The 57,671-nt window shown below is 44.1% G+C and carries 50 protein-coding genes, 1 tRNA gene and 1 pseudogene; 23 read left to right on the top strand and 29 right to left on the bottom strand.

Going from position 1 to position 57,671, the window contains the following annotated elements; all coding sequences use genetic code 11:
- Window positions 1–409: 409 nt before the first annotated feature.
- The 15 genes from FCL46_RS06840 to FCL46_RS06910 form a co-directional block, all read right to left on the bottom strand.
- A complete protein-coding gene (locus tag FCL46_RS06840) occupies window positions 410–1,306 on the bottom strand; it encodes a tropomyosin (protein WP_136806887.1) in 897 nt (298 codons plus the stop codon).
- A gap of 171 nt (window positions 1,307–1,477) precedes the next feature.
- Window positions 1,478–2,722, bottom strand: a complete 1,245-nt coding sequence (locus tag FCL46_RS06845) for a M48 family metallopeptidase (protein ID WP_136806888.1) — start codon at window positions 2,720–2,722, stop codon at window positions 1,478–1,480.
- 143 nt (window positions 2,723–2,865) lie between these two features.
- On the bottom strand, window positions 2,866–4,278 hold the full coding sequence (locus FCL46_RS06850) for an NADH-quinone oxidoreductase subunit N (protein ID WP_136806889.1): 1,413 nt from the start codon (window positions 4,276–4,278) through the stop codon (window positions 2,866–2,868).
- Between the two features lie 35 nt (window positions 4,279–4,313).
- Window positions 4,314–5,837 carry an NADH-quinone oxidoreductase subunit M gene (locus tag FCL46_RS06855; protein ID WP_136806890.1) on the bottom strand — a complete coding sequence of 508 codons (1,524 nt, stop codon included), beginning with the start codon at window positions 5,835–5,837 and terminating at the stop codon, window positions 4,314–4,316.
- Window positions 5,838–5,864: 27 nt separating this feature from the next.
- The gene (locus FCL46_RS06860) at window positions 5,865–7,655 is read right to left on the bottom strand and encodes a Na(+)/H(+) antiporter subunit D (protein ID WP_136806891.1); all 1,791 of its coding nucleotides are present in this window, start codon (window positions 7,653–7,655) and stop codon (window positions 5,865–5,867) included.
- The gene (locus tag FCL46_RS06865) at window positions 7,645–7,896 is read right to left on the bottom strand and encodes a hypothetical protein (RefSeq protein ID WP_136806892.1); all 252 of its coding nucleotides are present in this window, start codon (window positions 7,894–7,896) and stop codon (window positions 7,645–7,647) included. Before FCL46_RS06865 ends, FCL46_RS06860 begins: the two co-directional genes overlap by 11 nt.
- Window positions 7,893–9,374: a monovalent cation/H+ antiporter subunit D family protein gene (locus tag FCL46_RS06870; protein ID WP_136806893.1), complete on the bottom strand. Its 1,482-nt coding sequence runs from the start codon at window positions 9,372–9,374 to the stop codon at window positions 7,893–7,895. The genes FCL46_RS06865 and FCL46_RS06870 overlap by 4 nt, the downstream gene beginning before the upstream one ends.
- 17 nt (window positions 9,375–9,391) lie before the next feature.
- A complete protein-coding gene (gene nuoK / locus FCL46_RS06875; RefSeq protein WP_136806894.1) occupies window positions 9,392–9,718 on the bottom strand; it encodes an NADH-quinone oxidoreductase subunit NuoK in 327 nt (108 codons plus the stop codon).
- Window positions 9,718–10,242, bottom strand: coding sequence for an NADH-quinone oxidoreductase subunit J family protein (locus tag FCL46_RS06880; protein WP_136806895.1), 525 nt, complete (start codon window positions 10,240–10,242; stop codon window positions 9,718–9,720). The genes nuoK and FCL46_RS06880 overlap by 1 nt, the downstream gene beginning before the upstream one ends.
- Entirely contained in the window at window positions 10,239–10,679 is a 441-nt protein-coding gene (locus tag FCL46_RS06885) for a NuoI/complex I 23 kDa subunit family protein (RefSeq protein ID WP_136806896.1), read from the bottom strand. The genes FCL46_RS06880 and FCL46_RS06885 overlap by 4 nt, the downstream gene beginning before the upstream one ends.
- 1 nt (window position 10,680) lies before the next feature.
- Window positions 10,681–11,685, bottom strand: coding sequence for a complex I subunit 1/NuoH family protein (locus tag FCL46_RS06890; protein ID WP_136806897.1), 1,005 nt, complete (start codon window positions 11,683–11,685; stop codon window positions 10,681–10,683).
- Window positions 11,686–11,695: 10 nt separating this feature from the next.
- Window positions 11,696–12,814 (bottom strand): NADH-quinone oxidoreductase subunit D, encoded by a 1,119-nt coding sequence (locus tag FCL46_RS06895; RefSeq protein WP_136806898.1) that lies wholly within the window; start codon window positions 12,812–12,814, stop codon window positions 11,696–11,698.
- On the bottom strand, window positions 12,811–13,347 hold the full coding sequence (locus FCL46_RS06900; protein WP_136806899.1) for an NADH-quinone oxidoreductase subunit C: 537 nt from the start codon (window positions 13,345–13,347) through the stop codon (window positions 12,811–12,813). The genes FCL46_RS06895 and FCL46_RS06900 overlap by 4 nt, the downstream gene beginning before the upstream one ends.
- Window positions 13,348–13,403: 56 nt before the next feature.
- The gene (locus FCL46_RS06905) at window positions 13,404–13,931 is read right to left on the bottom strand and encodes an NADH-quinone oxidoreductase subunit NuoB (protein WP_136806900.1); all 528 of its coding nucleotides are present in this window, start codon (window positions 13,929–13,931) and stop codon (window positions 13,404–13,406) included.
- Window positions 13,904–14,326 carry an NADH-quinone oxidoreductase subunit A gene (locus tag FCL46_RS06910; protein ID WP_136806901.1) on the bottom strand — a complete coding sequence of 141 codons (423 nt, stop codon included), beginning with the start codon at window positions 14,324–14,326 and terminating at the stop codon, window positions 13,904–13,906. The genes FCL46_RS06905 and FCL46_RS06910 overlap by 28 nt, the downstream gene beginning before the upstream one ends.
- Window positions 14,327–14,621: 295 nt before the next feature.
- Between FCL46_RS06910 and FCL46_RS06915 the strand changes: the two genes are divergently transcribed.
- The gene (locus FCL46_RS06915) at window positions 14,622–15,599 is read left to right on the top strand and encodes a LysR substrate-binding domain-containing protein (protein WP_136806902.1); all 978 of its coding nucleotides are present in this window, start codon (window positions 14,622–14,624) and stop codon (window positions 15,597–15,599) included.
- A 65-nt stretch (window positions 15,600–15,664) separates the two neighbouring features.
- Here the strand turns inward: FCL46_RS06915 and truA are convergent, their stop codons facing one another.
- The 5 genes from truA to FCL46_RS06940 all read right to left on the bottom strand — a co-directional run bounded on the left by truA (window position 15,665) and on the right by FCL46_RS06940 (window position 18,673).
- Entirely contained in the window at window positions 15,665–16,429 is a 765-nt protein-coding gene (gene truA / locus FCL46_RS06920; protein WP_136806903.1) for a tRNA pseudouridine(38-40) synthase TruA, read from the bottom strand.
- Between the two features lie 23 nt (window positions 16,430–16,452).
- Window positions 16,453–17,493 carry an N-acetyl-gamma-glutamyl-phosphate reductase gene (argC, locus tag FCL46_RS06925; RefSeq protein WP_136806904.1) on the bottom strand — a complete coding sequence of 347 codons (1,041 nt, stop codon included), beginning with the start codon at window positions 17,491–17,493 and terminating at the stop codon, window positions 16,453–16,455.
- A gap of 196 nt (window positions 17,494–17,689) precedes the next feature.
- A complete protein-coding gene (gene rpsI / locus FCL46_RS06930) occupies window positions 17,690–18,082 on the bottom strand; it encodes a 30S ribosomal protein S9 (protein WP_136806905.1) in 393 nt (130 codons plus the stop codon).
- 18 nt (window positions 18,083–18,100) lie between these two features.
- Window positions 18,101–18,529, bottom strand: a complete 429-nt coding sequence (gene rplM, locus FCL46_RS06935) for a 50S ribosomal protein L13 (protein WP_136806906.1) — start codon at window positions 18,527–18,529, stop codon at window positions 18,101–18,103.
- Window positions 18,530–18,598: 69 nt separating this feature from the next.
- Window positions 18,599–18,673 (bottom strand) — tRNA-Gly (locus tag FCL46_RS06940).
- Between the two features lie 253 nt (window positions 18,674–18,926).
- Between FCL46_RS06940 and hisB the strand changes: the two genes are divergently transcribed.
- The 8 genes from hisB to FCL46_RS06980 all read left to right on the top strand — a co-directional run bounded on the left by hisB (window position 18,927) and on the right by FCL46_RS06980 (window position 27,146).
- Window positions 18,927–19,529, top strand: a complete 603-nt coding sequence (gene hisB, locus FCL46_RS06945) for an imidazoleglycerol-phosphate dehydratase HisB (protein ID WP_136806907.1) — start codon at window positions 18,927–18,929, stop codon at window positions 19,527–19,529.
- A gap of 83 nt (window positions 19,530–19,612) precedes the next feature.
- Window positions 19,613–20,245 (top strand): hypothetical protein, encoded by a 633-nt coding sequence (locus FCL46_RS06950; RefSeq protein ID WP_136806908.1) that lies wholly within the window; start codon window positions 19,613–19,615, stop codon window positions 20,243–20,245.
- A gap of 103 nt (window positions 20,246–20,348) precedes the next feature.
- Window positions 20,349–21,098 carry a tRNA lysidine(34) synthetase TilS gene (tilS, locus tag FCL46_RS06955; protein WP_136806909.1) on the top strand — a complete coding sequence of 250 codons (750 nt, stop codon included), beginning with the start codon at window positions 20,349–20,351 and terminating at the stop codon, window positions 21,096–21,098.
- On the top strand, window positions 21,095–21,994 hold the full coding sequence (locus FCL46_RS06960) for a damage-control phosphatase ARMT1 family protein (RefSeq protein WP_136806910.1): 900 nt from the start codon (window positions 21,095–21,097) through the stop codon (window positions 21,992–21,994). Before tilS ends, FCL46_RS06960 begins: the two co-directional genes overlap by 4 nt.
- A 14-nt stretch (window positions 21,995–22,008) precedes the next feature.
- The gene (gene asnS / locus FCL46_RS06965; RefSeq protein WP_136806911.1) at window positions 22,009–23,376 is read left to right on the top strand and encodes an asparagine--tRNA ligase; all 1,368 of its coding nucleotides are present in this window, start codon (window positions 22,009–22,011) and stop codon (window positions 23,374–23,376) included.
- A gap of 40 nt (window positions 23,377–23,416) precedes the next feature.
- Window positions 23,417–24,451: a zinc-dependent alcohol dehydrogenase family protein gene (locus FCL46_RS06970; RefSeq protein WP_420811268.1), complete on the top strand. Its 1,035-nt coding sequence runs from the start codon at window positions 23,417–23,419 to the stop codon at window positions 24,449–24,451.
- 71 nt (window positions 24,452–24,522) lie between these two features.
- The gene (gene ubiE, locus FCL46_RS06975) at window positions 24,523–25,206 is read left to right on the top strand and encodes a bifunctional demethylmenaquinone methyltransferase/2-methoxy-6-polyprenyl-1,4-benzoquinol methylase UbiE (protein ID WP_136806912.1); all 684 of its coding nucleotides are present in this window, start codon (window positions 24,523–24,525) and stop codon (window positions 25,204–25,206) included.
- The gene (locus FCL46_RS06980) at window positions 25,203–27,146 is read left to right on the top strand and encodes an AMP-dependent synthetase/ligase (protein ID WP_136806913.1); all 1,944 of its coding nucleotides are present in this window, start codon (window positions 25,203–25,205) and stop codon (window positions 27,144–27,146) included. The genes ubiE and FCL46_RS06980 overlap by 4 nt, the downstream gene beginning before the upstream one ends.
- 246 nt (window positions 27,147–27,392) lie before the next feature.
- Here FCL46_RS06980 and FCL46_RS06985 read toward each other — a convergent pair whose 3' ends face one another.
- Window positions 27,393–28,013, bottom strand: coding sequence for a tetratricopeptide repeat protein (locus tag FCL46_RS06985; protein WP_136806914.1), 621 nt, complete (start codon window positions 28,011–28,013; stop codon window positions 27,393–27,395).
- Window positions 28,014–28,435: 422 nt separating this feature from the next.
- Window positions 28,436–28,735: a DUF1820 family protein gene (locus FCL46_RS06990; RefSeq protein WP_136806915.1), complete on the bottom strand. Its 300-nt coding sequence runs from the start codon at window positions 28,733–28,735 to the stop codon at window positions 28,436–28,438.
- Window positions 28,736–29,357: 622 nt separating this feature from the next.
- Between FCL46_RS06990 and FCL46_RS06995 the strand changes: the two genes are divergently transcribed.
- The gene (locus FCL46_RS06995) at window positions 29,358–29,558 is read left to right on the top strand and encodes a hypothetical protein (protein WP_136806916.1); all 201 of its coding nucleotides are present in this window, start codon (window positions 29,358–29,360) and stop codon (window positions 29,556–29,558) included.
- A 364-nt stretch (window positions 29,559–29,922) separates the two neighbouring features.
- Here the strand turns inward: FCL46_RS06995 and FCL46_RS07000 are convergent, their stop codons facing one another.
- A complete protein-coding gene (locus FCL46_RS07000; RefSeq protein WP_136806917.1) occupies window positions 29,923–30,651 on the bottom strand; it encodes an MOSC domain-containing protein in 729 nt (242 codons plus the stop codon).
- A 479-nt stretch (window positions 30,652–31,130) separates the two neighbouring features.
- On the opposite strand from FCL46_RS07000, the gene FCL46_RS07005 reads away from it, so the two are divergent.
- Complete coding sequence (locus FCL46_RS07005) at window positions 31,131–31,625, top strand: universal stress protein (RefSeq protein WP_136806918.1); 495 nt, start codon at window positions 31,131–31,133, stop codon at window positions 31,623–31,625.
- A gap of 85 nt (window positions 31,626–31,710) precedes the next feature.
- Here FCL46_RS07005 and FCL46_RS07010 read toward each other — a convergent pair whose 3' ends face one another.
- Complete coding sequence (locus tag FCL46_RS07010; RefSeq protein WP_136806919.1) at window positions 31,711–32,766, bottom strand: hypothetical protein; 1,056 nt, start codon at window positions 32,764–32,766, stop codon at window positions 31,711–31,713.
- Between FCL46_RS07010 and FCL46_RS07015 the strand changes: the two genes are divergently transcribed.
- From FCL46_RS07015 to FCL46_RS07035, 5 genes are all read left to right on the top strand, one after another.
- Window positions 32,767–33,066 (top strand): hypothetical protein, encoded by a 300-nt coding sequence (locus FCL46_RS07015; protein ID WP_136806920.1) that lies wholly within the window; start codon window positions 32,767–32,769, stop codon window positions 33,064–33,066.
- A gap of 218 nt (window positions 33,067–33,284) precedes the next feature.
- Window positions 33,285–36,473 (top strand): exodeoxyribonuclease V subunit gamma, encoded by a 3,189-nt coding sequence (gene recC, locus FCL46_RS07020; RefSeq protein ID WP_136806921.1) that lies wholly within the window; start codon window positions 33,285–33,287, stop codon window positions 36,471–36,473.
- Window positions 36,466–40,020: an exodeoxyribonuclease V subunit beta gene (gene recB, locus FCL46_RS07025; RefSeq protein ID WP_167505844.1), complete on the top strand. Its 3,555-nt coding sequence runs from the start codon at window positions 36,466–36,468 to the stop codon at window positions 40,018–40,020. Before recC ends, recB begins: the two co-directional genes overlap by 8 nt.
- Window positions 40,017–41,654, top strand: coding sequence for an exodeoxyribonuclease V subunit alpha (gene recD, locus FCL46_RS07030; protein ID WP_136806923.1), 1,638 nt, complete (start codon window positions 40,017–40,019; stop codon window positions 41,652–41,654). The genes recB and recD overlap by 4 nt, the downstream gene beginning before the upstream one ends.
- A gap of 379 nt (window positions 41,655–42,033) precedes the next feature.
- A complete protein-coding gene (locus tag FCL46_RS07035; RefSeq protein WP_136806924.1) occupies window positions 42,034–45,681 on the top strand; it encodes a DUF3683 domain-containing protein in 3,648 nt (1,215 codons plus the stop codon).
- Window positions 45,682–45,820: 139 nt separating this feature from the next.
- Here the strand turns inward: FCL46_RS07035 and FCL46_RS07040 are convergent, their stop codons facing one another.
- Complete coding sequence (locus tag FCL46_RS07040) at window positions 45,821–46,099, bottom strand: hypothetical protein (RefSeq protein WP_136806925.1); 279 nt, start codon at window positions 46,097–46,099, stop codon at window positions 45,821–45,823.
- 799 nt (window positions 46,100–46,898) lie between these two features.
- Here FCL46_RS07040 and FCL46_RS07045 point away from each other — a divergent pair.
- On the top strand, window positions 46,899–47,498 hold the full coding sequence (locus FCL46_RS07045) for a superoxide dismutase (RefSeq protein WP_136806926.1): 600 nt from the start codon (window positions 46,899–46,901) through the stop codon (window positions 47,496–47,498).
- Between the two features lie 79 nt (window positions 47,499–47,577).
- Here the strand turns inward: FCL46_RS07045 and FCL46_RS07050 are convergent, their stop codons facing one another.
- The gene (locus FCL46_RS07050) at window positions 47,578–48,051 is read right to left on the bottom strand and encodes a hypothetical protein (protein WP_136806927.1); all 474 of its coding nucleotides are present in this window, start codon (window positions 48,049–48,051) and stop codon (window positions 47,578–47,580) included.
- Window positions 48,052–48,432: 381 nt separating this feature from the next.
- Between FCL46_RS07050 and FCL46_RS07055 the strand changes: the two genes are divergently transcribed.
- Complete coding sequence (locus FCL46_RS07055) at window positions 48,433–48,807, top strand: hypothetical protein (protein WP_136806928.1); 375 nt, start codon at window positions 48,433–48,435, stop codon at window positions 48,805–48,807.
- Between the two features lie 463 nt (window positions 48,808–49,270).
- On the opposite strand, the gene FCL46_RS07060 is transcribed toward FCL46_RS07055, so the two are convergent.
- Together FCL46_RS07060 and FCL46_RS07065 are read right to left on the bottom strand one after the other, a co-directional pair.
- Window positions 49,271–49,603 carry a hypothetical protein gene (locus FCL46_RS07060; RefSeq protein WP_136806929.1) on the bottom strand — a complete coding sequence of 111 codons (333 nt, stop codon included), beginning with the start codon at window positions 49,601–49,603 and terminating at the stop codon, window positions 49,271–49,273.
- Window positions 49,604–50,088: 485 nt separating this feature from the next.
- Window positions 50,089–51,384, bottom strand: a complete 1,296-nt coding sequence (locus FCL46_RS07065) for a CDP-alcohol phosphatidyltransferase family protein (RefSeq protein WP_136806930.1) — start codon at window positions 51,382–51,384, stop codon at window positions 50,089–50,091.
- Window positions 51,385–51,806: 422 nt separating this feature from the next.
- Here FCL46_RS07065 and FCL46_RS07070 point away from each other — a divergent pair, with 422 nt between their 5' ends.
- Window positions 51,807–54,179: a DNA topoisomerase 3 gene (locus FCL46_RS07070; RefSeq protein WP_136806931.1), complete on the top strand. Its 2,373-nt coding sequence runs from the start codon at window positions 51,807–51,809 to the stop codon at window positions 54,177–54,179.
- Between the two features lie 3 nt (window positions 54,180–54,182).
- A complete protein-coding gene (locus tag FCL46_RS07075) occupies window positions 54,183–54,554 on the top strand; it encodes a translation initiation factor Sui1 (RefSeq protein ID WP_136806932.1) in 372 nt (123 codons plus the stop codon).
- 430 nt (window positions 54,555–54,984) lie between these two features.
- Here the strand turns inward: FCL46_RS07075 and FCL46_RS07080 are convergent.
- Window positions 54,985–55,176: pseudogene (locus FCL46_RS07080) on the bottom strand (tyrosine-type recombinase/integrase); the annotation flags it as partial.
- 91 nt (window positions 55,177–55,267) lie between these two features.
- Between FCL46_RS07080 and FCL46_RS27930 the strand changes: the two are divergent.
- The 3 genes from FCL46_RS27930 (at window position 55,268) to istB (ending at window position 57,519) form a co-directional block, all read left to right on the top strand.
- A complete protein-coding gene (locus FCL46_RS27930; RefSeq protein ID WP_217909576.1) occupies window positions 55,268–55,492 on the top strand; it encodes a hypothetical protein in 225 nt (74 codons plus the stop codon).
- 264 nt (window positions 55,493–55,756) lie between these two features.
- Window positions 55,757–56,758, top strand: a complete 1,002-nt coding sequence (locus tag FCL46_RS07085) for a Mu transposase domain-containing protein (protein WP_217909577.1) — start codon at window positions 55,757–55,759, stop codon at window positions 56,756–56,758.
- Complete coding sequence (gene istB / locus FCL46_RS07090; protein WP_136806934.1) at window positions 56,758–57,519, top strand: IS21-like element helper ATPase IstB; 762 nt, start codon at window positions 56,758–56,760, stop codon at window positions 57,517–57,519. Before FCL46_RS07085 ends, istB begins: the two co-directional genes overlap by 1 nt.
- Window positions 57,520–57,671 lie beyond the last annotated feature (152 nt).

The following is a 57,671-nucleotide window of genomic DNA, read 5'->3' on the forward strand; positions in this document are numbered from 1 at the left end:
AGCTGCGTGGCTCTGAGCCGACGAGTGTTCGTGTCCCGTTGTTTTGAAGACGCGGCAAAGTACTGGATCAGCCTCTTGCTGTCAACTGAATTGTCTTATCAAATTATGATAGGAGGAGATGATTTGACGAGTAATATAAGAAAAATGCGAAAAAATGGTGATATGTGTTTTGAAGAGTGACGATAAAGTTTTTGTATTGAAAGGTGGGAAAAGGCGGAAATAGTATGGGAGTATATCAAAAGAGATAGTAGGACATCCTTTTTCAGATTTGTAGTTCCAGACAGATTGTTAAATTAGCCCTTCAATAGGTACATCTTCATTTTGGCTAGTATCAAAATGGCTACCATAATAAAAAAGGGGCTGTCAGAAATTATCTGATAGCCCCTTTTTTACTGATTACAAAAGATTTTTATTTTCGCATAGTTCGAATGTAATCTTTAGTTAACGAAGGATGATCTTTAAGAATCTGATCCAAGTCTTCTGAAAGTTCCTCTGTGAGGAATTTATCAAACTGAGCATATGTAAGCTCTTTGTTTACGCCTTCATTAACTTTGTTAATAAAAACAGCCTGGTCGTCTTCTGCTGTGATGTAGGAAAAAATTCCTGCAGTTTGCGATTCGGCAGGTGGTTCTGTAGCCGCTTCCTCAAGTGATTCAAGTCTGTTTGCTAGATCAATAATATCCTTGCTTGTTTGCTTATTGATCTCTTCGAGCTTAAGAATTTGTTCCTTAAGCTGGTTATCCGGTTCCTCTTTGACCTTCGCAGACAGACTTGCTATGAGCTCAAGAGTTTTTTTTTCCGATTCTTTCAACTCTTCAACCATTTTAGTCAGACCATGGAGGTCATCCTGAAGTTGGCTGTTTTTGTCATTCAAGGTAGATACGTCGCTACGCAATTTGGTGTTAGTATTTTGTAGTGAAGTAAGTTCGGCTTTCATTTTGTCATATTCCTCCTGAGAGATACCGGTAGTGGCAGACTCGGTACAAATGGAATTATTTCCTAAAGCTTGTTGAAGCAATGCTGAAAATCTAACTTTTGTTTCAGCGTAGATTGCGGACGCTTTTTCTGGTGATTGTATTGCCACTGCAACAAGAAATATCCCGATCAGAACTACAATGGATATTGCTACAGCTATCGAAAGAGCAAGAATAAAAAGGAAAAGTTTAAAGATGCCGCCTAAGAAGGCACCAATAAAACTTCCAACGCTCATCCCATCACCTGAAGGTATCAGGGATATGATAAATACAATCGCCACAAGTAAGGCACCCGATTGAATCAACGGTGTGCGAAACTCATTGTTTTTCATGTCTTTTCTCCTAAAATTCTGGATACATAAAAAGGGTTATAACTACATACCAATTAAGTGAACACTTTATTTACAAAAATTATTGTCAAGAGGACTGGATGATCAAGAATATTTCACTACAGTCAACAGTGAAATCAGTTTCATGTCAAGTCGAATATCTAAGCGATAAACTCAGTTAGACTCATTGCTTGCCTGTAACGCCTTTATCCGTTCAATCACCGGTGGGTGAGAGTACTCCATAAAAACAGCAAAAGGATGTGGAGTAAGGTTGGAAAGATTTGCTTGGCTAAGCTTTTTGAGTCCACTTATCAGGTTCGAACTATCCCCTGTTGTTACTCGTGCATACGAATCGGCCTGATATTCGTGTTTTCGCGAAATAAAATTAAAAATCACGGACACCAACAGGTTGACAGGTGAAAAGATGAAACTGAAAAATATCAGACTGGCATATATAGACAAACTGTCCATTTTGAAGGCTTCAAACAGCCCTTCATTGTTGATAGTGAGAGACAATAGAAAGAACATTAGACCCGTCTGCAGGGTCGATACAACCAGCATCTTAATAATATGTTTTAATTTAAAATGCCCCATCTCATGAGCCAGTACAGCAATAATTTCACTTGAACTAAGTTTTTCTACCAGTGTATCGTAAAAGACAATTTTTCTGAATCTGCCAAATCCTGTGAAGAAAGCATTGAGTTTCGTAGAACGTTTAGAACCGTCCATTGTGAAAATTCCCTTAATTTGAAAATTTTCCTGATGAGCATATTCCGTGATCTGTTCTTTTAACTCACCTTCTTCAAGAGGAGTGAAAGTATTAAAAAGTGGAAGAATAACAACTGGAGCTATAAATTGAACAAAAGTAGAAAAACAAATTACAGCTACCCAGCAGTAAATCCATGCAAATGTTCCTGCAATTTCAAAAAAGAACAGGATAACAGACAGAAGCGGGCCACCGAGAATAACGACGAGTAAGAGAGCTTTAAGTGTATCCTGAATAAAAATAAGCGGCGTAGTTTTGTTAAATCCGAAACGTTCTTCAATGACAAATGTTGAATAGACGGAAAACGGTAGTCCAACTAAGTAGCTGAGAATTATGAGAATACCTGAAAAAATGATACCTGTCAGAATCGAACCATAGCCGAAACTTCTGGCGAAGATATCAATAAAATTAAAACCGCCTAGAAGCAAAAAAATAAGCGTGAGTGTTGTGCTGAATAATGAACTAACTATCGATAAACGGGTAGTCGCTTTTGTGTAATTTTGTGATTTTGAGTATTCTGCTGAATCATAAACATCTGCAAACTCATCAGGCAATTCAGGCTTGAGTGCTTTTAAATTCAGTAGAGATACTGTGCATTCAAGGAGAAGCCCAATAATAATTATAAGTAGTATGAATATTAGCCAGCTGTTCATGATGATAAGGAGATTGAGTAGTTATTGGATGTTAAATTTTATGCCAACGAACTTTAACAGAATCCGATATGGATGAGAAATAAAAAAAGGACCTGATGACATTAAGTCAAGAGGTCCTTTCGAATTAATAAAGAATGTTGTTGTTACATTATCGATTGAATGGTGGCTGTTGCAACGTCAATAAACTTCGATGGGATAACTCCCATAATGATGATTGCCAACATGAGAAATACAGAGGTTACATTTGTAAGTAATCCTGTTTCTACCTTACCTCTATCTTCACTATCACTGCAGAATGTAAGACGTACAACTGATAGATAGTAAAATATTGCTATTGCAGTGTTTATCGCTGCAAGAATTACCAAAAGCAGATAATCTTCTTTCAGTGCTCCTACCAGTAACATAAACTTGCCTGTAAAACCTACAAATGGCGGTATACCTGCGAGTGAAAAGAGTCCAACAGTAAGTGTCAGAGCAAGTAAAGGCGCTCGCTTGTGGAGGCCACTTAAGTCTTCTATCGCAAGATTATTACCATCCTTGGAAACGGAACAAATTACAAGGAAGCAGGCGAGGTTCATGAGTACGTAACCTGCAATGTAATAGAGAGAGGTTGCAAAACCTGTAACATGGAATGTGATAAGACCTAAAAGAACAAATCCCCCATGAGCAATACCGGAAAAGCCGAGCATGCGTTTGAAATCTTTTTGTACAAGTGCCGATAGATTTCCGTAGAACATCGAAAGAACTGCGCAAACCATAAGCAAATTTACAATCTCTTTACCATCATTACTTACAAGGGATACAAATCTTACTAAAAGGGCAACAGCAGCAATTTTTGGTACTGCGGCAATAAAAGCAGTTGTCTCGTTAGATGCACCTTCGTAGACATCCGGTACCCAGAAGTGGAATGGGAACAGTGCAAGTTTATAGAAAAATCCAGAAAGTACCAGAGCAATAGCAATAATCGCAGCCGGTTGTGTGTACATAGTTGATAGCTGTGTGACAATTACATCTAAACGGGTGGAGCCCGTAAGGCCAAAGAGATAACTCATTCCAAAGAGCATAAATCCGGTAGCAGCAACACCATACAGAAGGTATTTGATTGCGGCTTCCATCTGGCCTTTAGAGCCATGAATCTCGTCTCGCATCGGTACCATGATGTATACAGCAAATGAGGAAAGCTCTAATGCGACGAAAATTCCAAGAAGCTCTACGCTCGATACGAGCATCATAAGCCCAAGTACCGACATTGACAGGAATATATAATACTCTGATAGGAACTTTGATTTAATCCCCGGTAACTTGTCTGAAAAAATGACAACGATGAGGGTGGCAAAGGCTATGAGTATTTTAAAAACCTGCGAGAACATGTCGACCTTGAAGGCCCCGTAAAACAATTCTCCCGTGGCATTATAGGTGGCAAGAGTAGCAGCCAGTGTAACAGCACAGAGGGTTATTGCCACATTCCTGATCGTGTCGCTGGAGTGGGCACCGAGACTTAGGACAAAGAATATAAGACCAGTTCCCAGTAATGTTAATTCAGGTAGAAATAGCATCGGTGTACCTTTGAGGGTCGTTTATGGTTAATTCCTTAGCGTACTATCATTTCTGCAGCAGCTACTGCCTGACTTTTGTGCATCTCAAAGTTATTGAGAAGGTCAACAACGCTGGTATGCATTAAATCAATAAATGGCTGTGGACTCAGACCGATCCAGAATACAAAGAAAAGGAAAGGTGCAAGTGTTACTATTTCACGAACATTCAGATCGGTAAGCCAGGATTGATCAGGGTTGTCGGTTCCACCCCAAATAACCTTTTGTAGCATTCTTAACATATATGCTGCAGCTAACACAGCGCCAGGAATGGCAGCGAGAGCAAGTGGGATATTGTATTCAAATGTTCCCGCTAGGATCAAGAACTCGCCAACAAAACTGTTTGTTCCAGGAAAACCAAAGGATGAAAGTGCGAAAAAACCGAGGAACGTAACAAATACCGGCATATATTGTCCTACACCAGTTGCTGAACGTAGCTCACGGCTATGTGTTCGCTCATAAATCATTCCGACACAGAGGAAAAGTGCGCCGGTAGTAATACCATGATTAATCATCTGTAAAATAGCGCCTTCAATTCCCTGCCGGTTCAACACAAAAATACCCAGTGTAACAAAACCCATATGGCCTACTGATGAGTAAGCAATGAGTTTTTTCATATCACTTTGTGCCAGAGCTGTAAATCCGCCGTAGATGATGCCGGCGATGGATAACCAGAGTACGAAAGGCATGAGTATTAGTGTCGCATCCGGGGTTATAGGGAGAGCGAATCTCAGGAATCCATAGGTACCCATTTTCAGCAGGATTGAGGCCAGAATCACAGAACCTGCTGTTGGTGCTTCAACATGCGCAGCTGGAAGCCACGTATGGAATGGAAACATTGGAACTTTAATTGCAAATGCGAGAAAGAATGCCAGGAATAGATAAATTTGTGCTGTGACATCATAATTCTGCCACATCATGTCTGGTATAAAAAAACTGTAATCATTTGTGATATACAGCCAGATTATGCCGACCAGTAACATTACTGAACCAGCTAATGTATAGAGGAAGAATTTGATTGAAGCATATATCTTACGTGGCCCGCCCCAGATTCCGATAAGGAGATACATCGGAATGAGCATTGCTTCCCACAAGATGTAGAACAGTACAAAGTCAAGTGCCACAAATACGCCGATCATTGCTGATTCCATGATCAGCAGGCAGATCATAAAAGATTGTACCCGTGTTTTAATGTAGTTCCACGATGCTAAAACACAAAACGGCATGATAAATGTTGTCATGAGAAGAAGAAGGACAGAAATACCATCTACTCCTATCACATAATTGATATTGAGAGATTCAATCCAACTATGCTTTTCAACAAATTGAAATCCCGTTGCAGCTCGATCAAAACCTATCAGAATAGGCATGGAAAGCAGGGCTGCAATGCCGGTAACTGCAAGAGTCCAGTATCGTGCGAAATTTTCGTTGTTAACCAGTAATACGAGGAGGGCGCCAGCAAGCGGAAGAAAAATTAATATGCTGAGCAGAGGCGGTCCCTGATTTGTCAGTAGCTGATCCATTACCAGTGATCCTTGAAATAGGTTGAATTATAGCCAAGCGAAGGCAAACAGTAAGATAGCTGCAAACGATATCGTAAAATAGAGAGTATGCTGAATTTGACCTCTCTGTAACGTTTTGCTTACACGTCCACCAAAATTTCTAACTAGACGGGCGGTGCCATCGACAACACCATCAATTCCATGCCAGTCAAACCAGCCCCAGAATTTGGCTGTTGTCATAAGCGAATTCAAGCCAACGACCTTGTATATCTCACCCCAGATATTATCAAAACCTTGTATAGGTTTCTGAGCGAGCCACAAGAATATTTTCCCACCCTTACGGTAAAACCAGTCAAGGTCAAAACTAATTGTTGCTTTCGCACCAATCCTGTCCTTGAAGTAAAAGAATCCAAGGGCAGTAAGAGCAAGGATTTGGAGTGTTTCACCCATGTGATAACTTGTATAAGGGTGATATGTGGCCTCCTGGTTAGGTAGCATATCGTATAGAAACGGTAGGTAACAACCAACAAGAATACAAAAGAATGATGCAATTCCCATTGCCATGGTCATATTCCATGGTGGATCAACGGCTTTTTCCAGTGTCTCTTCAGAGCATCGGCTCTCGCCGAAGAAAATAAGATATGGCAATCTAAGGCCAGCAACAAGAAATGTACCAGCAGAAACCATAGTTAGAAGAAATGCTCCTACGTAATGATGTTCCTCGAATCCTGCAGAGATAATCATCGATTTCGATACAAATCCAGATAGAAAAGGAAATGCTGAAACTGACATACCGCCTATCACCATAAACATCAGTGTAAGAGGCATTTTTTTGTACAGGTTACCAAGTTCAGTGAATTTGGATTTTCCGGTCGAGTAGATGATTGAGCCCGCTGCCATAAATAGCAATCCTTTATAGAGGATGTGGGCAAATGCATGAGCAGCGGTACCATTTATTGCTAATGCTGTACCGATACCCACTCCGGCAACCATATAACCTACCTGACTGACGATCTCCCAACCGAGCAGTCTTCTAATATCGTTTTCAATAATTGCGTAAATAATGCCAATAATGGCCATTATAACACCAAGTACAATCAGGATGTCGAAACCTGCATATGCTCTGGCCAGGGTGTAAATTGCAGTTTTTGTTGTGAAAGCACACATGAATACCGCGCCTGCAACTGTAGCCTTGCTATACGCGTCAGGAAGCCATGAATGCAGTGGCGGCACTGCAGCATTCAACATGAGGCCGATCATTATCAGCCAGGTGTAAAGCTCTACATTGGCTTCATCCATCTGAACGAATGAAAGGTCACCAGTAGCTTGATATCGGAGGACAAAACCTAAAAGCAGAATCAGTCCACCAAACGTATGTACAAGGAGATATCTATAACCTGCAGCAAGTGCACCTTCTTCTTTATTAAACCAGACAAGGAAGGTCGATGCGAACGCCATCATTTCCCAGAAGAGGAAAAGTACAAGATAGTCACCACATAAGATGACACCAAGTGAACCAGCTACATAAAACCAGGCGGCAATGTGATGCCATGGATCTTCAACATGGAGACCGTAAATTGTTCCGATGATGGCCATCAGTGACATAATGAAAGCAAAAACCAAAGATAAACTGTCAACACGACCAAAGGTGAGTGTCCAGTCTCCCATAAAAGGTATAACACCATACGTTCCCGGGTACTGACTAAGATATAGAACATCAATAAATGTCAGTAACGGGACTAGAAAGAGATACGGCTTTCTAAATGGGTCCTTAATGAATGGGAGCAGTACTGATCCGAAAATCAGTATCAGCGCAGGATGAATGAAACTAGTTGTCATAGTAATTCTCCCGGGTCTGGATGCCACTCTTCCCGAACCAGGTGGCTACAAAGATTAGTACCACGCAGGATATCAGGCCAAAGAGTGACCAGAAAAATGGAATTTTTTCCAGCCAGGTATGTGCGTGGTGTGTATCCACGGCAATAACGCTCCAGAGCATGATCAGCGCGATACCACCATAGCAGGTCTGTTTGACTGCCTGCGGTCGCTCTTTCAGGTATTCGATGAGGTTAACTATCATCCTGTCACCGCCTTTACAAATTGCAACATAATGTTGGGGAATATGCCAATAATAACTGATATCGAAGCCGCTATCAGAATTGGGATTAGCATGGATAGGGGTGCTTCCTTAATTCCTGTATATTGTTCACCCTCAGGTCGTTTGCCAAAGAAGGCTCTATAGGTGACCGGGGCGAAATATGCTGCATTTAGAATGGTACTGGCAAGTAGTATGAAAAGAATGCCAAGCTGATGCGCTTCAACTGATCCGACCAACAGGTTCCATTTAGTGATAAAGCCTGCAACCGGAGGAGCACCTATCATGGAAAGTGATGCGATCGCAAATGCACCAAAAGTAAATGGCATGGTTTTGCCAAGACCTTCCATCTCAGAAATGTATTTCTTGTGTGTGACTACATAAATTGCGCCAGCACAGAAGAAAAGGGTGATCTTAGAGAACGCATGGTTGACGATGTGAATAAGACCACCTTCAATAGCGTGCGGCGTAAGGAGTGCAACACCCAGTATTATATAGGAAAGCTGGCTGACTGTGGAGTAGGCTAATCGGGATTTGAGATTATCCTTTGAAAGTGCAATAATCGAGGCCGTGATTATCGTAAAGCCTACAAAGTACGCCGTGGGAATTCCAAGATTAAATGCATCCATTGACTCAACACCAAAGACATAGAGCATTACCCTGGTGGTACAGAATACACCGACTTTAACAACCGCTACCGCATGCAGGAGAGCGGATACTGGGGTTGGAGCGACCATCGCACCAGGAAGCCAATGGTGAAAAGGCATAATGCCGTTTTTGGCGAATCCAAACAGGCAGAAGACATACAACATTGTAACCACCCAGCGATTGACGTCATCTGGGAAGATACCTGTAGATATATTCGTTGCAAAATCCAGTGTTCCGGTAAGAACATAGATAAGGATCATGGCCGGAAGCAGAAAGGCTTTCGCTGTTGTTGTCAGGTAGACTATGTATTTTCTTGCACCGTCGTAGCCTTCTGCATCCTGGTGATGTGCTACGAGTGGATAGGTACAAACGGAAACGATCTCATAAAATAGATAGAGAGTGAAAAGGTTGTCCGAGAAAGCAACACCGATTGCACCGAAGATAGCGAGAGCAAAACATGCATTAAATCGTGTCTGGGCATGCTCTTTCAAGCCTCTCATGTACCCCATGGAATAAAAGACAGCTATCGTCCAGAGTGAAGAGGCTACAAGTGCGAAGATCATTGACATTGCATCTGCGCGAAGGGTTATTGAAACCCCTGGCAGTATGTCAAACATGTTGAAGAGAAGAATTTTACCGTTTAGCACAGGCTTTATCATAAAACAGACTGTAATAAACAGTGCAATTGAAGAAACACAGGAGATAGTTTCCCTGAAGTTTTCTTCTTTACCTCTAAACATTACCCCGAGAGTTCCGAAAAGAGGAATGAGCAAGGCTACAAGCAGTAATGGTGAATTAACAGTATTAATATCCATGCCAGATGGTTCCTTTCTTAGCCTTTGAGGTTGACGACATCCTGGGCATCAATAGACCTGTAGTGCCGGTAGATCGCGATAACAATACTGAGACCAATGGCGGCTTCAGCAGCTGCAATAGCCATAATGAACAGTGCAAAAATCTGTCCAGTGGCAGGATCTGGCGCGCTGAATCTGTTGAAGGCCATAAAATTGAGGGATGCTCCAACCAAAATCATTTCTGCGGCGATAAGCATTCCGATCAATGTCCTTCGGGTAAGCAGGCCGTACACACCCATGCCGAAAAGAAGCGCTCCGACAAGAAGATATGAATTAAGACTGTTATGTAGCGTTAACGCAGACATCAGCTTTTCCTCCCTTCACGAGCAATTACCAGTGCACCGATAATTGCTATAAGCAGAACTATCGAAATTAACTCAAATACCATTGAATATTCAGTGAGTAACTGAATACCTATAATCTCAACCGAGCCATTATTGATTTTTGCAGCAGATGTCCAGGCAGTTTTGAAAGCTATCATTGTAAGGCCAACGGCAAGCAGTAAGCCGGTCATAAAGCCGAGAGGTCCTGATAGCGCACCTATTGGACCATGGTCTTTGGCATCCTCAGGCGCAGCAAGCATGATGGCAAAGGAAATTGTAACTGCGACTGCTCCTATATAGATGAGTACTTGCATCATGGCTACAAAAGGAGAATTGAGGAAGTAATACAACGCACCTACACCGATAAAGCAGATCATTAAACCGGCCACAGCCCTGACAAGGCGAGTGGCGTTACAGGCGATGAGCCCGCCAGCTATTGTTATGCCAATGGTTAGAAGGAATATGAGCCCAACAAGGCCATCCGCACTGAAAAGAGATGGATTCATTTGTTTCTGTCCTCCAGTCGTTGCAGAAGATTAAAAATAAAATCTTCTTTTCTGGTGCTCGCCAGATTGTATTCCTTTGAAAATTCCAGGGCGTTGAAGTTACACGATTCTACACATGAACCGCAAAGAGAGCACCGTGTAAAATCCAAGACATAGCTTGTCAGTACTTTCTTTTTTGAACCTTCTGGTTTTTCTCCGTTAAGCGAAATGCAATCGGAAGGGCAGGCTCGAGCACATGCCATGCAGACTATGCAGTTCGGCTTACCTTCTTCGTTTTCGATAAGTTCGACATGCCCACGATACCTGTCAGGCATTTTGAGCGTTTCATAGGGATAAGCTACAGTGACAGGAGGTTTGAAAAACTCCCGAAACGTGATCCCCATGCCGATAAAAAGGCTGTAGAGCCCTTTGAATATGTCACTGAAATAGGCACCCATCTTAAAACACCTTCAGTAATCCTGCAGTAAACAACAGGTTGAAAAGAGATAATGGAATAAGGATCTTCCATGATAAATTAAGCAGGCCGTAGATTGTGGTTCTCGGGAATGTCCATCTAATCCAAATAAAGGTCGCTATAAGTATATAGATCTTTAAAAGAAACCAGACTACACCTGGAATGAATCCAAGGAACGGAAGTGGAGGATGCCATCCACCGAGAAAGAGTATAGTAGTAAGGCAGGAACCTATGACAATGTTAGCATATTCAGCCATGAAGAAGAGGCCGAATCCCATACTGCCATATTCAATGTGAAAACCTGCAACGAGTTCACTCTCTGCTTCACCAAGATCAAATGGTGCTCTGTTGGTCTCTGCGAGGGTACATGTGAAAAATATTAAAAAAGAAAAAGGCATTAACAGGTTATGTGAGCTTCCGAAAACCGGAAAAATATTCCAGTGAAGAATCGAAGGACCCTGTTGATTTACTATTTCCATAAGGTTCATTGTACCGGTCATAAGTACAATGGTAATTGCAGTGATAAGCATCGGGATTTCATAGGCAACCGCTTGTGATACCGAGCGAACTGCTGACATCATTGCATATTTGTTACGTGAACTCCATCCAGCAAATAGCAAAGCCATAGAGCCGCTTGATGCAAAAGCAAATATCATTAGCAAGCCCACATCCATGTTACGGGCTACTATAGATTGACTAAATGGGATGGTAACAAAACTCATGATTGCTGGGAACATTGCCAGCACAGGGGCTGCGACAAACAGCACCTTGTCAGCACCGCCCGGTATCATGAGCTGTTTCGCCATGAGTTTCACGCCATCTAGAGGTGGCTGAAATAAACCAAACGGGCCATTGATATTCGGGCCCGGGCGACGTTGGATGCGGGCAGCGCCTCGACGTTCAGCCCAGACCAGATAGGCTGCGTTGAGCGCGGCAAACGCTATTGCAACCACTACAGCGAAGATAATGTTGAGAAGTGTTGTGCTCATATTTCCTTCCTTACCTGTCTATCTCGGGTATGACGAGGTCTAGACTTCCCATGAATGCGAGAGCATCCATTATCATCATGCCTCTACACGATTCATCAAAAAGATGCATATTAGAATACGTAGGTGATCGGAGTTTCAGACGATATGGAGTTTTGGTTCCATCGCTGACAAGTCTTACGCCAAAGCTGCCACGTGCAGTTTCGACCGCCTGATAATAGTCACCTGCAGGCGGCTTAATAAGTTTTGGTGCCTTCTTAGGCATGATTGGTCCGTCAGGAAGTTTATCAAGAGCTTGTTCAATAATCCTGAGAGATTGCTCTATCTCACGCATCCTTACCATATATCGTGCCATCGAATCACACTCGTGAAATACAGGTACTTCAAAATCAAATTCAGGATAAACAGAATATGGTTCGTTTTTCCTGACATCAAAATTGATACCTGATCCTCTGGCTACTGCACTTGATGCTCCATATTTTCGACAGGTTTCCTTGGAGAGGAAGGCATTGCCTTCCAGTCGTTTGCGGAAGATAATATTGCCGGTTACGAGTTTGTCGTATTTGTCGAGAGATTTACGCATTCGTGGGATAAATCGACGGGCAGAATCTAGAAATTCGTCGTCAACGTCGTTGTATAGTCCGCCAAATCGGAAGTAGCAATAGGTTAGGCGGGAGCCGGTAACCGATTCCATCATATCGAGAATGTGTTCACGATCCTGGAGTGCATACATAAGAGGACTGAATCCACCAAGATCCATTACGAAGGCGCCGAACCAAAAAAGATGTGAAGCAATCCGGTTGAGTTCAACCATAATGACACGGATATATTCAGCTCTTTCAGGGACTTCAATGCCAGCTGCTTTTTCCACGCAGAGAACATGGCCGTGGGAATACCCGACTGCACCGAGGTAATCCATGCGGCTGAGATTCATTAGAAACTGGGGATAGGTTTTGAGTTCGCCCATTTTCTCATGCATGCGATGGATGTAGCCGATTACTGTCTCGGAATCGACGATATACTCGCCGTCCATACGCATTTTAACTCTGAGAACACCATGGGTTGCAGGATGTTGCGGCCCGACGTTAAGTACGAATGTTTCGTCCGGCCTGAGTTGAATAGGTTTACTCATGCCTTGAAGTCCTTTAGAAGTGGATGGAAATCTGCATCTTCAGGAAGAAGAAGGGGGACGAGATGCGGATGTCCCTCGAATTTGATTCCAAAGAAATCGTGAGTCTCGCGTTCATGCCAGTTAGCACCGGCATAAATAGAGGTGATTGTAGGTACAACAGGATTATCACGGGCTACCCGTGTTCTTATAACTACCCTGCAAACCTCAAAATCATACCTGCTGAAGTCATATATGACTTCAAGCTGGCCTTCCTTGATCCAGTCGACACCTGTAATAGTTTCAATGAAAAATTCAGAATCATCCAGGATCTTTACAGCGTCAAGAAGCTGGGCTGGGTCAACCTGTGCATCGATGTGATAACCGTGAACTTTATAATCACGTTCAACTACACCATTCTGACGTGGGCCTTCTTCCTTTTTCTGCTCTTCGGCTGACTCTTCAGTTTCTTCCGAAACTTCGGCGAGCGGTTCGTCAACTACCTCTGGCTCAGGGAATAGAGCCTGAAGTGCCTTTTTCGTTGTTTCTGCAATCATGTCCGATTTGCTCCGAAGGGGCTGATAAAAATGTGACTGCTATATGTAAAAATGAACTAGGCTTTGATGGATGTCTCAGGATCTTCCCAGCGTTCCCAGCCAGATAGCTTGTGTTCTAATTCAATAATTCCCTGCAGAAGGGCCTCTGGTCGTGGCGGACAGCCAGGTATATAGATGTCTACCGGCAGAAACTCATCTGCTCCGAGTACAATGCTGTATTGACCATCAAATGCAAATGGGCCCCCGGATATCGCACAATTTCCCAGAGCCATTACCCATTTAGGTTCGGGCATCTGGTCGTATAGTGTCTTGATACCAGGCATCATTTTTTTAGTGATAGTGCCTGCAACAATCATTACATCGCTTTGCCTTGGTGACGGCCGAAAAACTTCCGCGCCAAAACGGGACATATCAAAGCGGGCACAACCGGTGGCCATCATTTCAATGGCACAACAGGCAATACCGAATGTAAGAGGCCATAATGAGTTGGCCCGGCAGACATTTATCAGTTTGTCAGCAACTGCAAACTGAACTATTGATGAGGGTACTGGTTCACTTATCGTAGGTATGTTCTCCGCTCCCACTTAAATACTCCCTTTATCCATGCGTAAACAATCGCAAGTGTTAAGATTCCGACAAATAGTATAATTTCGACAAAATCCCGAATGGAAGATGCAAACAACGGTCCGTCGTAGGCAACTGCTACCGGGAAGAGAAAAAGCACATCGACATCAAAGGCGAGAAATATGAGTGCATAAAGATAAAAGACGATTCCATAACGAATCCAGCTATCTCCAATCGGATCCATACCGCACTCGATATACTGCTCTGCCTTGTTTAATATTTGGCGGGTTTTAAGGGGCATTAACAGGTAGACGATTGCTATGGGTCCTAGGGCAAATGCTAAACCGCCAAGAGTAAAAGCGGTGACCCAAAGAACGTTGTCACGATAGAGGAAATCTGTGAACTGGGGTTCCATAGCGCAATCCTTTTGTGTTTGAAGAGAACTAAACAGGTGGGGTCCTGTAAAAAAAGCACGTAAACTTATGCTCAATCAAACTGAACGGTTAAATGTATAGAAAATTGAAAACACAATGTCAACAACTATTTATCTTGCGATTCAGATACCACATGGTGGGTCCTGACGCACGACTTTTTTCATCGCCTTACTTTTTGAAAAAACTTGAGAATATACAAATTCATGCTATGATGAGGTTTGGCAGATAAACTAAAAATGATACGTGTCATCAGTGTAACTGAATACGGCAGGAAAGATGTCTATAACATTACGTCAATTAGAAATATTTATAGCGGTAGCAGAGACAGCACAGGTTACGAAAGCCAGTAAAAAGCTATTTGTAACCCAGTCTGCAGTGAGCATGGCTCTGGCTGAGTTGGAAAATCAGCTTGGTGGGTCACTCTTTGACCGGCATGGTCGCAGTTTACTGCTGAATGCCAGGGGGAGATACCTGCTGCCACTGGCAAAAGATATTACTTGCCAGGTCTCAAATATTGAATCGATTATGTCCGAGCGTAATGATACGCTTGAAGGGCATATTGATATCGTTGCGAGTACCACTCTTGGCAATTACATAATGCCATATTTGATTGGTGCGTTTAAGCGAGTTCACCCAAAAGTGCATGTCAACCTTCTTGTGTATAATACACGGCAGGCTGAAGATAGCGTCGCTGAAGGGTTGAGCGATGTCGGCTATGTCGAGGGAATCCTCAGGAAGAATACTGACATAAAAGTGAGACCATGGTTTCAGGATGAATTAGTGATCCTTTGTGGTCCAACAGACCCTCTTGCACACAATGACTACTTCGACATAGATAAAGATTTCAAAGATAAAAAGTGGATCATGCGTGAGAAGGGCTCCGGTACCGACGCAACTTTCAGGGAAAAAATGCGGGATTACCTTGATGAAATAAACGTCGTGATGGAGATGGGACATCCTGAAGCAATAAAACGTGCTGTTGAATCCGGTGCCGGTATTGCATGCCTTTCAAGCTTGAGTGTCTGTCGAGAAACCGAGCATGGCTGGATTAAGAGTCTCCCTATAAAAGGGTTGGATATGAAGCGACAACTCAATGTTATTCAACGTAAAAACCTTGAAATATCAGACGAGCTTGCTGAATTTTTAAGTTTTTGTGATGTTATGACCATGTGCAATGAAAATAGGGTTTGTCTCTCTTCACCGTGGAAACTCCAATCTCTTCTGGCAAGGCATTCTGCACAGAAAAAACGCTAACATGCACAATGCGCACACGCTTCCTGGGTGGATGCTGTGGGCTATTTTTATATTTAAAGGTCTTGTTAATACAAGACCTTTATTAGTTTCAGGCCATGTGCTTGTGCAGTTGCCCCTCCTGTAGATCGGTCTTTTGCAGCGAGAGCAAATGTAAATTCATCAACTGTTCTATGATGTTTTCCAACCTCAAGAAGAGTACCGACAATATTTCGTACCATATGGCGTAAAAAACCTTCACCTATAAATGTAAAGGTGTAGGTGTCCTGGTCGGTTTGTTGTAACTCTGCTTTCATTAAGGTTCGAACAGCACCTTTTCTGGAAGGGAAATTCTTGTCTCGTGAACCTGCATTTTCAAAAGAAGAAAAGTCGTGTGTGCCGATAAGTGCTTTAAGGCACTGTTCTATTCTCTCAAAATCGAGATTATAGGGTGCATGCAAGGCGTACAGGCGCCTGGTAGGTGGCATGATTTCACCGGTAAAGAACGTGTACTCGTAGTGCTTGCCTCTGGCAGAAAATCTAGAATGAAAATCTTCCGGAACTTCATCTGCTTCAAGGATACGAATGGCATATGGGAGCATTGAGTTAAGCCCCTTTTGGAATGCAGTGCAGGAGATGTTTGAAGATGTTGCAAAATGTGCAACCATTCCCTCTGCATGAACTCCTGCATCAGTCCTTCCTGCGCCGTGCAGCGTTGTATCGCTGTTTGTCATTCGGGTAATGCTTTTCTCTATTTCGCCCTGAATTGTTACGTCATGCTTCTGGCGTTGCCAGCCGTTAAATTCTGTACCGTCGAAGGCGATAAGCAGCCGGATATTGCGCTGAACCGTCATTGTGTTACCAATAATAAGAATAATTATGGAAAGAAAGGTGCACCCTCAAGGCCGCTAATTTCAGTAAAGCCACAAAGTAGATTGAGGTTTTGTACAGCCTGACCAGCGGCACCCTTAACAACATTATCAATGGTTGACATAACGATCACACGATTGGTTCGCGTATCTATGGCAAAACCAATATCGCAAAAATTTGAGCCGCGGACATGCTGAGTCGCTGGCGTAGTTCCGATGGGAAGCACTCTTACAAAATATTCATTTGAGTACGCTTCAGCGTAGAGTTCTTCTATCTTTTCGATAGACCAGCCGGGTTGCAGGTTGGCGTATACGGTACTCATTATGCCTCTGGAGATTGGCAAGAGATGCGGGGTGAATACAACTTTCAATTCTTCTCCGGCAGCAACGCTGAGTTCCTGCTCAATCTCAGGGGTGTGACGATGGGTTCCGCCAACTTTGTATGGCTTGAAACCATCAGCTACTTCACAAAATAATGTTCCAACTGCAGCAGCACGTCCTGCGCCTGATGTTCCTGACTTTGAGTCAGCAATAATGGAGTGCTTGTCCACGGCGTTTGCTTTAAGAAGAGGTGTCAGGGCCAGGATAATCGAGGTTGGATAGCATCCGGGGTTGGCAATAAGGCGAGCATGTGAAATCTTATCGCGATAGAGCTCAGGCAGACCGTAAACAGCTTCTTTAAGATAATCGGGAGAAGAGTGTGGTTGATACCATTCTTCATACGTGGAGACGTCACGGAGACGATAATCTGCAGACAGGTCAATGACTTTTTTGCCTGCATTCAGCAATTGAGGTACAATATCCATTGCAGTCTTATGCGGCACGGCTGTGAATATTATATCAGCACGATCTGCTATCTTTTCGACTGAGAGGTTTTCGCAAACGAGTTCAGTTTTGCTGCGCAGGTGCGGAAATACTTCAGCAAGTTTTTTGCCTGCATACTGCCGTGAAGTGGCTACGGTTAATTCAACATGCGGGTGGTTGCAGAGTATTCTTGTGAGTTCGGCACCTGTGTATCCAGATGCTCCAATTATAGCGACCCTGATCATTTTTATGCCTCCAGCTGCAATTGCATTGAAAATGGCTGTGATTTTATAGGTTGATGCAATATCCGAGAAAGTTTAAACGAAACAAGGGAATAACAGCGATGCTGTTATTCCCTTGTATGAAGCGATACCATTGTAATAACAACCCGGTGACGTCATCTCCCTGGAGCAGAACGCACTGAGTTGAATAGTACGGATATTAACGCTTGGAGAACTGGAACTTGGCGCGGGCGCCTTTCTGTCCGTATTTCTTACGCTCTTTGACACGTGGGTCACGGGTAAGAAGACCGGATCTTTTGAGTGGTATACGGTTCTCTGGGCTAATCTCAAGAAGTGCTCTGGAAATACCATGGGACAGGGCATCAACTTGTGCGGATTTGCCACCACCCGCAAGGGTGGCCATTACATCATACTGCTCAGTGGTCTCAGTGATTTTGAAAGGTTTTTCAATCTTCTGAGTCTTGAATGTGTTGCCGAAATATGCATCAGCATCCAGCTTGTTTACGATTACCTTGCCGGTACCAGGTGTAAGCCATACACGTGCAATAGCATTTTTTCTCTTGCCGGTGGCGTAAAATCGATCTTGAGCCATGGTTTATTCTCTCCAGGATTAAATATCTAAAACTTCTGGCATCTGTGCCGCATGTGGATGTTCAGCACTAGCATAAATTTTAAGTTTTTTGAGCTGTGCGCGGCCGAGTTTGTTTTTCGGTAACATGCCCTTTACTGCTTTCATAACAAGGTCAGTAGGGTGTTTTGCGAGAAGTTCTTTCGCGCTGGCTTCTTTGATTCCACCAATATATCCGGTGTGACGATAGTATTTCTTGTCGTCCCATTTTTTTCCGGTAAGTTGGATTTTGTCAGCGTTGGTTACAATGATGAAATCACCATTGTCCATGAACGGTGAGAAAGCCGGCTTATGCTTTCCGCGAAGGCGGGAAGCAATTTCGGTAGCCAGACGTCCCAGTACCTTGTTCTCTGCGTCGACAACGTACCACTTTCTATCGATCTCGTTGACTGGAGCAAGATAGGTTTTCATTGTGTCCCTCAAAATGGCTGTCATTTAATAAAAAAAGGTTCAGCAGCGCCGAACCTTTTATAGTCGTAGTGGAGCGGGAAACGAGATTCGAACTCGCGACGTCAACCTTGGCAAGGTTGCACTCTACCACTGAGTTATTCCCGCTCGTGCTGTTAAGTAATGTCAAAACAGCGGCATTTATACAAAGTCGGTGTGCGTGTGTCAATAAAAAATTCATTTACGTTTGAAATTTGATTATATTTTTTTTGAATCAATCTGTCACGAAAAATAGAGATGCTTTTTCACGAATGGAGTATGATATTGAGCTTCTCTGTTGAATAGAGCATGAATATCTTGTGCTTATTTTGATTCCCGGTACATAATTGATCCAGATATAAATTGTGGAGTGAAGCATCTAATGACTGAAGAGATGAAAACGGAAAGGCGTGCAACAATTGCACGAAAAACCGCTGAAACTGACATAAAGCTCGACCTCATATTAGACGGAACAGGTGAAAATCATATCGATTCCGGTGTTCCGTTTCTTGATCATATGCTCACTCTTTTCTCGGTACATGGCTTTTTTGATGTGAAGCTGGATGCTGATGGTGATACCGAGGTTGATGATCATCATACGGTTGAAGATATAGGTATATGTCTCGGGCAGGCTTTTGCAACTGCACTTGGGAATAAAGCTGGTATAAAACGCTATGGCAGTTGTTACCTTCCGATGGATGAAACATTGGTTCGGGTCGTGGTCGATGTGTCTAATAGACCCTATCTTCATTATGAAGCGCCTGTAGTTGATCAAAAACTTGGGACTTTCGATACCTGTCTGGCAAAAGAATTTGCCCGTGCATTTTGTCAGCATGCAGGTGTAACATTACATGTAGACCTGTTGCATGGTGAAAATAGTCACCATATAATAGAAGCTGTGTTTAAGGCTCTAGGCCGGGCAATGAATGAAGCAACAGAGCCGCTTGCCAGTGGCCGTGTAATGTCCAGTAAAGGTTGTCTGTAACGTATACAGAGTTACCCGGTAGTAAAAAAAGTCGTGTGATGTGTGATTATCCAATTAAGAGGTATAACTTCAGAGGGGATTACGTGAAAACATCATTGACCATGCTCATAATTTGCTGTTTTGCTCTGGTTTTATCTTCATGTTCAGGTGTGAGTGAGACAGCATCGACAGGACAACGCGCTGTCGTTCAATCCGTTGCATGTATAGCAGTTATTCCTGTAAGGACTGTAGCTGATGATAAAGGTAAAGTGAATGCTGCTTCTCAGGCCGAAATGCTGCGTAACGGTGCTATGCAGGCTGATTTGATTTTGGCGCAGGAACTTTCCGGAAACGCAAAAGTACGAATAGTTCAAGCTTCAGATCTTAATGCTCTCGATAGAGATACGGTGTCCGGTCTTTCATCGAGTATAAGCGCAGTTGGTGATGGGTTGCAGTGCGATACGGTAATGGTTATGACTATACATAATTACATCCAGCGTGATGGTGGAGCATATGCTGTGGATGCGCCTGCATCAACCTCATTTGATATGAGATTGTATGACGCGAAATCTAAAAATGTTATTTGGGCAGCTGATTTTAATGAGACTCAGGAATCACTCCTCAGTAACATTCTGTCATTTGGTAAAGCTCAGCAACGTGGTTTTAAATGGATTACTGTAGAAGAGCTACTCTCCCAGGGTATAAAAGAACGACTGGCAGACTGTCCTTACTTGTAGGCAATGAGCTGCCTTCATCCAGAAATTCACTAAGATAATTGTTTTATAATGTAAATTCACGCCCGCAGACGTGCCAAAACGGCAGTCTGGCGGGCGTTTTATTATGGGATCATACGTCGTGGTAAAAAAGGCAGATCAAGTCCTTCCCGGATCGGTGAATAAACGGATTGGGCAGGCAATGCATGATTATAGCATGTTGGAGGAAGGCGATAGGGTATTACTTGCCATATCCGGTGGGGTTGACAGTCTGGCGCTTGCATGGATATTGAAATTCTGGCAGGCCAAAGCTCCAATAAATTACTCGCTTCACGCAATCACTGTTGATCATGAATTCTGGCGTCAGCATGAAGGTGCGGTAGAGCCCATGAAGAGTATTGGCACACAGATAGAGCGTCTTGGAATGGAATATGTGATTGAGCGGGCCTGGGACATCAGCGAAGAAGATCGGACATGTTATCAATGCGCAAGAAATCGTCGTAGCCAGCTATTTGATATTGCCAGACAACGCGGCTATACGAAAGTAGCACTTGGGCACCACAAAGATGATCTGGTGGAGACATTTTTCCTTAACGTGCTCTATAGTGGCAATATCTCAACCATGTTGCCCAAGCAGGAGCTTTTTGAGGGCAACCTCTCGATAATACGCCCAATGGCCTATATCGAAAAACATGAAGTTATACAGATAGCTGAAAAACACGGGCTGAATCCGGTAGAGAATCTATGCCCGTTGGCTGATGACACTCGACGCGAAGAGGTCCGCACAATACTCACTGACATTTATTCACGGGTTCCGGAAGCTAAGCGCTCTGTCTTTGCAGCCCTTGCAAACGTTCGTGAAGGATATATGCTATGAAAACATCTTTAGAATGTATGGCATGTTTTCTGAACCAGTCGTTACGTGTTACCAGATTACAGAACTGTAGCGAATCTCAGCAGCGCGAGGTTGTGCTCGCTGTTGCTGAATTGCTTCCTGCCTTGAATCTCAAACAGACCCCTCCTGAAAATGCGATCCCTATTTATGCAAAGATCTCTGAAATTACCGGATGTGCAGATCCATATAAAGAAATAAAACGAATTGAAAATACAAAAGCCCTAGCTCATCTTTCAGCACTGAAATCCGAACTTGAACATTCTGCATCTCCGCTGTTGTCGGCTATTGGATTTGCCATAGCTGGTAATATTATTGATTATGGTGCAGCTGATCGGTTTGATATAGAGGCAACTTTTGAAAAAAGCCGAGATATTGCTTTTGCTATCGATCACAGAGAACAGCTCCTCTCTGCAATAACTGCGCTTAAGCCAGGAGCATCTATTTTGTATCTGGCTGATAATTGTGGAGAGATAGTTTATGATTCTCTTGTCGTTGAAATTCTTGCTAAAACCGGGTGTAAAGTGACCGTGGCTGTAAGAGGTCTGCCTATCATAAATGATGCGCTTATTGAAGATGCAATAGATGCTGGACTTGACAAGTATGCACGTATTATTTCTAACGGAATCGCGTGTCCCGGGACGCCTGTGAGTGAGTGTACTGATGAATTGCAAACACTTTTTAACGAGTCAGACCTGGTGATTTCAAAAGGGCAGGGCAATTTTGAGACACTTTCTGAAGTTGATCGTGAAGTATTCTTTCTCTTGACAGTGAAATGTAAAGTGGTAGGTAACCATTTGACAAAAATGTCGGATAATGAATGCTCGTTATCCGGCAATGGAGAAATGGTCGTTTATCATTCAAGACAGAAAAACACGTAGAAATGGTGACAGATATGAAACAACGGATCAGCGCAGTGTTGGGTGAGCAGCCTGTAGGGCAGAAAATAGTAATAAATGGCTGGATACGAACCAAAAGAGACACAGGCGGGTTCTCGTTTCTTGAGGTAAATGATGGATCATGTCTTGCAAATCTGCAGGTCATTGCTGATAAAAGTCTATCCAATTACGAAGAAGATATATCACGCATCAGTACAGGGTGCAGTGTTACAGTTGAAGGGATTGTAAAGGAATCGCCGGCTAAAGGCCAGAGTGTGGAATTGCATGCAGAGAGTGTGGTCGTTGTCGGATGGGCTGAACCAGAGACATACCCATTGCAGAAGAAACGACATTCTTTTGAGTTTCTGCGTGAAATGAGTCATTTGCGTCCACGTACCAATGCGCTTGGTGCTGTGGCTCGTGTGCGTTCGCGCCTTTCATGGGCTATTAATCAGTTCTTTCAGGAGCGAGGCTTTCTGCAGGTTCATACGCCTATTATCACCACCAGTGACTGCGAAGGTGCCGGTGAAATGTTCCAGGTTAATACCAGCTCTGAAATCTCAGGTAAAGCCGACAAAGAAGAATTTTTCGGTAAAAAAGCCGGGCTTACTGTAAGTGGTCAGCTGCAGGCTGAGGTATACGCACTGGCACTTGGAAATGTCTATACCTTTGGTCCGACTTTCAGGGCCGAGAATTCCCATACCAGTCGTCATCTTTCAGAATTCTGGATGATTGAACCGGAGATGGCATTCTGCGATCTGCAATGCAATATGCAACTGGCAACTGAAATGCTCAAATATGTTCTTAATGATGCCTTAGAGAATTGCCCTGAAGATATGGAACTTTTTGATAAATTTATCGAAAAAGGACTCATTGCAAAACTCAAAAATGTTGTCGAAAAAGAATTTGCCCACATTACATACTCTGATGCCGTAGAGAAACTGCTCGCGTCTGATAAGAAATTTGAATTCCCGGTTAAGTGGGGAATTGATCTTCAGTCAGAGCATGAACGTTATCTTACCGAGGAGGTATTTAAGTGTCCTCTGATCGTTACTGACTATCCTGCAACTATAAAGCCTTTTTATATGCGGGTGAATGACGATGGGAAAACGGTTGCAGCAATGGACATATTAGTTCCTGGAATTGGTGAAATAGTAGGCGGAAGCCAGCGCGAAGAACGACTCGAAGTACTTGAAAAACGGATGATAGAAGCAGGTATTGAGACGGAAGAATATTCGTGGTATCTCGATCTGCGCAGATACGGTTCAGTTCCGCATTCAGGATATGGTCTTGGTTTTGAGAGGCTTGTACTGTTTGTTACCGGTATGGCAAATATCCGGGAGGTAATTCCTTTTCCGAGAACGCCCGGTTTTGCTCCATGCTAAATATCATTCGTCCGATCAGTGTTGACGGATAATGACTGAAATGATGCAGGCATATCTGCTTAACGCATCCGGACCGATCCCTGAAAACGGGACTCCACTGATATTTTCGAAAGTGCATAAACCAATACCCGGGGCAGGAGAAATCCTTCTCCGGGTATTGGCGTGTGGTGTATGTCATACTGAATTGGATGAAATAGAAGGGAGAACAGCGCCACCAACGTATCCAATAATTCCCGGTCATCAGGTAGTTGGCGTTGTTTGTCGCTCTGGTGACAATGCAGATCGTTTTAATAATGGAGAACGCGTAGGAGTTGCCTGGATATATTCTTCTTGCGGTGTTTGTGATTGTTGTTTACGAGGGCTTGAAAACCTCTGTAAAAAATTCAGGGCCACCGGGCGTGATGAAAATGGCGGCTATGCTGAATATATGGTAGTGCCGCAGGATTTTGCTTACAGGATACCCGAAAGTTTTACTGACAGTGAAGCGGCACCTCTACTTTGCGGGGGAGCAATCGGCTATCGGTCGCTGAAGTTGTGTAATATGATCGATGGTGATACGCTTGCGCTGACTGGTTTCGGGGCCTCTGCTCACATCGTGTTACAGTTGGCAGTCGCTTTATACCCGAAAAGTCGTGTGCTTGTGTTTGCGCGAAGTGAAGCACAGCGATCATTTGCCAAGAATATTGGTGCATATTGGGCCGGAAATATAGGGGAATTACCACCCCTTGTGCCCCAATCTATCATCGATACCACACCAGCATGGTCTCCTATCCTGGAGAGCTTGAAAATACTGGCCCCGGGTGGACGTCTGGTCATAAATGCCATCAGAAAAGAGGATCGAGACCTGTTCATGTTGCAGAAGCTTGATTATACACGTCATCTGTGGTTAGAGAAAGAGGTCAAGAGTGTTGCAAATATTACCAGGGATGATGTGAGTGAATTTCTTCTTCTGGCAGATAAGCTGAAAATACGGCCTACGGTTACAGAATATTCGTTTACCAGTGCCAATTCAGCTTTATCAGACTTAAAATATACCAAGAGTACCGGTGCCAAGGTGCTGGTCATGAATAGATAGCAGTGATCATCCAAATCGTTTGGTTGTGACTGATTTTTAGTAGTTATATTAATGGCAGTGGAGGAAGCAGGTTGAGTAAGGGTCCAGGTGTACAAAAAATGTTTGATGCCATTGCCGGCAGATATGATGTGATGAACAGGGTCATGACCATGGGTCAGGATCAGAAGTGGCGACGTTTTGTTGTAGATAAAGCGGGTAACCCGGGCAGTGGCTGGGTGTTAGATCTTGCAACAGGTACAGGCGATATCGCAGCCTTAAGCGCCAGGTCTTACCCCCAGGCCCAAGTAATCGGGGCAGACTTTTCACAGAACATGTTACGTGAAGCTGAAAAGCGATTTTCTGATTCAGGGATTAGCTGGCAGGCGTGTGATGCTAATAATCTGCCATATGATGATAATGTTTTTGAGTCTGTAACGTTTGGTTATCTGTTAAGAAACGTTGATGATGCCGTAAAAGTACTCCGTGAAGTCCGCAGAGTGTTAAAGCCTGGTGGAAGGGTGGTCTGTCTTGATACGACTCCTCCCAACAGGAATGTGCTTTATCCGTTTATCCGTTTGTATTTTGCCTATGGCATTCCGCTTTTGGGCAGAATGATTGCTGATGATGAAGCTGCGTATGCCTATTTAACAGGTTCGACCATGGACTTTTATTCTGCAGAAGCACTCGCCGACGCTTTTCGTGAAGCTGGGCTTGAAAATGTTGGGTATAAAAAATTCATGCTGGGAACTATTGGAGTGCATTGGGGGAATAAATGAGCAATACCGGTGGTGAAGAACTCAAAGTACCAGAAAAACATGGAGTGGCCCGACCTCTGAAAACAATTTTCGACCTTTTAGTCGATAGTTCAGGTCGATTCAGCGAGAATATCGCCTATATCTATCGCTCAGGTAAAGAAGAACATAAGGTCAGCTACGCCAAACTCTTTGAGGATGTATTGCTACTTTCACGTGCTTTCAGGCAGCGTGGGATTTCTAAAGGAGACAAAGTCATGCTCCTTTCAGACAATCGTTACGCCTGGATAGTGACCGATCTTGCCATTATGAGTCTTGGAGCTGTTAATGTTCCGCGTGGTGCCGATACACCTTCGCAGGAATTAGAATTTATCATTAACCATTCAGATGCCATTTATCTCGTAATTGAAACCCCTGAATTGCTGGAATACCATTATGAGTATCTCAAAGGGCTAAAGCAGCTTAAGTCGATTTTTGTAATGACAGGGCCGGGATTGCATACACTGTTTAGTCACACCTACTCCTACATCGACCTGCTGACAGATCGCCGTTATACCCAGGCAGATGTTGATACGTTTATGGAGATGGGTGAGTCAATTAAAGAACACGATCTGCTTACGCTTATCTATACTTCCGGAACCACGGGCATGCCTAAGGGAGTACAGCTTTCTCATTCCAACATTATGCATAATGTCAGATGCATTCCTATTATTATTCAGTTAACAGAGAACGACTCATGGCTGTCTATTCTACCAACCTGGCATATTTTTGAGCGCACAGCTGAATATGTTGCATTGGCAGCAGGAACGACCCTTGTCTATTCATCTGTAAAAACCTTCTCGCAGGATTTGGAAAAATATCGACCGACCCTTGTTGCCACAGTTCCCCGTGTATGGGAATCGCTTTATTCAAAGGTACAGGCAACAATTCGAAAAAAAGGCGGCGTGGCAATGAATGTTTTCGGGTCACTCATCTGGGTTTCGAAGGTCTATCGACACAATAAACGGCTGTTTCTTGATCGGTTACCGATGTATTCCAATCGCTGGTTTGGTCGCAGGCTGATAACAAAAGCTATGGCAGGTATGAAAATGCTGCTGCTATTTCCCTTCTATCTGCTGGCAAAGAAAAAATTGCGTGCGGTTCAGGACCGGTTTGGCGGGCGTTTGCGTCTTGCGATCAGTGGTGGTGGTACCTTAGCGACATATCTTGAAGAGTGGCTTGATGCTGTTGGTATTCGTATCGTTAATGCCTATGGCATGACAGAGTGTTCACCGGCTATTGCCGGTAGGGGACTCACCTGCCGGGTTTATGGAACTCTCGGTCCACCTGTGCCGCATACCGATCTGAGAATAGTCTCTGAAGGTGGTGACATTTTACCTGTCGGCATTGAAGGACTCATTGAAGTGAAAGGGCCGCAGGTTACTCCCGGCTATTATAAAAATGACGAAGAGAATCGTAAGTCATTTTCAGATGACGGATATTTTAAAACAGGCGATCTCGGGAAACTCACGACAGGTGGTGAGCTGGTTATAACCGGCAGGGCCAAGGAAATTATTGTTCTGGCCAGCGGAGAGAACATAGATCCAACCAGAATTGAGAACACTATCAGTATGTTTCCATTTGTTCAGGATGCGATTCTGGTAGGTCAGGATAAAAAGGGACTTGGCGCGCTGGTTGTTCCAAATATGGAAGAATTGAAAGCGTTTCTTGGACAAAAGTTCAGTGACCTGAAAAATGAGAAGAATGAATTGCTCGAAGACCGGCACGTCGTGGATCAGGTCAAGAAAGAAATGAACAGATTACTCATGCCGAAGCAGGGGTTCAAGCCTTACGAAAAACTTCAGAATATCGCTTTTTTGGATAAGGAGTTCAAGCTGGGTGAAGAGCTGACTAACACGCTCAAAAAGAAACGGCACGTTATTGAGAAGAACTACAAAAAGCTCATTAATGATCTGCTTCACTGAGCGGAAGGGCTCAGGTTGAGTGCTTTAAAGGCATATTGTTGTAACAGTGTCGGGTGCTATCTTCTGGTAACTGCGGGGGAGAGCGCTCAACACGCTTGGTGCCAATAGCATTATTGGCAAAGAGTTTCGGTATTGCGCCATATGTGCAATGTGCGAGATGTGTGTATTTGTGTTTTTGCTACAAATCAGATGCATCCAGTAGGATAGTATTCTCCACAAGGTGGGTGGGTGTGGAGAAGATCACCTTTACTGAGCCAATATATCCGGTTGAAGCGGTTCATCTATAATCGGGTATTTCATTTCCTCACTGATCGCCAGAGGGCTTTCGATAGATATCGAGTGCATTGTCTCTTTAGGAAAGAAGACCCTTTTGCTGGTGATCGCTTCGATTTTTACGGGAAGTATATCTGGTATTGTAGTGATATCTGTAATCGGTTGGGGTTGTCGAGTTATGCTCGGTGCAGCAACAACTGGTCGAAGTTTCTGCGCACGGGCATAGTTTGTCTTCGCCTGTTCATAATTACCAAGCCGTTTATTAACGATTCCAAGACCGTTGTAGATCTCCGCATCATCGGGATTAAACTCTAACGCGGCTTTGAAGTCGATTAGAGCAAGCTTGTATCTCCCCAGTTCAAGATAAACAGTGGCTCTACGCTTGGATAATTCGGAATGGTCAGGGCCGGAAAGCTGGTCATTTTCAAGACAACGAGACAGCATGTGGCTTTTGGTTAGAGGTGGAGAAATTTTCGCAGCGTCTGGGCAGATTTCCTGCGGTGGGCCTTTTGCATTGGCGGTTGAGGTTGTCAGCAATAGTGCTAGCATGGCAAACATTGAAAAATGGGTGCGGACGACATTTCGAAACTTCATAGAAATTCTAACTCACAGCAGGGTAAGCAACGAAAATCAGTTCCGTAACTTACAGGTAAATCTCAATAGCTCCTAATCAGATACAGCATGTAGTGTCTAGGAATCTATCCCGGAATGCTCTTCTTTTTTAAATACTCGGTATTTCAAAACAACAACGGTGTTAATATTAAAAATATAAACATGCTTGGTATTTGCAAAATACTTCAATTTGAGAAAGGATGTCTGTTTTGGGACGACCTCTTAGAGGTAAAGCCGTGTTCTTAGACAGATCTATAATTACCTGTTTTTTGAAAAAATGTAATGATAAAAATAATAGGGAAATATAGAGAACTCCGCAATTTATGTGGAATATACATGTAAAACTCAGTAGCTCATTTAATTACAGTGCTGCAGAAACGGGCAAAAAAATGTGTTAATGAAGATCAACTCTTAGTGAAACGATCAGAAATGATTTTACCAGTTGAGGATGCGGTCTCTTTCGGGTCCGGATCTTCTATGTACTCTTCAATAATCGATACTGACTGGAATGGAAGCAGCAGTTGGCGCACTCCTCCGAAATGTTTTCTGATTTCATCATCTGCCGGATTTATGAGGTAGCTCTTTTCTTCGGGAAGAATAAGATCTTTTATGCAGACAAAATAGGGGTGAGTCATATCAAGACTCCTTGCTTTAAGGGTATATTCTTTCTCTTTCCAGGTGAAGTGGACTCGATAAACTGCCATAGTTTGAAAACCCGCTTTTCAAAAATAGATTAAGGACAAAGCCTATAGGAAGTATGGACGGTATTTCTATAGGCAGCCGCAATTCAGCTGTGACTACAATGTATTGATTCTAAATGAGATTGTATTTTCTCTGGCGCGCATAATCACGTAAATTTCACCACAATTATACACTCTGTTTTGCTTTATAGATCTAAAAGAATACAATAAAATATTATTTCCACCAAAGCTCAACTGAGTGAAGTGAGGGGGGAGGAGTAACAGCTCAAAGCTACTGACTTCTTCTCAACTAAATGAAATTACGGGAATCTAAAAAAGACACTACTTGTCAATCTTCGACGCCTGACACCTCACGCCTCTCTCCTCACCTTTGGACGTTGAAGATTTGTGGTAATCATAAAATAAAAAATACCTGTGTTTCACGGCGAAGTCTCAACCATCTGTTCATCTCGGTGCCGGAACAGTCAAATGTATGAAATGTTTATTGTAATACCTTTGTGATAGCAGTGAATTAGGTGGTTTTGAGTGGATATTTTTGCACAGGATGCATGAGGTATTATAATGTTGAAAGATCACTCAGGTCGATAGACTTTTTTCGACCATAACATTTACAGGAGGTAGGGTCATGCTATGCAGCTTATCTAATTTGAATGACAATGATCTTCAGGAAATCCACAAACTCGAAAAAGATATTCAATCACCATTACTTGCATTTAGCTGTAATAATGCTTCTATTGCACATTTGTCTGCTGAAAATCTAAAAAAAATACAGGAACTTGAAAAGAAGCTTGGGATCAGTCTTGTCGCTGTAGGCAGAGAATGCTAGGACACCCTCCTAGGAGGCTGTCCGACAATGGCCTTTTGCCCAAACTCTTCGGAATTTTCAAAAAATAATGCTCGCAATATCATCTATATGGCTGTGCTTATTTTTTGTAAATGTCTCGATTTTAACCAAAACTCCTATTGTCGGACAGCCTCCTAGGAGCCTGTCCGACAATGCCCTTTCCCCCCATATCTTCGTTAAACTCGAAAAATTATCCTCGGAATATCGATTATATGCCTCCGGCAATTTTGCGAGTTTGCCTTGATCTGAGCGAAAATTGCTATTCTCGGACACCCTCCTAGGGGTCGAAGAGCAAGATAATACTATATCAGGGTGGGTATTTCAGCCACCCTGACAGAGTGTGTCTTTATAGCGATTCTACGTCCTCTATCGACGTGCAGTAGTATACTTTAATTGGGCCGTCTGCTGGGATACCGGCAAGGGCCAGGGCATGTTTACCGCTTGGATCAAAAATAATGATCCTGTCTATGTGCTGTGCATCCATCAGGTCGGTAAGGACAGGTTCCAGGTTGTCTTCTTTTTTCTTTAGCCTGTCATAGCGAATGAAGCCCGGTTGCCATTTTTCCTGAATGATTTCCTTAAGTTGTTCGCCAAACGTTGTTTCAGAGTCTCCTGAACCGATAATGGCAACTGCAGTGGATTTGGCATCCAGCAATTCAATCTCATCACCTACCCGTATTTCACCACCCTTAATGACTACGCCGAAAATACCCTCACGAGGCATAACACAATCTCCAGCCTGATGGTAAATAGCGCAGGGATTGTGGCACACTTTGCCAAGCTGTGAAATGATGAGTTCAGTATTGCCCAGACGTATGTGGTCACCTACCTTCATGGCGCAGAGATCAACACCTTCAGTAGTAATGTTTTCTGCAAAATTGCCTGCTACAACATTGAGGCCTTTTTCGCGCATCGACTCAATTGATTCTTCCGCGAGAAAGCTGACCTGGCGGTGCCATTTACCGCCATGGGCATCAGCTTCGAGACCGAAATTTTCAATAAGGTTGACAGAATCAATGTTCTTTTTGCGAACACCTTTTCGATCACTGATAGATATAGCTTTAATTCGTTTCATCACAACTCCTTTGCAAGACATGTGCAATTATGTTCGGGCGTACTAAGTCCTTGGACACAATATCCCGAAATACTAATTTTTCAAGGACAAATGAGGAATCTTACCTGTTATCAGTCATGTGATGAAAGGCTGAAGTACACTGGATATTTTCTCCTTGTGTACTTACATTTAAATTACGTACAGTTGCAGAATTTTTTTATCAGGAGTGTAAAGTATACACGAAGCATTCAGCTAAAGTGAATGGGAGGAAGAATCCCTTGATTATTAGAAATCGCTGTGAAAAAATATATTATGAGCAGAGCGTTATCTCTTTTAGGAATAGAACAGATACTCACTGGAATTTCGGAGGGTACTTTTTATAGTCTAATGTTTAAATACAGTTTTTTCAGGCCACATCAGTGGTGGGTTGATGCGGCTTCAATAACCGGAATCCCGGCCTCGTCCACCTGAGAGTTATCCGGGCTACTACGGAGGTTCGCATGGAAAAGTTGCTTAATGTACGTCGTGTAGTTACTCCAATCGATTTTTCTGATAACTCGAAACTCATTGCTGAATCGGCAGCATACATGGCCGGTAAGTTTAACGCCTCAATGTACCTTGTTTTTGTTGTTCAGAATTTTGAAGATTATTCAGGTTTCTTCGTGCCTCAAATGAGCATGCCGAATCTTGAGGGTGAGCTTGTGGAAGGTGCCGAAGATAAGATGCAGAGCTTTAGTAAAGATCTTCAGGCAATTTGCGATAAATACGGAGTGGAGAAACTGTACCACAGGGTATTTATGGGTGATGTTGCAGAGCAGATTGTCGACTTTGCTGCGGAAGTTCATGGCGATCTGATCATTATGGGCACCCACGGCTATAAAGGGCTCGAAAAGATCATGTTTGGCAGTGTGGCGGATAAAGTAGTTCGTGCTGCACACTGCCCGGTGATGACAATTAATCCATACACATGCTGTAAAGAGGATGATAAAGAATAACCTCACCCCCAGAATTAGATAAACCGATAACAAGAATGGCACTGCCTGAAATTCGGGCGGTGCCATTGTAGAGAGAAGTACTACATCATTCCTGCCAGCTTATCACGCCAAGCAGCCTGCCTGTACTATCGTCTGTTTTGCTACCGCATAGCTCAGCAATTGAAGACTCTGTAAAGCTATAGATGGCGAGCTGTGCTCGTCCGTTCATTTTTTCTGGGAATGATGCTTCGATTGCATGAGCCCATTCGGCGGGGAGTGAAGCGAGTGCATCCGTATCGAATGTAGTGAGGGCTTTGGCAATTCTGTCTAAAAGATCACTGTTATTCTGCCTGAAAGAATCCACCAATTCAATACTTTCAGCCTTGCCCCAGCCAATATTAGCAGGCAGTATAAATTCAACAATTTTTGCGGCAGGTTTGTTATGCTGGTCCTCGTAACGTTCAAGAAGAGTGTCGGCGGCTTCGATCATGTGAGTAAGCCAGATTTGCTGACTCTCTACCTTTCCACCATTGTACAGTCGACTCCAGGCTGAGAGTCGCTTTCGTATGGATCCGGCTGTGGGGAGGGTGATCTTTTCTTTGAGCTGCTTGAGTTCATCCAGCAGGTTCTCATCATCATCTGCAAGTTCACCATGAAGAGTTTTAAAAAGTCCTTCCTCTTCATCGTCGAGCAGAGCCATCTGCATGGCTACTTCTTCTTCCTCCCGATCAAGGATTTCTGCAATTTTTAAGACCAGACGAGCCTGCCAGAGTTGCACATCATTGTCTTCTTCAGGTGCGGTTTTAAGTCCATGGCCACCAAGTAACGAAGTGATAATTCCGCGGGAGCTGTCTTCTATAGATGCCTTTTTGGCTGACATTGAAGCAACTGTGAGAGAACTCAGCTGAGCAGCATAATCATCTTTCCTATCCTTGATGTCTCGGATAAGATGGAGAAAACGATCACGGCCGTCACCGAGTGGACTAGGAGTATGTGCTTGACAGTGACCGGTTGTTTTGAATATATCTGCGCTATTGTCTGCAGTTTCGCTATCTTCTACCGGCTGCAGGACATGAAGTTTTGAAAACAAAAGAAAAACCGGGTACTGGCTTCCGGAATAGATTTCAGTTCCGGGGAAATATAATGATTCAAGTGTGTTCATATGTCTGAGATAAAAGAAAAAATTACGTTTAGTATTTCTGCCGTTCTCTATTTCCTGGTTAACCTGAGGGTTGGCCAAGATCTATTGATCACAGTAACAGAGACTGGCAAGCAAATTCTCGATACAGGGTGGTATGTCGTTGGTATCACCTGTATTATTGTCGCCCTGATGCAATACATGGCGGGTGGTCTTCCGATGCCCTGGGAGCGCCGTTTCCGTTTGTTTTTTGCTGTGGGTATTATGGTCGGACTGTTTAACGGCATATATGAATATGCCGGACAGGGAACCATTCCTCAATAGTACCTGTCTGTTTCTAAGCTGTAAACGGGGAATTAGCCTATTGCTAATTCCTCTTCCTCTTTATGTACGGTATGTCTTCAGTTCGTGTTTTGTACTATACACTCACAGCTATAGCAGAGATTTTTTTAATGTTTGATTGTCTGTCTATAAAAATCTCTGAAGTAATCGAACCAGAATCCGGTGAAACGGTTTCGTAATAGATCCCACAGTGACCTGCCATGTTGTACCTTCATGTTTCAAACCGTACAGAAAACCTCCTTCAGCATCTTGTTCAAATATTTACTGTGACAGAACGAAGGAATCTGTTTGAGAAAGAATATTTTCTTATCCAGAGCCAGGGTATGGAGCGGATGATTTCTCAGACTCTTGCTGAAAATTTTACAAGCTGGTGTAATTTCGAATATCTTCTGCCCCTGAGTTTTCTGCAGCACAGTGCGGATATGCTTGACATGGAGATTACGCCTGACGGCTATGATCGAAAGGTTATGGTCTGGCGTATAGAAGAGTTGCTTCGCGATATTGAAGCGGAAGAGTTTCAACCGCTGAGGCGATATTTGAATGGTAAAAATCTCGATGTAAAGCGCTACCAGCTTGCTGACCAGCTTGCAAATATTTTTGATCAATATCAGCTCATGCGACCGGAAATGCTGAACGCCTGGGCTGAAAACCGTTTAACAACCAAAGAACCTTCTGAGATCTGGCAGAGAACACTCTGGATGAGACTTGCCGGGCAGGTGGATAGTGCTCCTCATCGCGGTATTGTTTTGCAGCAGGTGATTAACGCACTTACATCCGGAAAAGATCTCGCAGGCAGGTTACCTGAACGGGTTTCTGTGTTCGGACTATCAATAATGCCGCCGCTTTTTTTACGATATCTGCAGGGGTTGGCGTTGCATAGTGATGTCCACCTCTATGTTCTTTCTCCATGTCGTGAATATTGGGGTGATATTGAGAGTCGTCGAAAGATACTGCTTCGAAGCATCAATGACGAAAGCGGTATGGCTCAGGAACTTGATGATACCCCTGAAAGTCATCCGTTACTTATTTCACTTGGCCAGCAGGGCAGGGATTTTCAACGGATGCTATTTGATGATGTACACTTTGAACTTGAGTTTGACAGTTACGAAGATCCTCTTGATACTGAATCTCCAACTCTTCTTCGTCAACTCCAGTCAGATCTTCTTGCGGGGGAAGTAGAAGCGATATCTAACCCGTGGCCCATCGGTGATGATTCCATACGCATAATTTCCTGCCACTCAAAGCTACGGGAAATCAATATATTAAAGGATCATATCCTACGCTGGCTCTATGAAGAACCAGAACTTGAATTACGTGATATCGTGGTGATGGCTCCGGATATTCAGGAGTATGCCGCACTGATACCTGCGGTATTTAAAGAAATTCAACATTCAGTATCTGATCGAAGCCTACGGCGTAGGAATCCTGTCATTGCAGCATTCGATAGTTTTTTAGCGCTTTTTTCAGGGAGATTCGGCTGGGATGAATTGCTTGATCTGTTAAACGAGCCTGTTATCTCAGAAAAATTACAATTATCTCCGACTGATCTGGAGAATATTCAGCACTGGGTGACTACATCTGGAATTCGATGGGGGCTTTCAGCAAAACAACGCGGCGAAATGGGGTTGCCTGAATTTGAAGAGTGCAGTTGGGCGGCTGGGCTTGAACGGTTACTGATGGGTTATGCTATTGATAGTGGCGATTTTGTTGATGATGTCCTGCCATTTCCTGATATCGAAGGCGGTGGTGCAGCTGCCCTTGGCGGACTGTGTCAGTTTGTAAAAATAGTTGAAAGAGCACGAAGCGATTTCAGCACTTCCTACACCCTTTCGGGGTGGGCAGATTTGCTCGTCAGCTATAGCCGCGAACTGTTTTACGATGAATCCAGCTACGCTGATAGCAAAGATTTTTTGGAATTACAGGAAATAGTGCAGGATCTCGGAGAGAAGCAGGGAGTATTTCATCAATCCGATGTAGATTTTACCGTTATCTGCAGTTGGCTGGAACATATGGCGCGTGAAACGCGATCGAGCTCAGGTTTCCTTCGTGGTCAGCTTACGTTCTGCTCAATGCTTCCAATGCGATCGATTCCGTTTAAGGTAGTGTGTCTGATTGGTTTAAATGATGGACTGTTTCCCAAAAACGATCGCTATGCGACTTTTGATCTCATGGGGGCCGGACATCGGCCTGGCGACAGGTCCAGACGAATGGACGATCGGTATCAGTTTCTGGAAGCTCTTGTTGCGGCGCGCGAAAAGCTCTATCTCAGCTATATCGGTCAATCCATCAAAAACAACGAAGAGATACCTCCTTCTGTGGTGGTAACCGAGCTTCTTGAAGTGTTGACGCAATATTATCATGTCACTGATTGCGTTATAAGGCATCCTCTGCATCCTTTTAGCAGCAACTATTTCAATGGTTATGATAACAGCTTGTTCAGCTATAGTTCGACCTATTGCAAAGTTGCCGAAAAGCTTGCTATGCCCGATGGAGATGAAAAATCATGGTGGAGCGGTGAGCGTCAGTCTGAGATTAAAGAAATAGATGTGAGAGATCTTTTCAGATTCTACTCGAACCCGCAACGGTATTTTGTGCGTAATTGTCTGGGGATCTGGCTGGGTGATGATTTTGATATTGTGGCGGAGAGTGAAAACTTCAAATTGGAAGGGCTGGAGAACTATTTGATCGATCAGGAGTTGGTGGCAGCCATGATAACCGGAGCTGATCGTTCTGTTCTTGATGATCTGCACAGGAAGCTGAGCATTACAGGGCGCTGGCCGTTGGGTACGCCCGGTGATCTCAGATATGAAAAGAAAATTGAAGAACTTGCCAAATTTGCCCGAACAATATCAGATTGCGGAATCGGAAATCGGCTTGATGACCTGTTGATTGATGAAGAAGTTGGTGGTTATGCGATACGAGGTATGCTGTCAAATGTGTATGAGGGTGGCATGTTGCTCTGTCGCTACAGTAAATTCAAGGGTAAGGATCTGCTTTCAGCCTGGCTGCACCATCAGTTGTATTCCCGGGCTACAGGAAATACAGCGACAACCTATCTTTTTTCAAGTGACAGCTCTCATCAAATACCAGCAGGTAGCCCGCCTCTTCCGGACCTCGAAACCCTGGTGGAAATCTTTGTGGAAGGGAACCGGAGGCCAAGCCCGTTGTATATAGATCCGGGTGTTGAATGGGTGAAGAAATATCTGAAAAGCGGTGTAGCTGATCTTGATGCGGCTCGGAGGAAATTAGTGAAAATGGTTGAGGATGGCTACGATGCTGAACTTAGCCTGTTGTTACGTAATTGTGACGTTGAAGCACTTTTAGGCGAAGAATTTGAACACGTCTGCCAGAAGGTGCTGGAGCCGATCTGGAGGAATGTTAATGATTGATAACACTTTTTTAGATTGCGCCCGAACACCTTTGCAAAAAGGGGTGAATCTCGTTGAGGCCAGCGCAGGCACGGGGAAAACCTATGCCATAGCCATGCTGGTTCTGCGGTTCGTCACAGAGCTGGGACTACCTGTCGACAGCATCCTTGTTGTGACATTCACCAAAGCCGCCACTGAGGAGTTACGAAGCAGAATTCGTGGGCGTCTTGCAGAGGCACGTGATCTGTTGGAAGGCCAACTGAAGCAACCTGATGATACAATGCTCGCATGGCTGGAAACTGTGACCGATAGGGAGATGGTCAGAAAACGGTTGCAGCTCGCCTTGTTTGACATAGACAGAGCCGGAATATTTACCATCCATTCATTCTGCCAACGAATGCTTACCGAGCAGGCACTGGAGAGTGGGCAGCTGTTTGATGTCGAATTGCTGGCCGATATTAATCATATCAGCAGTGAAGTCGTCGAAGATTATTGGCGACGCAAAATCTATACTCTTTCAGGACTAGCTTGCGCTGTTTTGACAGAAAGGTTTCCGACTCCAGGTGAACTGCATGCAAGTATTGCCAGGGTGGGGCGCGATATCGGCAGCGTAATCCCACAGCCATCAACAATTGATGACGCTATTACTGCATTTGAGCAAAAATATAGCAATCTGGTACAGTGGTGGTCACGTTCATCTGCAGAGCTGCATGAGCGTTTCAATGCGGCATATGAAGCAGGTCAGTTCAAAAAGCCGTTAAGTGATAGTTTTCCAGGCTGGTGGCAGGCTATATCCAAATTTTTTACAAGCCAAGGTGAACCGCTACCTGCAGATATGAAATTTCTTACCCGGGAGGGGGTGAAAACAACACTTAACGCCAGGAAGGTTGCAAAAGCAAAACAGGATGAATTTCTTGCAGACTGGCCGTTGCCTGAAGATCTTGTCGGTGAATTTGAACGCGCAGTCAATAACCTTATTCTGGCATTTCGATATGATTTGATTCTTTCAGTCAGAGAGGAAGTAGACTCCCGTCTTTATGATCAGGGGCACATGTCATTTGATGACCTGATAGTCCGCCTTGATGGAGCCTTATCCGATGATGGGGATGATCTTAAAAGACTTCTCAGTAACCGTTTTACCGTTGCTCTCATTGATGAATTTCAGGACACAGATTCAGCACAGTGGCGAATATTTTCAGGATTGTTCAGCTCTGAATCGCATTATCTTTACCTGATTGGTGATCCCAAACAGGCAATATACCGCTTTCGTGGTGCGGATATCTATTCGTATTTTACTGCTAAAAATATTGCTGAACATCATCTCACCTTAAAGCATAACTACAGATCACATCCGTATCTCGTACGTGAAGTGAACCGAATTTTTGCAAGCCGTACAAAGCCGTTCTCGTTTGATGAAAACCTTATGCCGTTTCTTCCTGTCGAAGCTGCCAAAACTGTTGAAAATGGTTCGTTGTATTGTGGCAACGAAGAGCTTGCAGTAATGAATTACTGTCATCTGTCAGCATATCCGGATGATAAGGCAGGGCGATGGTCGTCCGGAAAGGCTGCCACTCGATTTCTCGAATATGTGGTTGCCGAAATCTGTCGCCTTCTGGATAGTGATAATCCGGTAACTATCAGAAAAGTGGTCGATGGTCTGGAAGTTGAGACTGAGCTTGTTGCCCGTGATATTGCAATATTGGTCCGAAATAACAATCATGCTGACACGTATCTCAGAGGGTTGGCCGATGTCGGAGTGCCTGCAATTATCTCCAGCAAAAAGGGTGTGTTCGAAACAGATGAATGTTCAGAACTCTACACGTTACTGAAAGCTCTTGCTTCGCCGGGAGATAGTTATGCATTAAAGAGCGCTATGACCATTTCCTGGTTTAACCTGAGTGGTAATGAACTACAGGAGATCTGGCAGAGCGAAACTGCTTTTGATGGCTGGTTCAACCGTTTTCTCAATTACTACCAGCTCTGGCAGAATGACGGTTTTCTCTCGATGATGAACAGCCTGCTTGAAGCAGAAGATGTTCTTGCAACAGTGGCGGGCAGCACTATAGCTGAGCGGCGAATAGCCAATATTCACCACCTTCTTGAATTGGTTCAGGAGGCTGAGACTGCTGAGAAATATGGCCCGGACCAGACTCTTTTGTGGTTACGGTCCATGATCGCGGGTAAGCCGGGTGTTGAAGACAGAGAATTACGGCTTGAAAGTGATGAACAGGCGGTTCGGATTGTTACGATGCATAGTGCCAAAGGTCTTCAGTATCCAGTAGTGTTCTGTCCGTATCTCTGGTACCGCTCAAGCATGTTGAGTATAGAAGAGAATCTGGTCACTTGTCATGACGAACATAACAACCTCATTGTCGATATAGGTTCTGATGACTTTGATACGCATCGCAATCGTGCTGTTGATGAAGAATTAGCTGAAGATTTACGATTGTTATATGTGGCGCTTACCAGGGCGGAAATGCGATGCTACACGATGTGGGTTGATACGAAACCTCATAGATTTGTTGCCCAGGCATTTAAGTCTGCCCTTGGTTATCTGCTTTTTCCTGAAACTTCGCCTAAAATTGCCGAACAGCAGGATATGTTTATGACGCTTGCGCAGGCAGAAGGTGTTGAGCATACGGTAATTACAACAGAGCCGGAAGCGTTGGCAGTTTACAACCCCAAAAGCCCTGTCCCGGCAACACTCAAATCTCTTACCCCTACCTCCCGCTCTCTGTATACCGAATATCAGATGTCCAGTTATTCTGCCATGGCAGCACTCAGTGAGCATGAGGATCATGGTTCGGATCTACTCGCAGAAGAGACTGAAGAAGCAGGGGATAGTATTTTGCATATCGGGATGCCGGCTGGTGCTAATTTCGGTAATCTCGTCCATGATAGCCTGGAATTGATCGCTTTTGACTCTTTGGCAAGGCAGGACGATAACCTGGCGGAATTGAGCCGGCTGTGTAAACGATACGGCATAGCAATGGAAGCTGATGGGGTTCAGGAGTTTCTGGCCACCATCGTATCAACTCCTCTAAAAGAAGACCAGGCCGGTTGTCCGTCCTTTTCACTTGCAGATCTGAATCAGAAGACGTGCTTAAAGGAGATGCCATTTTATTTCCACATGGATCGAATGGAGACCGAAGCCCTTAATGTCATTTTAGAGGATGAGCCGACGGTTGTTCCACTTTCTCACCGTACCATGCGAGGCTACCTGACCGGGTTTGTTGATCTGTTTTTTGCGCATAACGGACGCTATTATATTCTTGATTATAAAACCAACTACCTGGGTGATAGGCTGAAGGATTATAGTGCCGATAAGCTTATTCAGGCCATGGCATCTCACAACTATGGATTGCAGTACTGGATTTATACTCTGGTTCTCCACAAGCATCTGCAGAATATGACAGCTGATTATGACTATGAAACCCATTTTGGTGGTGTGATGTATTTGTTTGTGCGGGGGATGGTCCCTGAGATACCGGGAAGCGGAGTGTATTTCACAAGGCCTTCGCTGGAGTTGCTGTCATGTCTTGAAGATGCTGTTGGGGGTGTAAAGTGAACACTGATACATCAACACGATTACTGGACGTGCATTTTGCAAATTTTCTTGCAGAGCGCTGTAAACTTGAAGGTGATGACAAGGCCAGATTCAAAGTCATTGTTGAAGAGCTCTCTCTTGCCATGGATAACGGGCATAGCTGTCTGGAGCTTGTGGATACTGATGTAACTATGGTATCCGCAAGCTCGCTGGTTTCAGCTAATGAGATGACGCCACTCATTCTTTATGGCAATTCATTGTATCTGCATCGATTTTTTCATTATGAATCCCGGCTCGCATCTCAACTTGCATTGCTGGCTCAGGGAGAACGGGAAATGCAGGATGAGCATGCAGCAAAAGAACGACTGGACGAATTATTCGGCCCTGATTCTGAGGAAGTTGACTGGCAGAAAAAGGCGGCTGAACGTGCACTGAAAAAATCCCTGGCTATAATCTCCGGCGGACCGGGAACAGGTAAAACTACTACAGTGGTAAAGATTCTCGCCTTGCTCCTTATGACGTACGGCACAGATCTGCGAATGGCACTTGCAGCTCCTACTGGAAAAGCGGCGATGCGTCTTCAGGAATCGATAGCGAATAGTTTAGCTAACGTTTCATTGCCACATGAAGTACTGGATAAAATTCCCACAGGTGCCTCCACGTTACATCGTTTACTTGGTTATCGACGAAATTCCCCCCAGTTCAAGCATACCGGTAAAAATCCGATGAGCTGGGATGTGGTGGTGATTGATGAGGCTTCGATGGTCGATCTGGCAATGATGAGTAAGGTGATCGATGGTTTGAAGCCGGGTGCGCGGTGTATTCTGCTCGGAGACAAGGACCAGCTTGCATCTGTTGAATCGGGTGCTGTCCTGCTCGATTGTATAAAGAGTCTTCCTGAAAACACTGTTGAACTGAAAAAAAGTTATCGTTTTGATAGTGGTATAAAAAAATTGGCGACAGCAATCAATTCGGGTGATGGCAAAGGAGCCTGGGAGGTTGTTGCCGGTGATGAAGTGACAAATGTCTCAGTTTTGCGGAATTCGTATTTTGATGTGATTGGTGGGAAATATGCGTCATATATGGATGTCGTTGCAGCTTCAGGAATTGACGACCCTAAAGAGGTCTTTAAGGCCTTTGCCGATTTTCAGGTTCTCTGTGCTACCCGGCATGGAAAGACCGGCGTTCGAAGGGTGAATGATGTTGTGGAAAGTTACCTTAAAAGAGCAGGTTACGATACGGTTGCAGACCCATGGTATGCCGGGAGGCCGGTGATGATTACTGCCAATGATTATAGCCTTGAGTTGTTTAACGGTGATGTCGGTATCTGTTTACCAGACCCTGCTGATGGCATGATGAAAGTATGGTTTGAAAAAGGTGATGGAACCATTAAAAGCTGTCTTCCTTACAGAATACCGAGGTGCGAGACAGTTTTCGCGATGACAATTCATAAAAGCCAGGGTTCCGAATTTCGTGAAGTGATGGTCATGCTTCCGGAGGAGGAGAGCAGGTTGCTCAATAAGCAGCTTGTCTATACTGCTGTTACTCGGGCAAAAGAATTTGTGCAGATAGTAGCATCAAAAAAGATTTTAGTGTATGCTCTCCAATCCGATTATCCGAGGAGCAGCGGACTCTCGCAAATGTTGCTTCAATAGGGTATAAACACGGGTATTGTTATACGGAGTCTTAGGGTTTTCCTCTGCGCCCCCATACCATTTGCTGTCTTTGACAGCGAATATCCGGAAGTATTCTTCCTGGCCGCACTGCTCCACATCCTGTTGATTTGACACTGTAAATGTCGGTAAAGTTGTTGATACCGAAGTCGAATTGGTATCTGCTTTCAGCAGATACAGAAGGTGTTTCTTCAATAAAATATGGACTGCGGAATTCGTAGAATGGGTGGTGCTAACGACTGTTTTAGACCCTTGAAACGGCGAAAAACGTAGCGATACTGACTCGAAAATACTGAAAACACAGAATGGCGTCATTTTAGACCATTTTTAGATAATCCAAGAAAGAGAAGGCGGATATACGATGGAAAAAAAAGATTATCGGGAAATTCCCTATAACTTTACCTCAGCTGATGATCGGCTGATTATAAAGCACCTGTTCGGTAAGGAAATTTGGGAAGATCTGCAGGAATTACGTAGTCTGAGGATCACCGGCCGTTCTGCTCGCCTTGTTATGCGTTTTATGGGTGATCTGTTTATTTTACGAAGAAACCCGTTTCTTTATCAGGAAATGATTGAGTCGCAGTCCAGACGTCAACAGTTCTTTGATACAGCGGAAGAAGACCTTAGGCTTATAGAGAAGGCTGCTGCAATTCAGCGTACCGGATCTGAAAGATCATCAAAAGTTCTGAGCCTGGTTGATACCTGTCGCGATCGTCTTGACGCATTGAAAGAAGAAGTTGGCGGTGTCAGTGCCCATCGTGCTCAGATTCAGAAGCAGCTTGCTCCGATTATCGGTAAAGAAAATGTATGGTTCGACCCTTTCACCCTTATAAGTCATGCAACCGATGCAACAGACTGGCGCCTTTTTCTGCCGGTAGCGGTTGCACGTCCGACCAGTGAAGATCAGGTTGCACCGCTTATGGCTGCAATCGAGTCGCTTGGATTACATGTCATTCCCCGTGGTGGTGGTACCGGTCTGACCGGTGGGTGTGTGCCTGTGGCAAGTGGTTGTGTGATCATCAATACAGAAAGACTGACCCAGATTTACCCAATTGAATACCGTGAATTTGCTCACCTTGAAGATCAGGATAAAAATGTTCCGGTTATACGTGTTGAGTCAGGTGTTGTAACGTCAGATGCTATGGCGGTTGCCAAAAAAGTTGATCTTGTCTTTGCAACTGACCCTACCAGCTCCTGGGCATCAACCATTGGTGGAAATATTGCAGAAAACGCGGGCGGTAAAACCGCAGTTCTCTGGGGTACCGCCATTGATAACCTGCTTTCTTTCAAGATTGCCATGCCCGGCACCGACCTGCTGACGGTTAAACGTATAGGTCATCCGATGAGAAAAATTCTGCCGGGTGATACTGTTCTCTTCGAGATTGCAGACAGTAAGGGTACGGTGCTGAAGCGTATCGGCCTCACCAGCGAAGAAATTCGTAAGAAAGGTTTGTGGAAGGATATCACCAATAAGGCACTTAAGGGTGTCCCTGGCCTCCAGAAAGAAGGTGTAGACGGTGTTATTACTTCTGCTGAATTTGTTCTGTATAAAGCGTATGAACGTAAAATCACCTTCTGTCTTGAGTTCTTTGGCGAAGATATGGACGAGGCCAGCAGGGTTATCGTTGAGATCTCAAAAGAGTTTACCAACGAAGGTGAAGAAGCCCTGATCGCTCTTGAGCATTTTGACGAAGAATATATCAAGGCCATTCAATACAAGTTCAAGGCGGCTCGCAGTGAGCATCCAAAGGCTGTTTTGCTTATTGATATGGTTGGTCACAACAGTGCTCAGATCATGCGCGGTAAAGAGCGTCTCGAGAAGTTGCTGTCCGCCTATGTGAACACTGAACTGTTTACAGCTCAGGATGCTGATGAGGCAACGCGTTTCTGGCGTGACAGAAAGCGTCTGGGTGCTATCTCTGCCCGTACCAATGCCTTTAAGCTCAATGAAGATATTGTACTGCCGCTTGCGGCTCTTGCTGAATTTACCCGCTTTGTTGATGCCTATAATATTGAAGAGGATATCTATAATAAAGAGCAGTTTATTCATCGCACAATGGGATATCTTCGTAAGGCTGAGCCTATTGAGGATCCTGACTGGTTGGAAGCAAAGATTCCAAAGGCGCTTGAGCTGTGTCAGGACACGCTTTCACAACTTGCTCTACGCACTAAAGAGTCTGTTCGTCATGAAGCCTACATCAAAAAGCTGATGACAGATCTTCTGGAATTGTTCAGCGGTTACGGTAAAGTTTCCTCGACTATTGAGGAGATATACAAACATGTGCGTTCCAGAAGAATTGTTATTGCAACCCATATGCATGCGGGTGACGGTAACAACCATGTGAATATTCCAGTCTTCTCAAATGACCGGGAGATGATGCGACGGGCAGAGAAGACTGCTGAAGACGTGATGGCCAAATCTGTTGAACTTGGTGGCGCAGTCAGTGGTGAGCATGGCATTGGTATTACCAAGATGAAGTTCCTCACTGAAGATCGCAGAAAGGATCTTATTGAGTATCGTAAGGAGATTGATCCTAAAGGATTAATGAGTCCGGGTATGCTCACAGATCCTCAGATAATCGATAAAGTGTTTACTCCTTCCTTTGATCTGCTTGAGCTGGAAGCGCGAATCCTGCAGCATGGATCGCTTGAGACACTGGCCACAAAAATATCAAAATGTGTGCGTTGCGGAAAATGTATGGTCGGATGTTGTGTGTATTATCCGGGGTCCAATATTTTCATGCACCCGCGCAATAAGAATATGGTGATCGGTTCCCTGATTGAAGCGCTGCTGTATGATATTCAGCGTTCTCATCAGCCACGCTTTAACCAGATGAAAAACCTCGAAGAGATTGCTGACCACTGTACCATGTGTGGTAAATGTCTTACTCCATGTCCTGTAAATATTGATACTGCAGAAGTAAGTGTGCTTGAGCGCACTATATTGAGCGAATTAGGCTACAAGAATACGGCGCCAGCCACAAAGCTCTCTCTTACATATCTGAACAACAGGAACAAGGCGTTCAACTCTGTGTTTAGAAAGGGTGTTCTTGAGTGGGGTAGCAGCATACAGCAGCTTGGAGCTAAAGTATTCAAACTGGCGCCTGAAAATCTCAAAGAGAAAGACTGGCAATATGTGACAATGCTGAAGTCTCCGATGATGACTGCACCATCTGAGACGCTCTGGAACAAACTTCCTGAGTGCTCTGCAAACGAAGCGCTTATGCTGACGCCGGCTGGTGAACCTGTAAAAACAGTGTTTTATTTCCCAGGATGCGGTTCTGAACGTTTGTATTCTGACATCAGCATGGCTGCAATTTATATCATGTTGCGGAGTAATATCCGGGTGATTCTGCCACCGCCGTTTCTCTGTTGTGGTTTCCCTGCGAAGGTAAACGCAAAAACGAAAATGCATGATGAAATAACCCTTAGAAACACTATTATCCTTAGTCAGATAAGGGATATGCTTGGCTACATCGTTTTTGATAAATGTGTGGTCAGTTGCGGAACCTGTCGTGAATCAATCCATGAGATCGGTATTGATGACATCTTTGATTGTGAAATTCAGGATATTTCCGGTTTTGTTTTGGAGAATAGTGATCTGAATTTCGGCGAAAGAAAGATGAAAAATGTCTTATATCATGCGCCATGTCACGATTCTTTTGATGGCGAAGGTGTAGCCGCTGCCCGACAGATTGCTAAAGACGTCAGAGCGGTTCCGAACTGCTGTTCTGAGGCGGGCACTCTTGCAATCTCAAGACCGGATATCAGTTATAAGATGATGCAGCGCAAACGTGAATCTATTGAGGCAGGTAAAACAGGTTTCTCCGGCGAGCCGACAATTGTCACAAACTGTCCATCATGTATTTCCGGCCTTGGTCGAAATCGTGATCTTGGAGTCAAACCGCAACATATGACGGTGTTGCTGGCACAGGCCATTGGCGGTGAAAGCTGGAAGAATGAATTCGTAAAGTTGCTTGGCAACAGAGTTGAAAAAGTTACTTTCTAACCTGTATCTCCGGCTACGCCCGGCAAATACATTTAGCAGATTGCATATGCCGGGGGAAGATATACAGAGTAAATAAAAAAGGCAGAAATTCCAAAAATTGGAATTTCTGCCTTTTGTGTTTCAGGCTCTGGATGCGGGATTAGCTTTTACGGCGGTGATTGATCCGGGGTGCAAGTTGTTCAGGATCACCGAGCTGGACATTGCTGGTTTTGCGTAGGATTGTCCCGTCTTCAAGAAGGAAGGTGTTCTGGTCTTTTGTCCGTTCTACAATCTCACCATCTTTATCATTTAGCGTAAAACCTTTGATAGTTGCTTTAATTATACCCTTCTCGTCGATGACTGTTTGCTGGGTTATATATACAGTCTGCTGTCGAAGGGTACCGCCGGTTACTGTAAAAGTGCCAATTACTTCTTTCATGGTGAGTTCAATAAGTCGATATGGTTGGACTACGTTATATTCACTTAAATGAGTGTTGACGTTAATTTCCGCACATTATGCATAGAATGTTGCATGAACGCTATAAAAAAGACGTGTCCATATTTGAATCGATTAACGTAATGAGAGAGTCAGGCTATTTGGGGTGGCTTTACTTGCTACTCTTCTAAAGAGCTTTAAGCATTCTCATCGTAACCACAGTGTCGCTCACACCTTGTAGACGGTAAGATTATATATCAAAATGAGAGCACTGATTATGCTCTTATGTCTCTGAACTACCGTGCTAATAGTGAGTGGTGTTTCGTTGGGTGAACGTGATCGGTTGTAGTGAAAATGCGCTATGATGGCAGGCTGAGGTGTTATCGGCAACATCGTATTATCTCTAGCTACCGTTAACTATTCATCATTAAATCTGCTTTTACACATTAAAATTTTTGAGATGAACTTTGTCGAGAGTTCACCTTTGCCCACCGCGAGTAGTTAAAAGGACAATTGTCTGTGTGTTTATCTTTAGCAGGGCTTCTTTGATATTGATATCCCATAATAAATTGGCATGAATCTTCTTGACAAAATGAGCGTATGATCACAACGTGGTGGTATGAATCTTCGGTCTTATGTAAACTTTTAACAGGAACCGGAGAAGTGGCGGGGGACAATAACCAGATATAATTTTGCTCAACATGCAGCTTGCCTGATTGCAGAGAACGTTGTGCAGCATCCTGTGTGGAAAGTTGCCTGTAATATATTGCCCGCTTTTTTAACAATTAATCTGGAGGACAGTATGGCTCATAGTTTACCGGATTTACCATATGCTTATGATGCACTGGAACCGTTTTTTGATATTAAGACCATGGAGATACATCATACGAAGCATCATCAGACGTATGTTGATAAGCTCAATACAGCATTGGAAGGACATGAATCTCTACGTCAACTCAGTGTCGAAGAACTGATACGGAACCTTGCTGCGGTACCTGAAAATATCCGCACCGCCGTAAGAAATCATGGTGGGGGGCATGCGAATCATTCATTTTTCTGGCCACTGTTAGGTAAAAGTGTTGTTGCCGCTGGTCCGTCATATGAGGCAATAGTAAAGCAGTTTGGCAGCTTTGAAGAGTTTAAAAATATTTTTTCAACTACCGCTGCGCTCCTGTTCGGGAGTGGCTGGACATGGCTGGTTAAAGATGGGGATAGGTTGGAGATTCTGACAACCCAAAATCAAGACAGTCCTGTCAGTCTTGGCAAAAAGCCGATTTTAGGAATTGATGTATGGGAACATGCATATTATCTCAAGTATCAGAATAGAAGGCCCGAATATATAGAGGCGTTCTTTAATCTCATTAACTGGGAAAAGGTTAATGAGCATTTTGAATCTGCATAAAACTATCCAGGCAGTAACGTAGACCAATCAACAACTCCTTTCCTGTGTATGGTGGAAAGGAGTTGTTCTGTTTTATTCATCAGTAACGGGGTTCGCATCCACCACGACAGTCATAGTTGATATATCCATTCGGGCATGGCTGATTGTAGTTGTAATCCCAGTTTTTACACGGTTCCTGATTGTGTGATTTTTTATCGCATCCACCGCGGCAATCCATGTTTCTGTAACCTTGGGGACAGGGGCGGTTGTAGTCGTAATCCCAGTAAGTGCAATCTCCTCTGTTTTGCTGCGGTTGCTGGTTACCGCCGCAGCGACGCGGTCCCTGGCAGGTCCTGTATTTTCCTCCTTTTATATCATCACAGAACGTTTCATACATATCGCCTGGCCGGCATGTTCCGCGATTACTGTCGAGCCCAAGGGCTTGACACGGGGCAACTCCTCCTCGATTCTTCATTACTTGCCAGGGACCTGAGCAGTCAGAAGCAGCCATTACCAATGGTGGGGAAGAGAGCAACAGTAGGCTGAATAGAAGGGCGATGAGGGGTGCTTTCATGGATGCCTCCACCAGAAGAGAGTTTTTCAATTACCTGACATGGGAAGTTGTAACCATCAGGTGTTTTGTAATAACCTTAAAATAGTATAGCGCAGAGAAAGTTGTATTGAAAAGGAACAGGGCTGGAAAAATTAAACTTTGAACAATATGATCCGTATTTGTGCGTTTGTGCTCTGCGTTTGAACTCCGGAATGATGTTTTTAGAAATTCCCTGGAGGTGCTGAGTTGACAGTAGCTTTGGTGGAATATACATTTGAAAAGACATCTCCACGATGTTGTCACAAGGTACTCGCATTTTTTAAGTATCTACCAGGTTGTTTTGTGGCCGGATCAGGTCGCAATTTCGATTTCTTGGTGTCAAATCCGACAGGAGGAGTTTACATGACGGTCCAGCATTCGTTTTCGAAGATTGAAAAGGAACTATTGCCAGCCTTCAGGCAGCAGATAGGTGCAGCGGAATCGACCGAGGACGTGAGGAATTTTTTTGCTCACACGATTCTCGAACTTTTAAGCAGAGCAACTGAAGGAGAAATCAACGCGGTATTCGAAGACATAAAGCTCAATCACAATCCAGATAGCGATGAGTGCGGAAAATATAACCTGGGTGAGGCCATAACCTCTAAGGAAGCTTTTAAAGAGTTATGGAATACTTCCGACCTGCAGCATATTATTGACCGTTTTGCGTATTCCGCCTGTAACAGATATAAACATCTGGAAAAGAAACCGGAAAAAACTGAATCAAAAATCCGTATGTAGTTTCGTAGACTATATTTTTACAAGATCTTAGCTATAGCAGTTTGCCTTCAATCAAGGCGAGCTGCTATTTTTTTTGTGATATTCTTTAATAGTTATCACCGGAATTCAGATTAGTATCGTGAGGAGTTAGGAAAGAATAGATCAGGTCGTTGTGTTCTGGAGTATGAGAGGCAGGCAGCAGGAGCTCTTAGAAAAATACGGCTCCCGTTCTTTCCTGATCTACCTGAAAGGACACAACCAACCTCAGTAGCTGGAAAATCATGAAAAGAAGTTTTCTTCAAAAGCTTGGGAACGCTCTGGCTGATATCACCCCGCCTATAGGGTGGTGATCTGATCGTGTTGAAACAGTTCCCGGAAGAACACCGCTTTTTGATAATTTGCGGGGCTCTGATGAACGTTGCAATTCAACGTTGTTAAGTCGCAAATATCCGTTATTTGATCTCGTATAAGTGATCTTGTCAGATCAGGCTTTAACGAGCCGCAGGTGATGATTTTCCCGAATTCTTTTCCAGAGTTCTTTGATAATTACCATGGCGGGATCTTCATAGTCATCATAATCCCTGCCAAGGTATGAGCGGCAGGAGGAGATGAGGTGATCGTTACCATTGTACAGGCCGAACTCTTCCCGAATTGACTTGGCCATTGTCAGGTAGACAGCAGAATCAAGTTCATGCTCTGACATCTTGGCCATAGTGACCCTGTCACGTAACTGAAGGTCTTCAAAAAGTATGTTTACTACTTCATTTACCGATCTTGGGGGCTGTTTGGGTTCTAAATAATCAATAGGCTGAAACATTGTCTTATACGGTTAAAGCTGGGCAACCAGTCAGGTCTTTCTATAATGACAGAGTGTTGCTGTATTTTTTAGGTGGTTTCCGCCTCGGCAAAAACACATAGTTTACGATGTCGATATGGTGGAAAGCATATCTCACATTGTAAGACATTGTGCTGATCTGTCACGGGGAAAGTCAGGCTGTGGGTCAAGTGGAGATGAATGCAATGGGCGAAAAGACACTCTTTGCAAGAAACAATATAAATAGTGAAGATTGGTTTCTGATAAGGGTATCTGCATGATTACTTTAGGTATCCCTAAGAGTATTTTTGTATCATAGCTGCTGGTAGATTGTGATATAAGCGGGTGCCATATCTCAGTATTCAAAATTCTTAAAAGTATATTAAGTAAAATTGAGTTGAGCTGGTTTGCTGAAGCGTAATGATGAAAAGGGAGATAATAAACCGCAGTGCAGGGTTGCATTGCGGTTTATCGTTTTAATCTGAACTTCAGGTGCTTTGACCTGCATCTCTCCATTTGTGCCCAATAACCATGTAAATAATGACCGATGAGAGGATAAGGTATCCAAACATTTGAACATTTTTTGTCTTGAGCACAAAAACAAGTGCGACGATAATAGTGGAACTGATCAGAAAGAATAGTGGTCGGGGAATCTGTTTTAAAATAATTCGACCGAAGTGTGCAAAACGTATATGACTAATCATCAGGCCTGATGAGATGATGGCTACTGCTGCGAGGAAGTGTGGAGGCATAACAAGAGCAGCGCCAAGAACGATCAGAGCACCTGCAGGGCTGGGCAAGCCGTTAAAAATTCCATCAGGCAGATCGGTACGAAGCTTGTCGACGGTTACAAACCTGATCAGGCGATAGGCAACTGCCGCAATGAATATAAGGCCGAATAACCAGGCCAGTGTGCCGCCGGACTGATAAATAACATAAGCCGGGGCTAGACCAAAGCTGACAAAATCGGCTATGTCATCAAGGTATGGTCCGTATTTGGTACCACCATGTTTTTCTGCCATTCTGCCATCAAACAGATCAAAGAGCTGTCCGACAATAATCACACAAATGGCATAACCAAAGCGCAGCTCATGGGTTAAAACAAGGCTGGTAATACCGCAGATGAAGTTGAGCGTCGAAAGAATGTCAGCATAAAGTCTGTTCGGAATGAATTTGAAGGCAACAGAGGCTCCCGCTAAAATAATACAGGCAAGAAGAACTTCATCGCCGATATTAATGAGATGAGGATTTTCATCAATCAAAGCGCAGAAAATTACAAGCACAAAGCAAATAATTGCTTTAATTTTCCCAAAGTTATTGGCCGCTCCTGAAATCTTGAGTGCTGTAAGAATGCGACGCGCAAAGAATTGACCAGCTACCTCAATACCTATGAGTATCCAGACAAGATGTGTCGATAATATACCGACATAGGCAAAACCAAGCATAGGTGGGAGGTAGGTTAGTTTATCGCAGAAGGGATCAAGCGTTTCTCCCCATCTCGTTCCCAGATTGCAATTTCTGGCAACCATACCGTCAACCCCATCAAGGATGGCTGCAATGGTGAAGATGAAAATAGCCAGTGATTGGAAATTACTCATGAAGTAGAGAAAAAATCCGACAATGGCCATACCAGAACGCCAGTAACAAATAGAATTAGGATGCATTAGCCACTGGTTGGCCATCACATAGTCTTTCATTGTCTGTTTGCGAAGCATCCATGAGAGCCAAACAAACATCAGCGTCCCGATAGCGCCTGAAGCAGTGATAACTAATAATCTTTCCATTTTATCTCTCAATAAATATCATAATTCGTAATACATAATCATTTTCCGGAACTCTACAGAGTTTTACTATCGCAGCACTGTTTACCATTTTCAGCATGATTAGTCTATTAGCGAGAGTTCTGCGTGTATCGACTTTTGGTGGAAGCAGTATTTTCGATCTGACTAAATTCTAATATAGTGTAAATGTCCTTTTGATTTTTACGACTAATTGGGTTAGGAATGTCGCTCTAGTAGACTGTCGGACTAAACCCTTTTTCCTCAACCCAGTGTTATTGTCGAAGAAATAATGCTAGTAAATAGAGTTATATGGCTGCGCTTAATTATCTGCCAATGCCTTGGATTGAGATAGGAAATGCTCAATCTGACAGCCTCCTGATCTGTGGAATATATCACGACGATGTTTTAAATTTGGAGTGTAGTAAATGGGAATGACGCTGCTTATAGCAGAGAAACCGAGTGTTGGAAAAGATCTTGCCACTTTCCTGGGGATAGAGCGCCGGGGAAAAGGTTTTTTTTCGTGCAAAAATGACATTATCTGTACCTGGTGTGTCGGCCATATTCTGGAACAGGCTGATCCTGATGTGTATAATCCTCGTTTCAAGCGATGGCGTTCAGAAGATCTACCGATCATACCTGAGAAGTGGATTCTTGAACCCATCCCCCGTTCGCGGGAACAACTTCGTATAATTGAGAATTTTCTAAAAAATGCGGACAATGTCATTAATGCAGGCGACCCGGAGCGTGAAGGTCAGCTGATTATTGATGAGGTCCTCGACTATCTGGGATACACCGGACCTGCTGAACGATTATGGATTTCGGCACTTGATGTGCGAACCATAAAGAAAGGCTTTGCAAACCTGCGTGACAATAACGCATTTAAAAACATCAAGGATGCTGCAATCTGCAGATCCAATGCGGACTGGCTGGTTGGTATTAATGTCACTCGTGGCCTCACTCTTGCTGCTGCTCAGCAGAATACAGTGCTTTCTGCAGGAAGAGTTCAGACACCAACGCTCTCTCTGGTAGTCGATAGAGACCGTGAGATTGAGCAATTTACCAAAAAGCCATATTGGGTGTTGCGGGCAACTGTTAACCACGTCAACGGTGAATATCTTGCCACCTGGGAGCCAAACGAACTGGCACCGGGACTTGATCCTGAAGGTCGTCTTGTCAATCCGAAGGTAGCAGAGCAGATTGCCTTAAAGGTAACGGGCCAGGATGGTGTTGTTACCAGCAAAAAAGATTCATTAAAGGTCAAGAAACCGCCGCTGCCATTCCTGCTTTCAGATCTCCAGAAGAAAGCCGAAGATAAATTTGGTTATTCCCCTAAACAAACCCTTGAGTTAGGGCAGGGGTTGTATGAAAAGCATAAGGTGCTGACCTATATGCGTACTGAGTGCCGCTATCTGCCTAATGAGATGTTTGAAGATGCACCAAGTGTATTAAAGACACTCAGGGACCAGAATATTGAAGGCGCTCATGAAGCAGACCCAACCATTCAGTCACCTGCGTGGGATACCAAAAAACAGGGCGCTGAAGCACATCATGGTATTATCCCTACCGAGGTAATGCCCAGGAATCTCACTCCTGATGAACAGAATATCTACCTCTTGGTCGCGAAACGTTTTTTGAAACAGTTCTATCCAGATTACAAATACTATTCGAGTTCCATTATCATCGACGTGAAAGATGAATTATGGAAGGGCAATGGTATCAAGGTTAAAGAACAGGGCTGGATGGCACTCAACGATCAGCAGACCAAAGAAAAATTTCTGCCTCAAGTTAAAAAGGGTGATCCTGTTTCAATTGATAAGGTAGACAAGGAACAGAAATCTACCAAACCACCCAGCAGGTTTACAGAAGGTTCTCTGCAGGTGGCTATGACAGAGGTGCATAAATATGTAGAAGACCCTGTCATTAAAGCACGGTTGAAAGAGAACTCCGGAATCGGCACTTCAGCTACCCGTACCAATATAATAACCGAACTGCAGAACAGGAATTACCTGGAGAAAAAAGGCAAGATACTTATCTCGACTCCACTTGGTAGAGAACTCATTGCCAAAATTCATCCATCGTTGAAAAGCCCGGGTATGACAGCAATCTGGGAGGATGCACTCGATAGAATCTGTGAGGGGGAACTGGGACGGGAAGAGTTTATTGCAGAATTGACTAAACGTATGTCCAATATGGTCAAGTACGCTCTGGCCACGAGATTCTCAGAGGAAGTAACAGGTAAAATCTATCGCTGCTTATGTGGTGATCGTCTTTCACGGCTTGAATCGAAAAACAAGAAAGGAAAGTATTTCTGGATATGTAATTCAGGTCAGGACAAAGGGTGCCCTTTGCGCTCAGATTTTAATGGTGCTCCTGGTGCAGCATTTATGGACAGGCCTGAAACAGGGCCGGAATGCCCGCATTGCAAAAAAGGTTACCTCATCCGATATGAAAGTAATCGAAAAATGGGGAATTATTTCTGGGCCTGCTCGACAGGTAAAGAAGGGAATTGCCCACTGTTACGAGATGACAATGGAACACCGGGGCAGCCTATAGTTGATCCGAATGCTCCTAAGGTTCCATGCCCTGAGAAAGGGTGCAAGCAGATGGTCACGCTTGTTCAATCGCAGAATAATTCCAAATTTTATTACTGGAAATGTCAGAACGCCTCTCATCCACTGCGACTCAATGATAATGGGAAGCCGGGCGAAGTTATGAGCTTTGGCAAAAAGAACCCGCCTAAAGGACCACAGTCACAGCCACAAAAACAACAACATAATGAACCGGCAAATAAAGGTTGAGTCATGGCAAAATATACATCCAAAAGAGCAACATCAGGTCTTGTATATTCAACCGATAAAGGGAAGATGTGTCCGGGGTGCGGCCATCCTGCCAAACAGTGTTGCTGTAGTAAGAAAAACAGTACCCCTGCAGGTGATGGTGTAGTGCGCGTGAGCCGTCAGACCAAAGGACGTAAAGGGAGTGGTGTATCCATAATTACCGGACTTCCACTTGCAGGAGCCGAACTGAAGCAACTCGCCAAAAAACTCAAGCAGCAGTGCGGTACTGGCGGGACGATTAAGGACGGTGCGATTGAAATTCAGGGTGATCATAGAGATGTGCTGGTGGCTGCGCTGATCAAGGCCGGCTATCAGGCAAAACTTGCTGGTGGTTGATGCTGCTGTGAAACGAATTGCCCGCATTGTTTTAAGAGCCACAACACGTTGAAGAGATGGCTCGCTGATGTTGCACTGTGTTTTTCGAATTTGCAGCTATTTTAAGAAAAATAATGATGTATGTTTATTTCAGGTTTAACTCGAGTCCTGTCATGCATCAGGTGTCTAATTCTGCTCGCCCTTTTCACTTCCTGACTTCGTTACTCCTTCAGTTACATAGCGCTGCTATGCTCCATCAGTCATGCCTTGCAGGAAGAGAAAAAACTTCACAGTATTACCACATCTGACACATGACATGACACGAGTCTCCTCCATCCATTTTAGTTTAATATTTTGAGCTAATCATGCCTGCCCTCTGTTTTCCGAAAATGCCTTACAGTACACTTTGAGATAAAGGCGTTTGGGTGCGAGGAGTAACCTCTATTGACATTTATCCCGGATATAGATCAAGGTCATCTAACGGGCTTAGCACTCCATGGCCACCCTGATGAAGTACATGGGGATAGATCATTGTTGTAGCAATATCATTGTGTCCTAGCAGCGCCTGAATAGTTCTGATATCATTACCTCGCTGCAGAAGATGGGTGGCAAAAGTATGACGAAAAGTATGAGCACTCACCTTTAGTTGTGCTAGCCGAAAATTGACCACCTAAAGCAGTCCCTCTGCTACTATGATTTGAAAAAATCATAAAGGGGGGAAGGAGTTGCTAAACGTGGACCAGTATGAACTCATTCGCACCGCCTATCGTAATTACAACCAGAACATCAGTGAACTCTCACGACTGACGGGACATAGTCGCAATACGATCAAGAAAGCCATACGAGGCGAGCCATGGAGCTACAAGGAACGATCTCGTCAACCATTTCCAGCCTTAGATCCATTCATTGCAATTATTGATGGATGGCTTGAGTCCGACAAAGGGCAACCGAAGAAATAACGGCATACGGCTCGCCGCATTTATAACCGCTTAGTCTCGGAATGTGATTTCACTGGTGGGGAGTCAACAGTACGTCGGTATGTTCGTCTGGCAAAAGTTAAACTCGGCATAGACAGTCCCGGTGCCTTTATTCCGTGTGACCCGGCAGTCGGACGGGAGGCCGAGGTTGATTGGGGTACTGCAAACGCGGTTATTGCTGGCGTGTCTGTTCGTCTCAAGTATTTTTGTATGCGGTCAAAGTAATCAGGAAAGCATTTTGTCCGCATGTACCCTTGTGAGCGACAACAGGCAATTTTCGATGCGCACATCCATGCATTCGCCTTTTTCTGTGGAGTTTTCTCAATACTGATTTATGACAACCTGACAACGGCAGTGCGCAAAGTACTGCAAGGTAAAAAGAGAAAAGAGCAAGAAAGCTTCCAGAAATTTCGGGCGTATTACAATTACGAATCGCGGTTCTGCACCCCAGGCAAAGGCCACGAAAAAGGTGGCGTAGAAGGCATGGTAGGCTTTGTACGACGTAACTATATGGTTCCGGTACCCGAAGCTGCCAGCCTTGAAGAATTGAACGATAAGTTGCTTGAAAGCTGCCGTCGTTACGGGAGTCACACGATTTCCGGTCGAGAACAAAGCGTGGATAGTTTGTTTGAGCAAGAGCCTCAATCGCTGCTGTCACAACCTTCCGTCCCGTTCAGCAATATCCAGCTACAGCCTGGAAGAGCTGACAAGTATTCAACTGTTATTGTTGATAAAAATCGATATTCCGTGCCAAGCCGTTATGCTGTTTATCCGGTTAAAGTACAGCTGACTGTAGATAGGATATCTATCTATTTCAATGGGAAAAAAGTGGCGGATCATACACGACTCTTCAACATCAATAAGTGGAGCCTTGTCCCTGATCACTATCTTGAATTAATCCAACAACGACCACAAGCGTTTGATTCCGCTCGGCCCATAGTCGAATGGCGTAAACAGTGGCCGACGTGCCTCAATACGCTTCTTGAGCGGTTCCAGAAAAGTTCGGGAATGAGCGGTGGAACAAAGGATTTTCTTAACGTTCTTATGCTGTATCGGGATTATGATGAGAAAGCCATTGAACATGCAGTGACAGTCGCTCTGGAGCACGGCATCAAGAGTAGTGAAGGGATCCTGCATATTCTCATTTACAGCAATACGCCCGAACGGATCATTCCTCCGGTAGTCGGCTGGGAAAGCAGTGCACCGCCGGATCTCACAGTGTATGGCCAGTTAGGGGAGGTACAGTGATGAATAGTGCCACTTTTGCCCTCCGGGAAAATCTTAAAAAGTTAAAACTCGCAACTATACGAAAAGAAATAGACGTTCAGATTCGTCAAGCACGCGAAGCAGGAACAGATTATGCGGATTTCCTCCTCGATCTGACGAGCGTAGAGTTACAGCATCGAACTGCAAACCGTTTAAAACGACGAATGCGCGAAGCAAAATCCCCTTTAGTCAAAACGCTAGACGGCTTTGATACTGAGGCAGCCGGAGGTCTTGATCTCAGATTACTGCGTCAACTGGCAACGTGTGACTATCTCAAAGAGAACCGTAATATCATTTTTATGGGTCGCAGCGGCACGGGAAAGAGCCATCTGGCAACGGCACTTGGGATTGAGGCCTGTCGAAACGATATCCGTACACGATTTGTCAGCTGTTATGGCCTGGTGAATGAATTACTGGAGGCCCGTGAAGAGCGTGCCCTACAATGCTTACTGGCTTGCTATAACAGATATGAACTTTTGATTCTTGATGAACTGGGCTACATCCCATTCAGTAAAGAAGGAACGGAACTTCTCTTCCAGGTTTTGGCGAAACGTCATGAAAAAAGCTCGGTGATAATTACAACCAATCTTGGCTTTGCGGACTGGTCACAGGTCTTTGTTGACCCGATAATGACTAATGCTTTACTCGATCGCTTGACTCACAAAGCACACATTATTTCTTGCACCTGGGAAAGCTACCGACTCAAGCAAAGCCTTGCAATGAACACGAACGCTGAAACATAGGTGCCCCTCAGCCCTTCCCAGCAGCAACTCCGGTCGCCGCCCAAGGGCTCCCTCTTTTGATGCTGGGAAGGGCTGAACAACACTACTGAAACATCACCCGGTTTCAGTTCTCTTATTAAGATTTTGGGTGGTCAAAATTCAGTGATCACAGG

The organism is Desulfosediminicola flagellatus, from assembly GCF_005116655.2.
In the GTDB taxonomy this organism is placed as follows: Bacteria; Desulfobacterota; Desulfobulbia; order Desulfobulbales; family Desulfocapsaceae; genus Desulfopila; species Desulfopila flagellata.

Coding starts and splice junctions, on each gene's coding strand:
- FCL46_RS06840 (WP_136806887.1), bottom strand. CDS start 1,306: ATGAAAAACAATGAGTTTCGCACACCGTTGATTCAATCGGGTGCCTTA.
- FCL46_RS06845 (WP_136806888.1), bottom strand. CDS start 2,722: ATGAACAGCTGGCTAATATTCATACTACTTATAATTATTATTGGGCTT.
- FCL46_RS06850 (WP_136806889.1), bottom strand. CDS start 4,278: ATGCTATTTCTACCTGAATTAACATTACTGGGAACTGGTCTTATATTC.
- FCL46_RS06855 (WP_136806890.1), bottom strand. CDS start 5,837: ATGGATCAGCTACTGACAAATCAGGGACCGCCTCTGCTCAGCATATTA.
- FCL46_RS06860 (WP_136806891.1), bottom strand. CDS start 7,655: ATGACAACTAGTTTCATTCATCCTGCGCTGATACTGATTTTCGGATCA.
- FCL46_RS06865 (WP_136806892.1), bottom strand. CDS start 7,896: ATGATAGTTAACCTCATCGAATACCTGAAAGAGCGACCGCAGGCAGTC.
- FCL46_RS06870 (WP_136806893.1), bottom strand. CDS start 9,374: ATGGATATTAATACTGTTAATTCACCATTACTGCTTGTAGCCTTGCTC.
- nuoK (WP_136806894.1), bottom strand. CDS start 9,718: ATGTCTGCGTTAACGCTACATAACAGTCTTAATTCATATCTTCTTGTC.
- FCL46_RS06880 (WP_136806895.1), bottom strand. CDS start 10,242: ATGAATCCATCTCTTTTCAGTGCGGATGGCCTTGTTGGGCTCATATTC.
- FCL46_RS06885 (WP_136806896.1), bottom strand. CDS start 10,679: ATGGGTGCCTATTTCAGTGACATATTCAAAGGGCTCTACAGCCTTTTT.
- FCL46_RS06890 (WP_136806897.1), bottom strand. CDS start 11,685: ATGAGCACAACACTTCTCAACATTATCTTCGCTGTAGTGGTTGCAATA.
- FCL46_RS06895 (WP_136806898.1), bottom strand. CDS start 12,814: ATGAGTAAACCTATTCAACTCAGGCCGGACGAAACATTCGTACTTAAC.
- FCL46_RS06900 (WP_136806899.1), bottom strand. CDS start 13,347: ATGATTGCAGAAACAACGAAAAAGGCACTTCAGGCTCTATTCCCTGAG.
- FCL46_RS06910 (WP_136806901.1), bottom strand. CDS start 14,326: ATGGAACCCCAGTTCACAGATTTCCTCTATCGTGACAACGTTCTTTGG.
- FCL46_RS06915 (WP_136806902.1), top strand. CDS start 14,622: ATGTCTATAACATTACGTCAATTAGAAATATTTATAGCGGTAGCAGAG.
- truA (WP_136806903.1), bottom strand. CDS start 16,429: ATGACGGTTCAGCGCAATATCCGGCTGCTTATCGCCTTCGACGGTACA.
- argC (WP_136806904.1), bottom strand. CDS start 17,493: ATGATCAGGGTCGCTATAATTGGAGCATCTGGATACACAGGTGCCGAA.
- rpsI (WP_136806905.1), bottom strand. CDS start 18,082: ATGGCTCAAGATCGATTTTACGCCACCGGCAAGAGAAAAAATGCTATT.
- rplM (WP_136806906.1), bottom strand. CDS start 18,529: ATGAAAACCTATCTTGCTCCAGTCAACGAGATCGATAGAAAGTGGTAC.
- hisB (WP_136806907.1), top strand. CDS start 18,927: ATGACTGAAGAGATGAAAACGGAAAGGCGTGCAACAATTGCACGAAAA.
- tilS (WP_136806909.1), top strand. CDS start 20,349: ATGGGATCATACGTCGTGGTAAAAAAGGCAGATCAAGTCCTTCCCGGA.
- FCL46_RS06960 (WP_136806910.1), top strand. CDS start 21,095: ATGAAAACATCTTTAGAATGTATGGCATGTTTTCTGAACCAGTCGTTA.
- asnS (WP_136806911.1), top strand. CDS start 22,009: ATGAAACAACGGATCAGCGCAGTGTTGGGTGAGCAGCCTGTAGGGCAG.
- FCL46_RS06970 (WP_420811268.1), top strand. CDS start 23,417: ATGATGCAGGCATATCTGCTTAACGCATCCGGACCGATCCCTGAAAAC.
- FCL46_RS06980 (WP_136806913.1), top strand. CDS start 25,203: ATGAGCAATACCGGTGGTGAAGAACTCAAAGTACCAGAAAAACATGGA.
- FCL46_RS06985 (WP_136806914.1), bottom strand. CDS start 28,013: ATGAAGTTTCGAAATGTCGTCCGCACCCATTTTTCAATGTTTGCCATG.
- FCL46_RS06990 (WP_136806915.1), bottom strand. CDS start 28,735: ATGGCAGTTTATCGAGTCCACTTCACCTGGAAAGAGAAAGAATATACC.
- FCL46_RS06995 (WP_136806916.1), top strand. CDS start 29,358: ATGCTATGCAGCTTATCTAATTTGAATGACAATGATCTTCAGGAAATC.
- FCL46_RS07000 (WP_136806917.1), bottom strand. CDS start 30,651: ATGAAACGAATTAAAGCTATATCTATCAGTGATCGAAAAGGTGTTCGC.
- FCL46_RS07005 (WP_136806918.1), top strand. CDS start 31,131: ATGGAAAAGTTGCTTAATGTACGTCGTGTAGTTACTCCAATCGATTTT.
- FCL46_RS07010 (WP_136806919.1), bottom strand. CDS start 32,766: ATGAACACACTTGAATCATTATATTTCCCCGGAACTGAAATCTATTCC.
- FCL46_RS07015 (WP_136806920.1), top strand. CDS start 32,767: ATGTCTGAGATAAAAGAAAAAATTACGTTTAGTATTTCTGCCGTTCTC.
- recC (WP_136806921.1), top strand. CDS start 33,285: ATGTTGTACCTTCATGTTTCAAACCGTACAGAAAACCTCCTTCAGCAT.
- recB (WP_167505844.1), top strand. CDS start 36,466: ATGATTGATAACACTTTTTTAGATTGCGCCCGAACACCTTTGCAAAAA.
- FCL46_RS07035 (WP_136806924.1), top strand. CDS start 42,034: ATGGAAAAAAAAGATTATCGGGAAATTCCCTATAACTTTACCTCAGCT.
- FCL46_RS07040 (WP_136806925.1), bottom strand. CDS start 46,099: ATGAAAGAAGTAATTGGCACTTTTACAGTAACCGGCGGTACCCTTCGA.
- FCL46_RS07045 (WP_136806926.1), top strand. CDS start 46,899: ATGGCTCATAGTTTACCGGATTTACCATATGCTTATGATGCACTGGAA.
- FCL46_RS07050 (WP_136806927.1), bottom strand. CDS start 48,051: ATGAAAGCACCCCTCATCGCCCTTCTATTCAGCCTACTGTTGCTCTCT.
- FCL46_RS07055 (WP_136806928.1), top strand. CDS start 48,433: ATGACGGTCCAGCATTCGTTTTCGAAGATTGAAAAGGAACTATTGCCA.
- FCL46_RS07060 (WP_136806929.1), bottom strand. CDS start 49,603: ATGTTTCAGCCTATTGATTATTTAGAACCCAAACAGCCCCCAAGATCG.
- FCL46_RS07065 (WP_136806930.1), bottom strand. CDS start 51,384: ATGGAAAGATTATTAGTTATCACTGCTTCAGGCGCTATCGGGACGCTG.
- FCL46_RS07070 (WP_136806931.1), top strand. CDS start 51,807: ATGGGAATGACGCTGCTTATAGCAGAGAAACCGAGTGTTGGAAAAGAT.
- FCL46_RS07075 (WP_136806932.1), top strand. CDS start 54,183: ATGGCAAAATATACATCCAAAAGAGCAACATCAGGTCTTGTATATTCA.
- FCL46_RS07085 (WP_217909577.1), top strand. CDS start 55,757: ATGTACCCTTGTGAGCGACAACAGGCAATTTTCGATGCGCACATCCAT.
- istB (WP_136806934.1), top strand. CDS start 56,758: ATGAATAGTGCCACTTTTGCCCTCCGGGAAAATCTTAAAAAGTTAAAA.